Source organism: Bacillus sp. FJAT-25509 (assembly GCF_001420605.1).
Classification (GTDB): Bacteria; Bacillota; Bacilli; order Bacillales; family Bacillaceae_G; genus Gottfriedia.
Genome location: NZ_LJIZ01000027.1, coordinates 1 through 47,346 on the forward strand (window position 1 = coordinate 1; position 47,346 = coordinate 47,346).

A 47,346-nucleotide genomic window follows, 5' to 3' on the forward strand; every position below is an offset into this window, starting at 1 on the left:
CCCTATAGAATATAGGGTTAAGGCTGCTTAGATAATGTACCTTTTATTTAAGTGTCTACTTGACAGGGGTAAGACCAACAGGAAAGATCCTTTTTTTTGCTGCTTCTTCAACTAACGCACCCTAAATGAGAAATTAGGTTTTTTCATTAATAGCAAAAGTCTTATAAGTATTTATCACTAATCACTTTCATATGGTGTAACTCGTGCCCGGCAATGCCATATGCAATGATACCTATCGAAACTGGCCTGTTCATTACAGTTCCATTACGATCCCAAGCTGCATCATCAATGGTTGAAATAAGGCTTAACGTGTTGGAGCGTACCATGTCTAAACCAGCTAGTAACTGCTCCCAGGATAAATTGTTGAAGTTTGCCGCAGAAACGTATTGATCCTGATCCATTGCTGGGAGTGGTGCACTTTCATTTCGTGCAATGGCAAGCATTCGATACGACATCACACGTTCCGAGTCGGTCATATGCCCAATCACTTCTTTTAAAGTCCATTTCCCTGGTGCATACGCCTTCCTTGATGACTCCTCTGATACGCTACTTAAGAAGGTAATGGTCTCAGTTCGTTGCTTACTAAGTATTTCTTTTATATCTCCATCTGGCACAAGACTAACATACCTAGCATTCTCTGGATTTTCAATAAATAATGGTCGTGGACGCACAAAAATCCTCCTCATCGGAAAGTTAATTATGTTTCTAGGCTAATATTCGACTGTCAAGAGGATATATCCTTTATTTGATATTTAATTTCATTACCGCAAAATAAATGCAAATTAAACAACTTTATTATCTCTAAACAACTGATTTATACAGTTAACATAATACAGATAATAATGGATTAATTCACTTTTTATTCCACTAATCTGCCATTTACTTCAAAAAAAAAAGCCACATATTTGCAGCTAATTCTTCAAACGATCCCATTCATTAGTTGTACAGGGATTTTAAAATTTTTAGTCTAATTTACCTTTGCATAAATGCAGGTATCAACTAATTTTTTACCGTCAGCTGAAAGATCTTCATTACGTAATATCCCTTCAAGCTCGAAACCTAGTTTTTCAGGGATTGATCGACTTTTAGTGTTATTAGATTCACATAGTATTGCAATCCTTCTAAATTTAAGTAGCTGAAAGCCAAGGTTTATTAACTCACTTACTGCTTCTGTCATATATCCATTGCCACTAAATTGCGTGTTAATCCAGTATCCAATTTCACATTTAGAAATCTTCCAATTAATTGCGTGAAGGCTAGCAGTTCCAATAAAATCATTAGTTTCCTTTCGATAGATAAGATAGCGAAAGCTTTCTCTTTTCAAAAAATCTATATGGGCATTTCTCAGAATAATTTCCGTTTCTTCAACAGTAGGAATAGACTGGTATAAAGTCAACCATTGGTTTAACTCACTAATTGAATCCGTAATAGCTTGGTTTACTACTTTTCCTTCGCCAGCTTGAAGTGGTGCTCGAAGAATTAGTCTGTCTGTTTCTATTTCTAACGGAACATCTAATAAAATAGGATTCATATAATTTCCCCTCTCGATCACTTAATATTATGACTTAATGATTGTTCAACGATCGCATTAGTTAGTTCTATTACTTCAACTCAAAAGATTCTTCATTTCCATCCCATTTAATCGTTACTTTAAAAACATCTGAATCCCTCGTAACTGGGCAACCCGAACAAGAGGTATTCATAGTAATGACAGTTTCATCATTTTCAGTTTCTTTTCGGTTACTGCTCCCAGTAGGGCCATCGACATTGATTTCTAAATTTTTTTTCTTTTGTTTACCATCTTTGAATTCAAATTCAAACTGACCATTTTCAGTAGTGCCATCGACATTTGTTGTATATTCGCCTTTCCAATGTTCGCTTTCACCTTTAAAATGAAGGGAATCATTTGAACAACCAACCAACATTAACAAAGTAACCAAAATCAGAAAGTAAATATTTCTCATAATGCCATCTCCTCTATTACCATAATATGTTAATTCTCGCCCTTAATGATATTTCCTTCTCCAGGAAGAAAGGAAGTATTCTTATGTAACTAAACTGCCAGTTAGGCTTAATAACTTCAACAAAAAAGCGTTAATTCTTCTTTGATTAACGCAACCCGTTTGTCATCTATAATGTTTTTTCCATTTTTATACTAGTTTCTACATATCCTAACTTTTCGTACAAGACTCGTGCTACTTTGTTGTGACCAAAGACGTGAAGCCGAATACTTTTCAATCCTATCTTTTTGGCTACGATTTCAATTTCTTTCATTGCTTGTTTACCATAACCCTTACCTTGGTTTCCTTCCCAAATGTTAATATCATAAATAAACCCTTTTTCATTTATTCCTTGTGCAAGCCAAATCATACCAACTACTTGGTTTTTGTCACGAATTGTAAATAAGTGATGATTTATCGTATTCTCTCCTTCAGGTAATAATTTTTCGTGTTCCTGTCTTGATTTACTAATTGCCTCTTGTTGCTCCCAATTACCAGACTTAATTTGTTCGTCTGCAAAGTTTTTAATTGCATAACTGAGATATTGCTGGAATTCAACTGAATTCATTTTTTCTAATCTAACCGTCATTTTTCTTTCTCTCCTTATAAGCTTTAGCAAAGCCAATTAAAAATAGAGCCACAATCGTGACTCATGAACATAAACTAAAGAATAATTTGTTGAATCTGTGATGTTATTATTTTAATTTGTTGTGTAAAAATTTTTTCATTAACTCATTCGAAATAATTAAAGCTTTACTTTTGCTATTTGCTGGACCTGTAATCATCCATCCGTCTTTACCTGACCAACTTTTCCCATCGTGATTTTCTCGATATTCCCCAATCGTCACTTTCTTAAAATCATTGTTAGCAAAGAGAATACCATAGCTATCGATTTTTGGATGTCCATTTTTATAGTAACCATATTCAATTATCCCCATGCCATTTTGATCAAATGCTATTCCTAATTTACGATCTTTATTTGGATTAGGATAATTAGCACCTTTTACATCGATTAGCCCTACAAACTTTCTTTTTCCTAATAAAGATTGATGAAGTTTGCCCTTTATTTTTATCGTCACAGAATTTACTTGATCATGATCTGAACCTAATTGATATTCAACACCATTTATTGACTCATTTATATTCTTTGGAATGAAATAATAAACACCAAAACCCATAGCTACTAATAAGACAAGAAGTACGCAAGAAACAATGACCTTTTTCAAAAAAATCACCTACATTCGTTAACTTTCATGTGTTCCTACTTTTTAAACAGCTCTATATAGATTTTTGAAAGTAATTAATTTATATATTTCTATAAACATTAATTTATTCCTTTTTATTCCAGTACAGGTTGGCAACAAAAAATAGTCTGCCGAAACAGACCTAATTGCAGTTGAACTATTGGATGAAGAAGATTTTAATACACTTTTGGATTAACTATTTATTATCCATATCTCGTTTTTTCTCCTATTTTAATATCATATTTAAATTTTAACTTTTATTAATGAACAACCTTTTCATTTATCTCAAGAAAAAAACCAATTCGTTTTGAGACTATGTTACTAGCTTAGTAATACAAAAAGTAGCATATAATCAAAACGGCGACTCAGATAATACAAAAAAATAAAGGAGAAGGCTGTTTTTTCTTAAGAATATCATCTTGCATTTATAAACAATTCTTTTATTCGAATTTATAGATTCAATGAAAGAGGTGAGTGCAATAAAATCATTTTTAAAACTACTCTTAATATTAACTTTTGGCCTAGTTTTAGGCGGGTGTAGCCCTCTGGCAAATTACTACAATAATAAAGGCTATAAAGAAGAACAACAAGGGAAGTATGACGCGGCTATTTCTCATTTAAACAAGGCAATAAAAAATAATCCTAATATGTGGGAAGCTTATAATAATCGTGGGCTGTCGTATCATCACAAGAAAATGTACGATCAAGCCATTTCCGATTACAATAAGGCGATTGAATTGAATCCGAAAGAATCTAAGCCATATGCCAACCGCGGGCTTACCTTTTACGACCAACAAATGTATGATCAGGCCATTGCCGATTATAACAAAGCCATTGATTTGAATTCAAAAGATTACATTTTATACTATAACCGGGGGCTTGCCTACTACCATAAGCAGATGTATGATCAGGCTATTTCTGATTACGACAAGGCCATTGATTTAAATCCGAAAGATTATTTATCATATAACAATCGCGGATATACCTATTATGATAAGCAGATGTATGATCAAGCCATTTCTGACCTAAATCAGTCTATAAAATTAAAACCTGATTTTGCAACATCATATAGTAACCGTGGACTTGTCTATCTGGAAAAGCAAATGTACGATGTGGCTATTTCCGATTTTGACAAAGCAATTGAGTTAGATCCGAAACATTATAAGGCCTATAACAACCGCGGGCTTGCCTATTACTATAAGCAGATGTATGATCAGGCCATTGCCGATTTCAAAAAGACCATTGATTTGAATTCAAAATTTTACCTGGCTTATAACAACCTTGGGCTTGTCTATTACGATAAGCAAATGTATAAACAGGCCATTGCCGATTTCAATAAAGCTATTGATTTAAATCAAAAAGATTACCAGGTATATGACAACCGTGGACTTACCTATTTTAATATGCGGATGTTCGACCAGGCCATTACTGATTTCAACAAGGCCATCGATTTGAATCAAAAAGATTACCTCGTATATAACGACCGAGGGCTTGCCTATCAAAACAAGCAGTTGTATGATCAGGCTATTTCTGATTACAACAAAGCCATTGATTTGAATTCAAAGGATTTCCAAGTATATGACAACCGTGGGTATGCCTATCTCAGTAAGCAGATGTACGATCAAGCTATTACCGATTTCAACAAGGCTATTGATTTGAATCCAAAAGATTACCTCGTATATGACGACCGCGGGCTTGCTTATTACTATAAGCAGATGTATGATCAGGCCATTGCCGATTTCAGCAAGTCAATTGAATTGAATCCTCACTTTAAACTTGCTTACAGTGACCGTGGAAATGCTTATTTGAAAAAAGGCATGAACAAAGAAGCGACACAGGATTTTAACAAGGCAAAGTAAACTTTGTTTATTCATTAAAAAAGGAGTAGGAATTTACCTACTCCTTTTTGTTGTAATTTAAATCCAATAAAATTGTACAATTCTCCTGTTTTTCATTTTCCTTTCATTATTATGTGTGAATATAAAAATGTACTTTAATTCAAATAGAAAGGAAAATCATTTATGGAGACAAAACAAAATAAAATAAATAGTCTGCTTAACAAGGTACCAGAAGTTACAATCTATTTCTGGATTATCAAAATTTTATGTACAACTGTTGGTGAAACATTTGCTGACTTCTTAAATTTTAACCTTGGTTTAGGATTAGGACTTACAACAGTCCTTATGGGTGTTGCATTTTTTATCTCTTTATTTTTTCAATTCAAAGCTAAAAAATATGTTCCAAGTATTTATTGGATCACCGTTGTACTAATAAGTGTATTTGGTACATTGGTAACCGATAATTTGACAGACGCAATTGGAGTACCTCTTGAAACAAGTACGATTGTATTCTCCGCGCTGCTAGCTTTAACGTTTCTTTTTTGGTTTCTTAGTGAAAAAACACTTTCTATCCATTCAATTTTCACAAGAAAAAGAGAAATATTCTATTGGTTAGCGATTCTTTTCACCTTTGCGCTAGGTACTGCTGTTGGGGATTTATATTCTGAACAACTTGGACTTGGGTATTTTAAAACTGGTGTAACGGTTATTGTGATCATCCTTTGTGTATTCTTAGCGTGGAAGTTTTTAAAACTTGATGGAATGTTAGGCTTTTGGATTGCGTACATTCTTACACGTCCACTTGGGGCATCACTAGGAGATTATTTATCACAACCGAAAGTGAATGGTGGTTTAGGTTTAGGAACAACAAGTACAAGTATCATTTTTCTGGTCGCAATTTTAGCAATCATTGTTTTCCTTGCTGTTTCAAAAATTGATATTTCATTATATATTGAAAAAACAGATGAAAATAGAAATAAAAATAATATAATGAAACAAACAATTTTAGCACTGTGTATTTTCTTAGCAGTTGGTATTGGCGGTTATCTTAAATTATCATCAAATGCTGCTTCTACTCAAACAACATTATCTGGTCAATTAACAGAATTTGCAACAATAGAAAATAAAATGTTATCAGATGTGAACTCAAAGAACTTTAATTTAGCTAAAAAAGATGCTGACAGTTTGGAACATCAATGGGATACTTCAGAGGCTAAACTTAGAAAAATAGATAGTACTTCTTGGACTAAAATTGATGGTACGATTGACGTTGTATTAGCTTCAGCTCGTACATCAAACCCAGATGCAAATAAGTGTAAATCGGCAATTAATCATTCACTTGATGTAATAAACGCTGCAAATAAATAAAATACATTTAACATTAGTAAAGAAAAAGCATTTCATTATATGAGAAATGCTTTTTCTTTTTGTCTAGATTAAAGGGATATTTCAATAACAATAATAACATAATAAAAAACAATATAAATTTATTGTAAAACAATAAATAATATGTTAAATTCATATTGTCATTAAATAAGTGAGGTACTTAATATGAATGTTAAAAGAGGTTCAACCACTTTCTTAAAGCTAATAATTTTTCTCGTTGGAATTGCAGTGCTTGCTTTATGTATATTTTTGGTACCAAATATTGCGAATTTCTCTTCAAATTTGTATCCAAATATTGCCGCAATGAAATATCTCGTTTTCATCGTGATGTATGGAGCTGCTTTGCCTTTTTATATTGCTCTGTATCAGGCTTTCAATCTTTTACGGTATATTGACAATAACACCGCATTCTCAGAATTATCTGTAAAGGCATTAATGAACATAAAATACTGTGCGATTGCAATCAGTAGTATATATGTATTAGGTATGCCACTCTTTCATTTTATAGCGAAGAAAGTTGATCCTCCTATTGGAATTTTGGGAGCGATCATCATATTTGCTTCATTGGTTATCGCCGTTTTTGCTGCTATCCTCCAACAGCTTCTACAAGAAGCGATTAACATAAAATCAGAAAATGATTTAACGGTCTGAGGTGGATGGTATGGCGATAATTATTAATATTGATGTGATGTTAGCAAAACGAAAAATGAGCGTAACGGAGCTTTCAGAGAAGGTTGGAATTACGATGGCGAATCTGTCCATTCTGAAAAACGGTAAAGCAAAAGCGGTTCGTTTTTCAACATTAGAAGCGATCTGTAAGACTTTGGATTGTCAGCCAGGTGATATTTTGGAGTATAAAATCGACGAAGAGACTCAATAAATAAAGACAACAATTTTATTTAATTTACGGGAATCAATCGAGAATTTAAGGGATAGCTTATTTGCTATCCCTTCTTTACGTTTATTGATGTAATTTACCCTAATATTAGCGACAAAAAATTAACCTTTGGAACATTCATAGCTACTTTATATCTAATACTACTGCCATTTCTTTACCAAATCGATCGCCATGATCAATAAATCCTAAACTTGAATATAAATTATGTGCTCCTAAGTTTTCAGGGTGATATCCTACAACAATTCTTTTGGCATTTGGTAGTTTAATCATTTCATCGATCATTAACTGAGTTGCAATCTTACCAAGTCCTTTTTGTTGAAAATTCTTATCAACCATTATTCTATAGATCCAATAGCCATCTAGCTCTTCTTCAGTAGTATTAAACATTAAAAATCCAACCGCTTTACCTTCAAAATGTATAGCATATGGCTTTAGTGAAGATTCAAATTTCGATTGAGCAATCGAGATTGCATTCGGCTCGATGTGACTCTTTTGATCTTCAGATACCTCTAATAGACAGCATTCATACCAATTTTCTGCATTTAGTTCCACCAGTTCTACGTTTCTATTCTGCATAGTTTCCCCTTTGTTAAATTATTTGAGCTAAATTACTCTATCCTAATTTTAACAAATTTTTCCAATAGTGTATTAGGACGTTTATCCTAATTCAACTATTCTATTGGTACTTAGTAGAAAAAGATTCTTAAATAAAAAATAACCTCTCATCATTGAGTGGCTATTTCTTTAACGATTTCTATAAATTTTTTACTTATAATAGAAAGCTTTTTATTTTTTGGATAGATTACCCATAAATCCTTAACAACATATTCATTATTTTCTTTGTATGGAATAGATCTTAAGGTTCCACTTTGAATGTATGGATGAAATTTAGCGCCTGACTCATGAGAATAGACAAATACATTATGTTCTCTAACTGCCTCTGTAAGAATATTCATACTGTTTGTAGTTACTCTTATTTTATTTTTATTTTCTTTAATTAATTTAGAATAGTAATAATCAGAATAGATTGAATAACACGCTGTATCCATCTCGAATACATCAGCTTTTGTTACGTAGTCAAGATGATAGAGCGGGGAGTTTTTTCCTACAATAGCGTGAACACGATCAGTCCGAATTATTTCATAGTTAATATTTTTTTCACCCTTTAGTATCTCTAAATCTTGAGGGAAAAAGCAAAAATCATATTCAGTGTGTTTAATTGTTTCCATTATAAGTGGTGGATCTTTTTCCTCGATTTCAATCGTTGCATTCGGATGTTCATCTTTAATTCTGTTCATTGCTCGTAGAAGTACTGCTGCAAAAGTAGGAGCAGCTACTATTTTCAAATGAATCTTTTTATTATTTTTATAATCAGACAGCTCTTCATTTAACTTACTGATAATTTCTAAGACTTCACTAGCTCTATTTATTAAAATCTTTCCTTCTTCTGTTGGAAATGTTCCTTTTCTTGAACGGTTAAAAATATTTATTCCCATTTCATGCTCTAATTGGGAGATCGATTGACTTAGCCCTGAACTCGTAATATGTAATTTTTCTGCAGCCTTAATAATCGATTTCTCACTTGCAACTTTTACGATATATTCCATTTGCTCGAAATTCATAATTATCCTCGAATAAGAGTATACACACTTATATTTTCTTTCAATTGAAGTTGTATTCATTCTAGCACGAAAAAGTAGTACAATTCAAAAACCTATCATCTGTGTGCGGCAGAGTAGGGGGAATTTAGACTCCCAAACTGTTTGAACAATCCTGCCATTTACTTCATCTACTTAAACCAACCATGAATTTTCTTAATCGTAATAAAGAGTAATTTAACAACCTATTTATTTCTTCTATTATCTTGGTAATAAAAGGATACTAGTCAACAAGAACAATTGTAGGTATAAACGCCAGTAATCATCCAATTCCCCGAATGATTACTGGCCTTTTACTATTTTAAAACTGTTAATACTCTAGTAGCACTTACAAATCCTTTGGAATCTTTTGTATATACATTTAACTTTGTTCCCGCTCGCTGTTTTGGAATATATACTTTGTAGTTTCCTGATACATTTGCTTTTGCTGTGTATGTTTTTGTCCCAATTTTGACAGTTACAATAGCATACTTCTCGGTTTTCCCTGTTACTGTTGTAGAATAGTATTTTACTGTATTTACAATTGGTATGTTCGGAGCTACTCTTACAACCTTAATACTTCTTGCTGCACTTATTTTTCCAGAACTGTCTTTTGCTGTAATTGATATACTTATTCCGGAATTTTGAATTGGAATGCCTACTTTATAATTCCCATATTTATCCGCTTTTGCACTATATACTTTCCCAGAGATTGTTACACCCACTGTTGCATTTACTTCTGTTTTACCAGTAACTGTGTTCGTTTTATTATTGACTGTATTGGCTAATGGGATATTTGGAGCTATTCTTACAACTTTAGTACTTCTTGCTGCACTTACTTTACCAGAACTGTCTTGTGCTGTAATAGATATACTTATTCCAGTATTCTGAATTGGTATAGTAACTTTATAATTTCCATACTGATCCGCTTTTGCACTGAATATTTTCCCTGAGAGTGCTACTACTACTGTTGCATATGCGTCGGTTTTTCCCGATACAATGTTCGTTTTATTATTGACTGTATTTACAGTTGGGATGTTGGGAGCCACTTTAACGACTTTAATAAATTTAGCAGAACTTACATTTCCGACACTATCCTTTGCTTCGACTGAAATTGTTGTTCCAGCGTTTTGGATTGGGATGGTTACTTTGTAATTTCCATAGCCATCTGCTTTTGCACTGTATTCTTTACCACCTATCATCAACCTTAAAGTTGCATTTGCTTCAGCTTTCCCCGATATTTCTGTCGATTTATTTGTAACAGTGTTTACCTGAGGTGGTTCAGGAGGATTTATATCATCAACTAGAATCCTATTTTCATTTATATTTCCCGAAGAATCTATTGCTTGAAACAAAAGTAGTGAATTGTTATTTAAATAACCTCTAGTTAATACAAAAATTCCTTGAGAGTCAGATTTAACTTCTTCTTTTAAAACTCCGTTAATAAAATACCTTACAAATAAATTCGGTTCTGTTTTCCCCGTAATGTATTTAGCATAAATAGTTTCAGGTTTTATAAATATCTCTGGTGGAGTAAGATCTTTAACAATTGTTAGTTTGATATCTGAATTTCCTGAAGCATCTGTTGAAGTTATTTTCAATGTTGTTCCGGCTTTTTGCATTGGGATTGAAACACTAAAATAACCGGATTTATCAGCAATTCCAGTACCAATTACTTTATCATTAGCGATTACCTCTATATTAGCAACTGGGTCTGTTGAATTTACTGATACTGTACCTCTGACTTGTTCTTCATTGTCACCGACTTCAATAATATTCAATATAGTTGGAGCCTTTGCATCTTTTACAATTAGCCTAACAGGTTGGCTAGTCATTCCATTTTTTACTGCGAATAATGTAAACTCAGTACCCTGTTTTTGAAAGTCAATATCAAACACAAAACTCCCTACACTATTAGCAGTAACCGATTTCACTTTTATTTCATCTTTATATAATTCGATAACTGCATTTGGATCAGCAGTTCCGGTAATTTGAAAGGATAAATTTGTTACCGTATTTACAATAGGAACTGCAGTAATTGGTGGATCCGTTACTTTGATTATAAGGGGTTTACTTATATTACCCGCATTATCTTTCACAGTAAATTCTAATTCGTCATCCACTGCTAGGTCGCTGACATCTATCTGGAAGGTACCACCTGCGTATACTATTCCTGTTTTGTAGAGAAGACCATTTTTCTTAAGTAAAATACTTGTCCCCTTCTCTGCCCTCCCCTTTACTTGGGTAGAATTTGTATAAACAGGTACATCTAAGATAGGAGTATCTGGAGGTGTTACATCTCTAACTACCATTAAAACTTGCGAGTAATTTCCTGCTTTATCAATTGCAGTAACTTGAATATATTCTGAAATTCGAGGAATGGGATTGAAATTATATTCGAAAATTCCTGATTCATCCGTATTTCCTTCCCCAATAAAACTTCCACCTTGATACTCTATTTTTATTTTTATACCAGGTTCAGAAAGCACATGAAGTTCACTTGTTGCATCATTTATGCCTCTTAGAGGTAGAAGATAAGGTTTTTTATTGTCTAAAACTTTTTGAATAATCGGCTCGCTACTGTTTCCTTGATCATCAAATGCATGTATAAATATTTCATCATCTTTACCAAGATTTGAATTGGAAACCGTAAATTGCTCGTCACTGTGTTCGTTTGGCTCGATGATGTAAATAATTTCATAATTTTTTCTAATTACTATTGTCGTGTTAGCTTCCGTTTTAAAGGAAATATCTTTTTGTTGCTCAAAAATAGGTTTTACTTCAATTTGTATCGATTTTTGTGTTGATTCTTCTTTAACAGTAAAATGAGTACTCTCACTTATCTCATTATGCTTAGATGCTGCAACAGAAAATGTAGTACCAACTTCTTGTTTTTCAATAGGAATCGTAAAACTTCCATCTTGATTAGCAATTCCTTCTGCATAAATCTGATTGTCTCTCCATACCTTAACTACCGCTTTCGGTTCAGAATATCCTGTAATTGACTCCGAATGTTCGTTTAGTGGTTTAACATAGGGTATGGATGGCGGTTTTTCTTCATTTTTATCTAGTAAAATAGATGGCTCATTTACTACTTGATAACCGTTGTTCCTATATACAATTAACATTTGTACAGTAGATCCATTCGGCTGATTTCCAATATCAAGCTTGAATTCACCTGTAACTGAATTAAAAGCAGCAAAAAACTGTATTTTCGTTCCTTTTGGTGTTGTCACATTTCCGATCAGTTTTTCTATTTTTTGCGGATCTTTTACGTATCCCTTGATATATTTATTTGTATATTCAGTAATATTAATATTCTCTACGGAAAGTTCTTCAGAAAAAGCCTTCATTGGATGGAAGAGCATAGATGTAGAAGTGAACAATAAAATTAACACTATCATGACAACTGAATATTTCTTCATTTTAATCATTTTTAATACTAACACTCCTTTTGGATGTTATATTCATATATGGTTTTTAATTTTTAAGGAATTTAATCTATTAATAATAATTTTTTTATAGTTTAGTAGAATCCATTTAAGTAGAAAAACCTCCTTAGTAATTTTTTAGAAGAGTTCCATCTTCTTCATTCTGTATACCCCTTAAAATGTATAACCTTCATTAAAACCTTCACTATTAAAAACATTCAAATATACTATTTTTAATGTAACATTTTTAGTGAGAATTTACTTAATTTAAATTAAGTTATTTTAATAATCATTTAACCGAATTCTAATTTTCACCAATAAAAAAAGCTGTTTCTAAACAGCTAATCTTCAACTATCGCACTGCATTAGTTGAAATAAAACGAAATTTTTTTTTACTAAATTCTAAAAACTTTATTTATATCCAATACTTCTGAAATAGTTTTCGCTTGAAGGTCGGATCATAAATACACTTAAAAATAACGCTAAAAATAACATAATAAAACTACCAGCGATTACAGACATTTTAATCGATACAAAGTGAGTAGAAAATCCGATTAGTATAGTTGAAACGATCACTAATATTGCTTCAACAAAACCATAGATACTACCAACTCTTCCCATTATTTTGACATCTACGTTGGATTGGTAAAATGTATCAAATCCCGTATTTGCAAAAGACAACGCAAATGATAATAAGAAAAATCCGTACCCACCCATTGTAAAAGAATTAGAAAATGAATATACGATATATCCTAATGATAAAAAAATTGTCCCAATCCCCATAAGCCAAGAAGGATGTAGTCTTTTTGCAAAAATTGTATTAATAATTGCGCCTATACCAATTCCTGCACCAGCAATACTTACAAGAACACCATATTCTGTATTGCTTAAATGAAGTACGCTCTTTGAAAACACTGCTTCTAAAGAATCAACAGCAGCCGTTAAAACTAATATACTATTAAACAAAAAATAAATTCTCATAACGTAACTTGATTTACGGCTGAATAGTAAAACCTCAGTAAAATCTTTCTTAATTAGTTTGAGTGAGAGCTTCTCATATTTTACATTTCGCATTGTTACCTTATCCAAATTAGGCAAACACGCTGTAACAATTCCTGAAATGATAAACGAGATCGCATTAATATTAATAGCGAACATAGGTGTGCCAATCATAAAAAGTAGACCTGCAATCGCTGGTCCAGTTAGGAATCCTCCAGATTGAACTAAACTACGCAAAGCATTGAACCGGACCCTCTGATTTACTGGAATTAATTTAGTTATATAAGTTGTTGATGTTGGATAAAACATTGAACTTCCCATATTAACGATAAATACAATGACAAAGATCAGTAAGACGGAAGATATACTTGGTAATAAGAATATTAATAATCCCCTCAAAACATCCAAAAGTACCATTAAATTTCTTTTGTTAAATCGGTCAATTAAACTACCAGCCCATAGGTTCGTAAGTATCGTTGCTATTGGTTTCAAGACATAAAGAGTCGATACAGCCAAAACAGATTTCGTCATATCAAAAATAATTAAATTTAGTGCGATTAAATAAATCCAATCTCCAATATTTGAAACGCCTATTCCCATTAGTAAAAGCAAAGGGTTTTTCCAAGTAATATACATCCTATTTTTTTTCATTTTACCCCTCCAAATAAATATATTTAATTTGAACAAATAAAAAAACTCGCCCTCCAAGACCGTAGTCTTGGGGACGAGTTTACCTATCGTGTCGTGGTGCCACCCCAGTTTGTTAATATGTCATCACATTAACCTCATTAAGTACATTTCAAACATACTTAAGCTCTATAACAGGAGCGCCTGTCATACCATCGCCATTATTGGTTCCGATATGAAACTCAGAGTCTTGCTTCAATAGATCAATCATACTCCTTTTCAGCAACTGGAGCTCTCTAAGATGAATAAATTCTATTTACTCTTCTCTTCAAAGTTTTTTATTTTTTTATAATATTATAACTTTTCCGTCTTATTTGTCTACTGTTTTTTTATTTATTCATTATTGCACTATACTGCCATTTCGATCATGTTGTTCAACTATTACATCCCATAGTTACATATGCAGTTATTACAGTTATTACATTTTTTAATTTTTAATCCAAGTTAGCATACGTAGGATCAGAAAAGGTTCAAACCAAGTAATCAATAAAAATATGATAAAAAACGAAGATACTGCAAAAAATTTAGTGTTTCCTCTTTCTCTTTTGGAAATTGCTATAAAGCTACATATCGCCCCAAATAATAACAATAAAAAACCAATTAAAGCAAAAAGTTCGTTGAAGCCTGGAAACACATAAATTATTCCAAACAAAACCAATCCAATGATTAATAATATTAGTGAAATTTCACTGAAATTTTTCATAGTTTCACCTCTTTTAATAATTATTATTTTTAATGTTAGCTACTTAATATTTTAACATTTTTTTCCATTTTTTTGTTTTACTTGTTCAACTATTCTGGCATTTTGTTGAATAAAAACGGTCTATAAAAACAATTCCATTTCACTATTTTTTTTAGTAAAACCCATTTTTTTATATAGTGGCCGCCCATCTTCTGAAGCGTGCAACCAAACTCGCTTAACTCCACATTTTTTACATTCATCAATACATAATTCAAGCAATCTTCTAGCTAATCCCTTGCCACGAAACTCAGTGGCTGTGTACATATTTAAAATATAAGCTTCAATCCCTTGCAAATTCTCTAAATAAGGTGGTCTTTTAAATAAGACCATCCCACTAATACTTACTGGTACCCCATTATGTTCTACCATAAAGGATATAAATTCATTTTTTGAAAGTGCAGTATTCAAATATTCCCTAGTTGAGGTTTCAATTAGATACTCTTCATCAAGAGAGTTTAATTCTCCCAATTCATTTAAAAGCTTCAATCGTAAACTTATTACTTGCTCAATATGTTCATGAGTTACTTTAATAAAATTGAACAATTAAACACTTCCTTTTTTCTGATTTTTTATATGTATACCCTTTTTACCTTTCATACTAGCAAGCTATAAGGCTTCATAACATCTAATATAAAAAACAAAGCAAAAACAATTAAAAATGTCGGAAACATTACTACTCTGTACTTTTTAATATCCATTAGATATCTCCTCGTCAACTAAATGAGAATTATCAATTATTATTCAATTCCTCATAGCCGTTTCGAATTCGTAAAAACTTCTATCACCTGTATACTAACATTAATTTGAAAAGTATTACTTTTATATTTGTTACAATATTTATACATAAAAAAAAGATACCCAATATGGCATCTAAAATTAAAAGCGAATATATATCCCAGTCTTATCATCAGAATGAATCTTACTTTTCAACTCTTCCATTTCTAATCGTTTTGAATATTCCTCCAATCCAATCTCTTTGATTACTTTAAAAGAATGGATCAAATCAAACGTCGGATGAAATAATCCATCACTGATTAGTAAAATTGACTTTAAATTATTTGTATCAATAGATCCCAATTGAATGTAGTTTGCGACAACTTCAGTTCCATTTGCAACTGAATAACCATCAACTGTATTAGCCATACTTCGATTATAAATAAGTTGATGTTTAATAGACTGGTAGTATGATTCATCTGGTAAAATCATCCCTTGCTTCCGTTCCTTTTCTCGTCTCATTTTTGCCCTTGTACTTATATTCTTCACAGTATCTTTTGTCAATATTTGAATTTCTCCATTATGGTATTCTGCTAATATCATACAATCCCCAAGTTGAGCAAATGATACCTTTTGCTTATCAAATTTTATAATAGCAACACATGTTGACCACAGTTCCTCTGGACGATTTATGTCTATGTTATTTACCTTCATTTCTTTCATCAGTCTTCTATTTGCTAGAATAATTCCCTCTGATAGAGTCATATCAGCTCTAAAATAATTTTTAAAATACTTCCTAAATAAATTTGAAGCAATATATGCTCCATTCATGCCATCAGCATTCTTATATGGAGTAATTGGTGTTGCTCCATCAAAAACCCCATATACATTTATTTCATTGTTTACTACCATTGCATCCTCAGACACTTTTTTTGAAAGAGACATTCTAGCACTAGCACTAATCTCCATATTTTTCTCACCACCAAACAAATGAATTTGCAGGTCTTTAAATTAATATGGAACACAAAAAGGATTATGTACTTTTTCTATATAAATCCTAAAAATTTGGCTCGTTTAAAAAAACTGTATAGAACTAAGTACTTCCATAACTGGTAAAGAGTTTCCAAATTTAACAAATTTTCACATAACTGAAACCTCTTGTTAACAAAAACTTATTATACTTAAACATTGTTGCTTGTAAGACAACAAAAATTCAAAAAAGAAGGTGTATCATGAAAAAACGTATTCAATCAAAAAAGCTATTATCATTAGTTGCTGGAAGTGCAATTGCAATCACATCATTACTTAGCATTGATCAGAAAGCATTCGCATGGTCTGACGAGGATGTTCACAATCAAGATCATAGTACACATCATTTTATCGTAAATGGCAGTGTCAAACTTATTGCCGATAATACCAATCCTGCAATAAACAAGCCTACAATATTGCTTAATCAGTTTCGCGATCGTTGGGAACAGGGCTTGTACGATGCAGATCACATTAATCCTTTTTATGATACGGGCACATTTTTGTCTCACTTTTATGATCCAGACACACAAACAAATTATACGGGGGCTTCTTATCCAACAGCTCGTCAATCAGGAGCGAAGTATTTTAATCTAGCATCGGATTACTATAAAAAAGGCGATTTTAACAATGCATTCTACTACTTAGGAGTATCTTTACACTATTTTACAGATGTAACACAGCCTCTTCATGCTTCAAATATTTCCAATCTAGATCATAACGCACCGGGCTATCATTCGAAGTTTGAAAATTATGCCGAAAGTATTCAAAGTCAAATGACAGTGCCAAATTCAGGTTTATATAATTGGATTTCTTCAACTGATCCTGAAGCATGGATTCATCAAGCCGCGGTACAAGCAAACTCCGTTTTACCTCAAGTTTGGAATGATACGATCATTAATTACTTCTGGCAAGCAGCTTACAGTAATTATTATTCTGCCATGTGGAAGAACGAGGTAAAAAATCCGACTCTTGTTCAGTTAAATCAAGCAGAACGAGAGACTGCTGGATTCATAGACTTGTTTTTTCGCGTAAATGGTGTAGACATGCCTGTGACTGTATATAAGGAAAATGCTTTTGGCGGTGCATCAGAAATACTAGGATCAGGTAATTATGATTACGATCAGCTTGTAAAAGGTATTGGCAATGATACGATTTCTTCTATTCATATTGCACCAGGTTATCAAGTCACTTTATATTCAGATTCAAATTATAAAGGAGCATCGATTGTTCTTACAGAAGATGTTAATGATTTAGGCAATTTTAATCATCAAATTTCAAGCTTAAAAATCGTGAAAATCTCAGCAATTTCTAAGTAATCAGAGGCAATGCAGGCTGAAAGTTATTATATGATGAGAAGACTTACATAAAAGACCCAAAAATGGATAATGATGGTATAATTTATGTACATCTAGAAGTTAATCACGGAGGCTTTATGAAAAAAATTTTATTTATTATCTTGTTATTTATCGGTGCTTTTTGTTTAGGTCTATATGATGCACCAACTTATGTATTTGGAATCTTTTATGTTGCAGTTCTTTTCTTATTTTTTTGGACGATGTTTTATCCATTTTATTTTTCAAAAAATCTATCACATATCGAACGTTTTCTAAGTAAGCAATCAAAAAAATCAATCCTTTATTTTCTTTATTCAATTACTAACCATATGCACGATGAAATCGAACAGTCGTATCAATCTGTTATGAAGAAACGAATTAACCCTTCAAAAAAAGCTGTTTATCAAGTTGTATACGGCTTTTCAAATAAAGATTTGCCATTTATTAAGGAACGAATTGATTTCATTAAAGTACCTGAGTGGAATTCATACTACAAAACACTTCTATTTATTGAAGAAAATGAATTAGAAACGGCAAAAGTAACAAAGGATTCAATGCGTTCAAAGAAATTCAAAAACGTACTTGAGTTCGAACTTTTACTTAAGGAAAACAAACGTGATGAAGCGAAAACATTATTATCTCGTTTGATTTCAAATTCAAGAGACTATCATTATTACATATTATCTAAGCGATATGAAGAAACATTTAATACAAAAGAGAAAATATAATCTTGCTAAACGGGGCGGTATTTCCTTCCCTTCTATTTAAACAAAATTCCTTGTCGCAGACGCGGCTTTTTTTATGGAATAAAAAATTATTTAAAAATAGTATAGTCCTATCGGATAAGTCATCATATAATAGTAAAGGTATTATTTTTACAAAAAAAAGTGAGGTGGAACATTTTTATGGGTAGTCCCAGTATAGGTGAGTCGGATAATTTACCGACGACATCAGAGGAAGTCATACAATTGAATATCCGAGGAGGATTACATCATAAAAATGTAATCCAACTTTTATAAGCTTTTGAAGGCTTCCTCTAGAAAAGAGGAGGTTGGAAACATGGTGCACAACATTTGGAAGCAAATTAACTTTAAAAAACAAGTTGAGAAACCAAAAAAAATTCAAGGGTTTGATATTGATTTAAACCAAGAAAACTTATCACGTATCGACCGATTAGTGGATCGTTATGAGTCAGAAATACTGCAACATTTAGATAGTGATTACACCCAACGAACAAAATTTGCTGATAGAATAGCAGATAAAATCGCAGAATTTGGTGGTAGTTGGAAATTTATTATTTGGTTTAGTTGTACACTTGCTGTCTGGATGATATGGAATAGCTTATCTTTCACGAAAGCTTTTCATTTTGACTCTTCACCTTTTATCTTGTTGAACTTATGTCTATCTTTTATTGCAGCATTTCAAGCACCAGTCATTATGATGAGTCAAAATCGTCAAGCAGTAAGGGATAAACATGAATCCGTTATCGATTTTGCAATCAATTATAAAGCAGAACAAGATATTGGTGACATGCAAAGTCGACTAAACAATATAGAAAATCAATTAGCAGAGATTAGAGATTTACTTAAACAAAAGAATTAAAGATATTGATATAAAAGAATAATTATAGTGAGAATTCCCTTATAGAAGACAGTCAAAAGAAAAGATTGTTCTGTCCTATGGAGGGGAATTTTTTTATGGGGATAGTAATATCTTGGAGACACTTCTCGAGTAAAATTTCCAATCATTATAAAGATAATTGGCCGTTCTTCTAGAAAGAATTAGGACAATTTTACAGTTTACCATTAGAAATTAACTAGTAATGCCTAATTTTTTTGGAATAATACCCAAACTGGTATGAGTATTATTTTAACTTATTTGCTGTTTTAGAAATTTTAATTGCAGTTATGTTGATTTTATTTGCATTTTTAATAATTTTAATTGTATTTTTACTAATTTTAATTGCAGATTTCCTAAATTTATTTGCAGTTCACCTTTTATTTGCACGTATGAGCCTCTTATTTGCAGAACCACAATACTTATTTGCAGTACAAACCCTAGCGCTATCCGTACTTTTCACAATTTTTTTTCATCCAATATTGTCAACCTACAAAAAAGCACCCTCAAAAAGAAGGTGCCTTATTCTTTATACTAATTCATTAACCTCAACCTGTGCCAAATCCCCAGCTGCTTTCACACGTACACGAGTTGCATTACCTGGCAAGTAAGCCAATGGCACGTCCTCAATATCAACAATGACAAGATTATTTGGATCAGCACCTGCCTTGATTGCTTCTTGTTTCGCCTCATCCTTTGCTATTTCCAGTGCTTGATCACGAGTTAATTCTACTAATTTATAAATTCGTTCTACTTGACCACTTACCTGTGAAATAGCTGCGCCAATTGCGTTGGCTACACCTGAATGTTGCGGTCGAATGACTTCTGAAGCTCCATTTAAATTTTCAGGAAGAAGGATGCTTCCACCCCCAACTAGAATAACCGGCACATCTTCTGCACTTGTTTTCATCTTGTCGATTGCTTCTTCAACTAACTCAACCATTTTCACATAAACTTTATTTAATAGCTCCTTATCTAGATGAGCTACTTTTGATGCATCTCCTAGCTCGACTTTTCCAAGAGCAACTGCTACGTCTGTTGTAGTTAATGTATCTCCACCGAAAATTAAGCTTTTTTCTGGAAGGCGATACCCGACACTATCAGGTCCAACTGTGAATTCTCCATTATCCTTGATTCGAATAATCGTTCCTCCGCCAAGTCCGATTGAAATTAGGTCAGGCATACGGAAGTTTGTTCGCGCTCCGCCTATTTCGACTGCAAGAGAAGATTCACGTGGGAATGATTGAATTAAAACGCCAACATCTGATGTTGTACCACCTACGTCTACAACAATTGCATCTGAACTTTTAGTCAGATAAGATGCTCCACGTAGTGAGTTCGTCGGACCGCAAGCGATTGTAAAAATAGGATATTTCACGGCATATTCTACAGACATTAACGTACCATCATTTTGTCCGAAAAATACCTTTGCTTCTATCCCTTCGTTTTTTAGTGCATTAATGAATCCATCAGCCGCTGTTTTTGCAACATTTACAACTGTAGCATTGATAATCGTAGCATTCTCTCTTTCTAGTAATCCTACAGAACCGATTTCCGAAGATAATGAAATCGCAACATCTTCTCCAAGAACTTCCTTAATAATTTCACTTGCTCTTTCTTCATGCTCCTTCGAAACAGGTGAAAATACAGAAGTAATCGCTACCGAATCAACTTTCCCTTCGATTTCATGCGCAATTTGGTATAAATGTGCTTCATCTAAAGAAACAATCTCTCTACCATCGAATTCATGACCACCGCGTACTAGATAGACATATTTACCAAGTGCTTCACGAAGATCATCAGGGACACCAACTAGAGGTTTTACAGCTAAAGTAGCTGGAGCTCCAATCCGAATCGCTGCGATTTTATTTAATCTCTTTCTTTCAACGATTGCATTTGTACAATGTGTAGTTCCTAGCATCGCGTATTTTATTTGTTCTCTTGGTACATTCGCATCGCCGATAATTTTCTTTAATGCTGTATAAATACCTGTTGCAACATCTTCTGTTGTAGGTGATTTCGTTTCAGATACTACTTGATTATTTTCATCTAAAAGCACTGCATCAGTATGCGTTCCACCAACGTCAATGCCAATTCTATATGTACTCATTATAACGTCACTCCTTTTTTAACAAGTTCTTCTACTGGAATATAGTCAACATCGTAGCCAAAGTATTTAGGCCCTACTGTTTCAATTCCTTTTTCTGTTCTCCATTTTGGATGACAAGGAATTCCGACTACTACGCATCTTGCGCCATATCGAATACCTTCTGTTGTAATTGGAAGTCCTGTTTCTGCATCAAGTACAGCAATTAAATCCGGTGTGACACAAAGTAAACGCTGATCTGTTTGGGCTAATAAGTGTTCATTTTGGAAACGAACTTCTAATGTTTCCCCTTTATATTCATTAATGCCCTCAAATGTTGCGATCCCTTTAGCAAATCCGCTTTCAGTTTTTCTGTTAATATCTGTTACTTTTCCACGGAATAGTTCAAAGCCTTTCGCACATTTTAATGCTTCTTTAACTGGATCTGCATTGTTTTCTTTTGCAAGTCTGATTGCTTTTCCTAACTCTTCTTCGAGTTGAAGAATATTACGGATTCCACTATCTTTTAAATTTTTTCCTGTCATCGGATAAATGGCAGTCATGACAGAACCACCCATTTCGATCGTTGCTGCACGAGCTATCCGTTCAGTCCAAAGATTGTTAATTGTTGATAGAACAGAATTATTCCCTTTCTCATCAGCAAGAACCATTGGTGTTGCTGAAATGCCGTCTAAGTAAAATGTAACCATTTGTAATTCTGGAAATGCTCTTCCCATGCCGTCTACATCAACAACAGGTAATCCTAGCTTTGCTGCAAGAGCAAGAGGGATCATCGAATTCAGACCACCAGCCTCGATTGGCATCGTTGCATAAATTTTCTTTCCTAAATAAGATTCAAGGTTTTGAAATGCACTAAACATCTCTTCACCACTTGGAACTTTTTCAAGCAATACAGTTGGAGCACCCATCATCGCTGATGGAACAATTAATGCATCATCCGGCACTTCATCTACATCTAATAAAGTGATTTCGCCATATTCTTCAATCGCTTGTAAAGCCATTAACTTACCTATGTATGGGTCTCCCCCGCCTCCTGTACCTAGTAAAGCAGCACCTACAGCAATATCTTCAATTTCCTGTTTCCCTATTTTTCTCATTTTTAGAATACCTCCAATATTCAGAAATCTTACGCGGTAATTTTTTCATCCACTACTCGTTTATTTTTAATTGCTTTTAAAATTAAAACACCGAAGTAATAAACAATTCCACTTAATAAAAGTGAGTTAATTGATGGAATACCAAATTTTATAAAATAACCAGCTGCAAATCCTGCTGCCCATGCGATTAATGTCACTGGATTAATCTTTTCAGGTTCCGCCGGTAAAGTTCCCTTTTCCTTACTTTCATCCAACGCTTTTCGATATGTTTTTAACACAAAGTAATCAATGACCATAATTCCGGCTATTGGTGGAATCATGACGCCAAGGAAAACTAGAAAATCTACAAAACGGTCAAGAATACCAAGAATCGATAATAAAGATCCGATTAATCCAATTACAAGTGTTACAATTCCACGATTTACTTTCATTTTAAAAATTGTATCGATAATATTCGTAAATCCTAAAGAAGAAGAATATAAGTTCAAGTTATTGATTTTTACAGTAGAGAAAACAACAACTGCTGCACCAATCCAACCAGATGTTTGTAGCATAATACTCACAACATCATTTGTTTTTGCAGCATGTGACATCAATACAGCGATCATGCTAACTCCTAATTCACCCACTAAAGTACCTATTGTCGTCATCCAAAAAACATCTTTACCACTTCGAGCAAAGCGACTAAAGTCTGGTGTAATAACAGCACCGATCATAAATCCTCCGGCAACCATTGTTGCACCAACTCCAATTGAAAGTGACTGACCTGGAGGAGGCGTTCCTATTAAACTAATAATCGAATGATCACTAAGAACTTTATAAACTCCAAATCCTACTACGATCAGAAAAGCAGGTACTGCAATTTTCGCTGTTAAGCTTAATAGTTTAAATCCAAAAATAACTAAAACAGTTACGCCTATTCCGGTAATCGCAGCAGCCACGGGAAGGATCAATTTACCATTAGTTGCCTCGACTAAACCATTTGCAAAAACTGAGTTCTGTACGCCAAACCAACCAATACAACAAATGGAAACAACAAAGCCGATAATACTGGAGCCATATCTACCAAATCCGGTCCAACGAGACAATAGACTAGTAGAAAGTCCTTCGCGTGCCCCGGCATAACCTAATAGAAAACTAACAATTTGCAGCAGAACACTTCCGAACATCGTCGCCCAAAACGCCTGCCAAAAAGTCATACCATATCCTAATGAAGCACCCAACATAAACTGAGATAATGTTGCTAAAGCACCAACACGCACAAGCATAATATCCCACATCGGTAATCGAGCCGATTGAGGAACCCTTGATAGTGAGTAATCATCTCCAATACTTGACTTATTTTCCATTAATCTGACTTCCCCATTATTTTTCACCAGTTAATAAACCTTTATTTATTGTGAAATTCCATTCCAAAACTGATTAAATGTTAAATCCAATCTTGTATATATTTCCTCTTCACTATGTCGATGCATTTGCCAAAACAGCCCGTCCATTATACATTGGAACGATATAGCTAATGCATGACAATCGGAATCCTTCATTTCTCCTTTCTCGATCCCAAGTCTAAAAATTTCAGAAAGAATTTTATACTCATCTAGCTCCATTGAACCAAATCGTTTCATAATATCATCTTTTAAAAACTCTGGTGGAGATGTCATCAGACGAACTAGAATTTTAGCTTTTAAACCCTCTTGATATTGAAAATCGATCGCTGATTTTAAAATAGAGTAGAGTTGAACTTTAGTAGATTGATTGCTTTTACACTGTGATTCTACGATTGATAAATGCCCATCCAAAGTTTCCTTATATACAGCTAGAAAAATATCATCCTTTCCCTCAAAAAAAGCATAAACAGAAGGTGCCTTAATCCCAACTTCATTAGCTATTTCTCTAAGTGTCATTCCAGAATATCCTTTTTTTGCAAATAACTTTGTTGCTGCTTCTTTAATACTTTCTTTTGTTGATTTTGTCGTTTTAGTTGTCATCGTTATACAGATCCCCCTAATAAAACCTACCTAACACTTGTTAGGTAAAGAGTTAAAAAAATCAGATTGCTAATTTACCTTACTTTTCACTCAATCATTTATATTTTCTATTATTTATTTCTTAAAATACCTAACTAATGTACATTAGATAACAGCTAAAAAAATAAGGTAGCAACTCCTACCTAACACTTGTTAGGTAAAAGGGTAAAAAAATATGATTGCTCTTTTTTTAGCATGGTGCCTATCTTACAGCGTCTACCTAACACTTGTTAGGTAAAGGGTAAAAAAAATATGATTGCTCTTTTTTTAGCATAGTGCCTTTCTTGTAAAGTCTACCTAACACTTGTTAGGTAAGGGGTAAAAAAATATATTACCTAAACTTAATATTTTGGCACTTTCTTGATTCCCTCCATTCACTAAAAAAATATATTGTAGCTATATTACCACCACAAAACACAGAATACAATGATTTTTCAGAAAATACTTTAAATAATTTATGAAAACTCTCAGGTCATCATTTTCTAAAAAGATGATCGCTTTTTTTAAGGCACTAATTTGTCTATTTAGGAATTAATTGAACTACAATTTTTTGTAAATTTTGTGTAATCATACTTCTTTCACAATGATATTTGATTTATTTTTCCATATTAGTGATATACTTAAATTATTAAATCCCTATTATAGGAGGAATGAAAAATGAACGAACAAGAATTAAAAGAATATCGTACAAATGTCATTTCATCACTAGAGGAAGAAATCGCTTATTATCAAAATTTAATTAAACTTACAAGACACAGCAGACTGAAAGAAAGCCATACATATAATCTTAAATTCATGCAAGAATTATTAGACGCTGAAAAAGCTGATCAAAAATAATTAATAATGGAGAGGTGCCTTCTAAGTGGAAGGTGCCTTTTTTGATGTTGAGAATGGATAATTTTCATTTATGTGCGACAAGTATTTGCAGTTTAAAAGGCACCTCCCTAAAGGAAGGTGCCCTCTCTTACTTTATTTACTTCAATCCAAAAGCTTTAATAATGTCTTGATTAATACTATTACCTGCATCGTCCCAAGCACTTGCTCTTAATGATACAGAAGATGCATTTTTACGGTTTTCAATTCTAGCTTTCCAGCCATCTTTTTCACGATTTAAATCAACAAGTTCCCAAGTCTTGCCTTCATCATATGAAACTTCTAATGTTGCACCTTTCATCTTACCGTTTCCTGGTGCACCAGCTACTTGAATAGCTTTCATTTCTAAATCGACCCAACGGCCTGATTTTGCATCACCATTCATGTCAGTTTCTACATTGTAATCAAGCGAGATTAATGGAAGTTCTGATTGATATTGTTCTTGTTCTTTAGACCAGAATGTCCACTCTGTATGTGTTTTTACAGAATTATCAAAGCGTTGTGGGTCGCGCCAAGCATCACTAACTACTTTATACTGTGTATTTGCAGTTGGGTATTCGTTAAATGAGTAGATCGCTTGTCCTTTTGCTTCTTTTACTAGTTTTGATCCTTGGTATAGTTTTAATGTTTGTGAACCTGGATAATTAGATTCTGAACCTGTGCTTCCTACTCCAGAATCAGCCCATGCAGGAATATTGATGACTAAGTTGTTTCCTGTACGATAAGGTTTCCAGAAGCCATCACCTAAACGAGGACGAGCAACTGGTGAGAACCATTCTTCATCTAATGTTGTTCCTGGTTTGTATGTTGCTTTTGGTTGGCGTACTTCCCAAGCCGCATCTAGCACGCTAGCTTGATGATACCAAGAAGTGCCTTTTTGAGCAGAAACCCATTCAGTTCGAACTGATGGTAAATTTAATTTCATTTGGTAACCTACTCCATTTGGTCGGTAAGATGGAATATCCCAACGGAATTCGCCACCTGCTGTAGCTTGATCTGATTTGTATTCAGCATTAATTTTTACAAGGTCGCTCGCTTTAGGTGAATAAGTTACGTCATTTGGTATTGCATTGTCATGGTTGTCAACAAGATCATAAACGTATTTCGTATTAGGAGTACCTACTACGTCAAGTTTTACTTTTTTGTCTTTTGCTTGCTCAATCAGTTTTTTACCTTCTGTTTGACTGATTGCTACAACCGAAATTGGAGAATCTGAAAGTGAATAATCATCATTTTCAATTCCAACATATTCACTAATTTCTTCTGGTCCATCATTTACAGTAATAACTAGTTTTGCACCTGCTGCATATGCTGCTGCTGAGCGCTCCATACCAGTTACTTCATCACTTCGATCAACGATAACAGCCTTACCTTTAACATTTAATCCCTTATAATCAGCTTGCGCCCCTTTACCTACATAAACAGCGTCTAAGTTGTATTTTCCATCTAGTAATGTACTTCCAGCTTGTGGAAGATCATCTAATTCATTGCCTTTGAAATTGATTGTCATATATGGTTCAATCAATCTCCATCGCGTGTTAAATGTAAATTTTCCATTTTTAACTTTCTTAGTTGGCTCAGCATACATCTTATCAACTGTAACAGGCATCACATAGATGTCACTAACATTGCTGCCATCAATTTCACGATAATATTCCATTTTTCTAAAACTTGCTTCTGCTTTATTTGGTACGTTTGCTGTAATTTCATTCGCTTTACGTGCATCCAATGTAACAGTTTGAGGACCATCTAAATTAATTTCAGGATTTCCTACAAGTGCAACGCCAGCGTGGTCAGTGTCTGTATCAACATCCATCATTGACATTGCAGAATAAGTTCCTGGTTTTAGGCGTAATTCAGTTGTACCATTAACTGCAATAAAATCTGGAACACCATCTGGGCCAAGTAGATTAATATACGCCAAGGCAGGGTTACCGTCGCGTCCAATTGCTTTTAACGTTAGTGGATATCTTTCCTCTTCTTTAATCATTGCCAAGGCAGTATGCACAACTGTTTTACCATCAACATTTGCAGAAATCTGACCTTGATATCGTTGTCCATTAGCACCTACGTTTGGATCAAGTGTAACAGTAACTTTTGCACTACCTTTTGCCGGTACAGTTACTTTGTTCGTTGAAAGTTTAAATAAACCAGCAGGTGCATCTGCATCGCTATTATCAGTAATTTTCGCTGATAAGTCTAACGTCACAGCCTTATCACTGTCGTTAGTGTACGTAATTGTTTTCTCTTTCGAAGCATCATTTTCATGAGGCCAAGCATAGAAACCAAAATCCAGTGAACCTGTCGCACGCAAATCACCGAGAGTAGCTGCTGCAACATCAAGACGTCCAGTCCCACCTTCTAACGGCTTAATATCATCTAATTTTTTAGTTGTACTCATTAATGCATCTTTCAGCTGTGCGCCTGTCCAATCAGGATGGCGTTGGGAAAGAATTGCAGCCGCTCCTGCCACATGTGGCGTAGCCATCGACGTACCACTCATCGAAAGATAAGATCCACTTCCTTGCGTTGAATATTGAGATCGTGCTGCAGTAATATTTACACCTGGTGCTGTTAGATCAGGCTTTAATCCCTCACTACCAAAACGAGGACCTTTTGATGAGAAATAAGCAAGATTATCTGATTTATCAACTGCACCAACTGTAAGTGCCGCATCTGCTGCTCCAGGAGAACCGATTCCTTCACGACCTGTATTACCAGCCGCAATAACGAACAGAGAGCCTGTCTCAGCACTTAAATTATTAACTGCTTGTGCCATCGGATCCGTTCCATCACTTGACTCATCGCTTCCTAAACTCATACTGACAATCTTGGCATTATGTGCAGCCCACTCCATACCATCAATAATCCATGAATCAAGTCCAAAGCCTTCATTGCTTAACACTTTTCCTACAATTAAGCTTGCTCCTGGTGCTACACCTTTATATTTTCCACCTGATGCTGCCCCTGTTCCTAGTACAGTAGATGCAACATGAGTACCATGTGCATGAAAATCGCGTACATCTTGATCTGGAACAAAGCTTTTTGTTTCTTTTATTTGACCAGCTACATCTGGATGCTGTGCATCGATCCCTGTATCAAGAACTGCAACTTTTACGCCACTTCCGTTGTAACCAGCATTCCAAGCAGTCGGTGCCCCAATTTGTGGAACACTTTGCTCAAGCGTTGCCTTAACACGACCATCTAACCAAATTTTTTCAATTCCAGGTATAACTAATGACTTTGTCGATTTTGTAGAATCCGCAGATTTTATATTTTTCTTAACATCTTGCCAAAAATCTTTCGAATCCTTCTTATTTGCAGAAAGCGCTGCCCCATTTATACTTTCAAGTTCATGTGTTTTCTCTGAAGCTTTTAACGTTGGCTTTGCACTTGAGCGAGTTTTAGACTCTGAATATTGTACGATAACAGGTAATGTCTTTTGAGAAGCATCATCGTATCCATCCTCTATTAGTTTCGTAATATTGAATAGATCTCGATCTAATGCACCAGAAGCTAAGTAAGGCATCGCTTGTTTTGGAATAACATATGTATCCTTATTGACTGTCATGATATGTGAACCACCTTCAGCTTTATCCGCTGGCTCAACACTAATCACACTTTGTCCATCTGCAAACTCTGTTACAGTTACTACATCACCTGTAATAAGAGTAATCACATGCTTCCCTGTACTTGCTTTTGCGTTAATTCCTTGAAGATTCGTTTCTACAGCATTACTATTTGATAAATTTGAAACATTATTGCTTGTCCCAGCAGCTAACGCTTGAAAAGTCGGAACAGCAATAAGAGCTGTCGTCATCATCGCAGTAACATACTTATTTAACCTTGGCTTTCCTGTCATCTTACACTCTCCTATTCTGATAAAATAAATAAAGCGACTTCTCATATGAATCTATTAAAATCGATTTTAATCGTTCATATCCAAACCACTTTTTAAAAAGCACTCTACATTATCAAAATATAAAGAATATTCAATAATTGGTCAATTGGGTTATTTAAGCCCTGGTTTATCAGCGTTTCTTTAAAATGCACTAATTTTTCTAATCATTTTCAAATGAAATTAACCCACTTATTTTCACAAAATAAATGATTAGTTATTTACTTTTCAAATTATTGTCTAGTTAAATAAACCTATTAATCTGTCTCAGAAAAGCATCAAAAGAGAGAAAATACACCTATTAAAATAATGCTAAAAAATCGGGTTATTTGCTATATATAAAAGCACTTAACAACTTGTAATATTAAGTGCCCTTCCCCTTTTTTCTATGTGTTTAAATTAGGTGATACAAGTTTAATAACCTGGGTTATCCTTAAATTCTTAGACTTTCTAACAAATTACTTACCTTTAAAACTAAATCCTGTAGTTATCAAACAAGAAAGAAATGCAACAATCGAAACCATTAATCCAAACATCAATCCTAATGAACTCATAAACAGATCTTCACCTGGATATGAAGGTTCAAGATTTAATAACCAATATAGAAACAAAATCGATAATAAAATATAAAAACTACTTCCTAAAATACTCATTTTAATTCGGTTTGCGTTCGTACCTTGCCATGCCTTATTCACGATTATCCACAAAAAGAAACTTCCAAAGATGGCCAAAATCATTACCAACAAATGGAGAAATGGAATTAGTAGATACGTTAATAGATAAATTATCAGACAAGTAGTAAAAAACAACGTTGCATTCACAATAAACAAGAACATTCCTGACATCAAATGATTTTGAAACCAACTAGTATTATTTAATTTAAAAACAAGTTTGTTATTTTCACCAAGCATGAATGAGACTTTATCTCTTTTAAATAGAAATATGGAAACTACAATAAAAACGAACAATAAAAATAAAGTCAATGACACTTCACCTCCAAATTTAAGTCTTATTATAACTAATCATAAAATGAAATATATTCCAGTAGAGTAAGAAACTATGAAATTTATATGAAAAATAAATCTTTCACAAAATAATAACATTCATAAATCTTACTCTCTAATAATTTATCTATAATAAAAAATAATAAGGAGTGATATTTATGAGGGTGAAAATACTAGTTTTATTCGCTACAATACTTTTTATAGTTTCTCTTTCTGCTTGTATTAATAAAAATAAGTTTGATAATCAGTTAAATCAGGTTATAAAACTTGAAAAAGATTATTTAAAAAATAAAATGAAAGTAAATAATACTGAAAAAATTAAACGCTCTAGTATTGTTATTGCAGTCTATAAAAACGGTGACTATATCAACCTAACTTACGATCTAAATAATTCTTCTAATAAAATAGATTGCTTTTATATAAAAACGAAAGAATCAAAATATATTCGATACTTGAATACAGATAAAGAAATTGAAAAAGTAGAGAAGGACTTAAGACATGCTGATTATATAGAAAATACTTATTACAAGTAATTTTAAATATTAAATAAAAAATGGAATGCAAGATAAACCGATACTCCCGGTTTTATCTTCATTCCTATAATTTCTATGTTTTATTCTCTCCTCACACCAATCACTCAATATTACTAACCTCCAATACAATCTCAATCTTCCGCTTCTTCTTTTCAATCATTCTGGCAATAAATTCACTAAAATCATCTTTATGGCTCTTTTGGTTTTTACTTGTATCACCACTAATTGCAGCTATCCGATAAAGGATCTTTAATTGTTCCATATGCTCATTTAGACTCATATTTGATAAGTCCTCATATTGTTCAATGAGCCTTTTTCTAAAAATAATTTCTAAATCATCGTTTGTGGCGGTTTCGTTTGAAGTATTTTTTCGAATATAAATTTTATCTGTAAATAATTTATCGGAGCCTCTTTTAGCTATAAACGGGATATATCGATTTTGCTCGGGGATATAAATGATGAAGAAGGTTTTACCACTAAAATATCCATACATTTCATTCTCGTCGTAATCAATTTGTTGAAGATGATAAATTAGAAAAGAAGGTAAATAGCCATTTAATTTTCTTTGAAAATCGGTTGGATCCTTTAGCTCTTCTTTAAGGATTCCGACTGGGTGATTATCATCATTTACGCCAAAAATAATTGATCCTCCACCAGAATTCGCCATTGCAATTATTAATTTTGCAATTTGATCCTCTCTAACGAATGTTTCCTTAAAATCCAATGCATTATTTTCTCCAAAAGATTGTTCAATCAGATTTTTAAGAGAAGCAATATCAAAATTCTTGTCTGCATAATTAAATGTATTTAAAAATTCCTGCTTATAAATCGGCCTTTTAACCATGATTCCACCTAGTTTCATATTTTTTAAAATCTAAACTAGATCTGTTATTACATTTAATGTTAGAAAAAAAGAAATGGCACCTAAAAAATCGTAGAAATTTTTCTGGTAAAAAGTGCAAAAAAACCAAAGCATATAGCCTTGGCTTTTAATAACAGTTATCTAAAAATCGCTAGGAAATATTCTTCGTTTAAAGTGATATTCAACCGAGCGATTATTAAACAGATTACTATAATTTACTTTAATCTTTTTAACTTCTAATTGCTTAATCTTCTCTTCCAGTGACTTCTTATCTTCATCAGTTAATTTTCCATCCTCTGACAAACTAGAAATTTCATCTAATAATTCCTGAATCATTTCATCACGAAATTCTTTTTCTTCGTTTTGTTGATAAATTGTCATCTTTGTATGAAGGATTGAATTGACCAATTCGTCAGCCCCACCCGAAAGCCTATTTAAAATTAAAAGTTGTTCATTTAATATCTCATTATCTAAATCATAAGGATACCTTAGTTGATGATCTATTTCGCTCCAGCCTTCTTCAAATATCGTTCTTACTTGAATTTCAGCTAAATAATTTACTTTTGTCATTTGTGACTTAATTACATAATGCCATGATCGATATCCTGCATCATGAACTAAAAACTGGAACTTTTCTTCTTCGATATGTTGTTCACTCGTCATATCACCTAAGCGATGGTAAATAGTCGCTTTTTCATGTAAATTCCAATTTTGTCTAATTGTTTTATCTATATCTGCAGCTTGGTATTTATATAAATGCAATGCTCTTATACCAATTAGATCTGTAATTTCAGATTTATAATTCGAAACATTGATTTCATATTCTGAGTCTGATTTTTTGCCTTTTATCGTCTTTCGAATAATCTTTTCAATTAAATGATCAGGATACTTTATTCGCGATTTCACAGTATGAATTTCAGGATTTTTACGGAGTATTTCCGAAATAAAAGTAGCTACCGTTTCAAGATTCGGTATTTCTGATATGTATTCATTATAAATTTCAATATATTTTGACCAGTCTAAACAGTACTTTTCAAAATCCTGTTCATCGATTTTATATTTTTCAAAGAAGTACTTTTGATTCTCTATTAGGCCCATACGTTTTCTCCTTCTTACATTTCCATAACCATATCCTACCATATTTGTGGAAGAAACATACTTTTTCAGTACATTTACTTTGCAAGGCTATATTACTTCTCAGATGGTAGGAATATCTTTTTCTGTAATTTTCTTATTCTTTTTTGCGTATAGTGATTTGATCTGATTTAAGGGAACAATACGCTGATTTTATAGCTTGTCTACTACTCTCTTATTTATTTTCTCGCTAATCCCTACTTTACCAACTGGAATTTCTTTTGCAAAATCACTTGAAGTACGTACACCAGCCAACGATAATAGTCCAGCAGTTAACATTACTTTTCTTACCTTTTCATACCCCATCCTCCATATGGTATAATATGGAAATTGAAACACCATTGTAATATCCCTTGTAACATTAGTCAAACCAGTCTAAATATTAATAAAAGGGGTAACTTTATGAAAACATTCAGCTATTTAAGTTTTTTTCTACTTTATGTGCTAGGATTATTTTTATTGTTAGACTTCATTTTTAAGTTTCAAAACGCAACTTTTGACAATACTTATTACAGTGTTTTATTCCCATTTTTAGGACTATTTCTGATTGGTATTTATGCATCTTTACCAAAATTCGTAACCAAGATTACAAAGTCGAGTTCATCTTATATTTCTAATGAAAAATTGAAATGGTTTGTCTTACTAATTTCCCTGATTATACTTTCGTTAATTATTTTAATAAAGTTTAACATTTATCAAAATGTATTAGTCACTATATTAATTTTTATAGGTTATGTACTCTCATTAATTACAGGATATAAATTAGTAAGGTTCATAAATAAAAGTATAGAATAAAAGAAGAAGAGGCCACTAGTGGGCCTCTTTAATTATTTACACATATATTAAAGATTTTGAGCTGCTAAATCGCGGCTTTTCTTTTGAAAATAAATCAATTTTTAAAACAGCTTAACCTGAAATATAATTCAGGGCCTCTTAATACGAACAAATGACCTGATTGTACGTTCGCAAAAAATTTCATAAATTTTCTAAAAAACTACTTACATTAGAATGAGTGTTCGTGTATAATAAAAACATCCAAACAAAACAGAACATACAATCTTAAAAATTCAAGACAGTAATAGAATAAGAAAACTTAAAAGTAGAACAAAAAAGGAGATGTAAAAAATGGAAATTATCATTTTATGTAGTGTCTTATTATCTTGGTGTATTTTAGAGGGTTTTAACAAATTTGTAGTAAATCGTTGAGAACATGGAAAGTGCTTCTTTATATTACTTTAGAAAGGGTTAATTCTTATTCCTTACAACTTAATTCAAACAAAAAAAGTGCTCTTCTACTTTAAATAGATAAAAGAGCACTTTTAGAGATATTTTATTTAGCTATGTATTCCTGCAATTCCTTAATAAGGATTTCTGCACCGTTTTTACTTACTACAATCTTTCCACTATCAAATGAGAAATTATTTTCATCAATAACTCCTGTTACCATACAAGCATTACTCGAAACAAATTGTTTTAGGATAATCCTTTGCTCCTCAATAAATACTTCAAATGGTTCATATTTATTTAGATTTAACATTTTTCTTAATTCCTTTGGTAAAACAATTCTACCTAAGTCATCTAGTTTTCTTACAATTCCACTTAGACCGGAATTTTCATCATATTTTGTAAGAATAATCATACCTTCTTCAAAATGAATTTCAAATGGAGCATTATTCTCTAAATTCATTGTATTTCTTAATTCTTTCGGTAGAACAATTCTTCCAAGATCGTCTAGTTTTCTAATAATTCCAGTTGATTTCATACTTGCAACTCCCCATTTATTTCTATCTCTTTATATACTCAATATAATTCTCTCTATTTTTAAATTGAGTTTAGTATAATAATACCAAATTATTTTAATTTTCTCTCTACTTATATCGACTCATTTTTACTAATATTAATACAAATTAAAATAATTTTCTTGATTTTTTATATCTCTTGTTTTTTATTTTGGTAAATTATGTAAAATTTCTAAAAAGATTCAAAAAGAGATGAGTTAATCATTTGGTAACGAATTACCTTTAATTAACTCATCTCTCAATTTAAATCTATTATCTTGAATAGCCACCGAGACTTTGTTCAGCCATTTGAACTAAACGTTTTGTAATCTCTCCACCTACTGAACCATTTGCACGAGACGTTGAATCTGGACCTAAATGTACTCCAAATTCTGTTGCAATTTCATACTTCATCTGATCGATTGCAGATTCAGCATTTGGTGAAACATATTGATTTGAAGATCTGTTTGCCATGATATGTAGCCCCTTTAATAAAATTTTCTGATATAAACTATCAGATTGCTGTTAGTATTTCATATTGAATTTAAAATATTCATCATATAAATATTTCTGCAACTTTTTGAATGTTTCATCCGAAAGTTTATAGCAAATAAAGTTTCTCTAGATTTTTGAAATACAATTTCAACTGCAAAGATTGTCAGATTATTTCCCAAAAAATAAATTAATTGATAAATATGATTGCATCAATAGCTAATCACACTTAAACAGAACTCCCATATATTATATTAGTATAATTCATTTTTTCTGAAAGGTAGGTGTGACAAAATGAAAGTAGATGGTATTTTTGAAGGAGGAGGAGTTCGAGGAATCGGACATGTTGGAGCTATTTGCGCTTTAGAAGAAGAAGGTTATGAATGGGCACGTTTGGCAGGCACTTCTGCTGGTGCTATTGTTGCTGCTCTTCTAGCAAGTGGTTATACAGGGAAAGAATTAAAGGAAATTATGGATCATCTAGATTATAAGAAATTTATTACAAAAACATGGTTGCACTTTATTCCTTTAATCGGATTAGGATTAAATATCTTATTTAAAAATGGGTTATATAAAAATGAATTTGAAGAAGAATGGTTAGAAGCTTTATTATCAAAAAAAGGAATTCGCTATTTCGATGATTTAGAAGAAGGAAAATTAAAAATTATTATTTCAGATATTAGTAATGGTAAAATGGTCGTTTTACCTGATGACCTACCTGATTATGGCTTATCAGCAAAAGATATAACCATTTCTCAAGCCGTTAGAATGAGTGGTACAATTCCATTCTTCTTTCAACCAATTAAACTAAAAACTCCTAATTTTAATTACCCAATTTTAATTGTTGATGGCGGAATCTTAAGCAATTTTCCAATTTGGATTTTCGATGATCACCAAGAATGGCCAACTTTTGGTTTTCGTTTAATAGATAATGAAATTATTGGAAAACCTCAGGATGGTCATAATCCAATCTCATTCTATAAATCAATATTTATAACGATGAGACAAGCACACGACCTTCGACATCTAACAAAAGAAGTAAATGAACGAACAATAAAAATCCAAACTGGTGAAATATCAAGCACAGATTTCAATTTAACAAAAAAAGAAAAGGAACTACTTTTCACTAATGGATACCAAGCAGCAAAAAAATTCCTTGGAACTTGGGATTTTGAAAAGTTTAAGCATAACTATCCACCTGAACCGTACTGTCATAAGGTGGACAATCTGTAATAACTAAAAAAACGCAATCTTTTCTAGATATTCATAGAAAAGATTACGTTTTTTTGTTTTTCCTATTTTTAGTCCGTTAGGTTATCTCATTTAATCCTTATTTTCGCATCTCCTTGAATATATTCAGGATAAAACGCCAGCTTAAGCTTTAATGGATTAACGTAATCTTTAGTAGAAATTGTTATTCCTACTACTTGCTTACCACCATCATCATATTCTTGAGATTCTGAGCTAGTTTGAACTACTTTTCCATTAGCATCAAAAATTGATTCAACCAATGAGTAATGAAATTCTTTTTTTGTATTTAAGGTGAACTTCAATTCTGATTCTTCTTTTTTTAAGTCAGTTAAATAATTTCCTTTTGGCTGTTTAAGAATTTGTTGTTTCTCAGTATCAACTAATATATATTCTTCATCCTTATCAACTGCCTGTAGCTTATTAATAACCAAATATAATTCTTTTGGATCTTTAAAGTAATTACTCTGTAAATAGATAATTCGTTCATTATCGCTAAGAATATTGGCAGTAGTTCCATTTGTTATTTTAGACCATACTTCGCCATTTTGATCAAGAAGTTCAAATTCAGTAAAATCTAGTATTTTCTTAGTATTATTTGGATCCATTTTTACTTGTACAGCTACACGGAGAGGATAAACTGTAACTTTTTTAATTGTTATCTTTTGCCCTTCAATCGTTACTGTTTTATTTAGTTCGTATATTTGTTTTGTTTTTTCTAGATTTTTTAAAGAGAATGGAATAGAAAATTGCTCTGAAACCTCCTTACTCTTTATCTTTAAATCTAAGTTAAAGTCTTTTTGCTCGTTTGTTTTCTGAAAAAAATATTCAATCTTACTAGTATAAGTATTTAACTCATCTTCTACTGGAAGATCAAATGATGAAGAATGTTCTGGCAATTCTTCACCATTACTTGGTTTGAGACTCACTTCTTTTAAAGTAAAATTATGTTGTGTCTCTTTTGCATCAATCGTGTAAAAAATCACTATCCCTTGCTCATCAGCAATTACTGAATCAATCGTTACCTTAATTCCGCTTTTCTCTTGTGAAATATTAATTTCTTGAGCATATTTATTTTCTACAGCTGATATTAGTCCCTTATCATTACGAATAAGTTTAACGATTTTCTCCATACCTGGAATATTTGTTAAATAATCAGCAAAGGTTGGCGATACACGAATACTTGTAAGAAATCCCAATAGAAGAATAGCAGCTGCAACAATAGACCAGATCTTAGATTTCCGTCTCGGTTTAGTTACTAACTTAGTTTCTTTAGCTTTTTGAAATCCAATTTGTATAGCCTCATCAATTTCATCAATAGGTAACCCGATGTTTTCGTATTTTTCTTTCAACTTTTTTAGTTCATTTTCTTCTTTTTCAAACACGGCCTTTTTCTCCTTTCTCTTCAAGGATTCCTCTTAATGATTTCAATGCTTTATTCAACCAAGTCTTTACTGTACCTTCCGGACGATTCCACATAATTGCAATATCTTTGATTTTGATATCGTGAAAATATTTTAAATGTAATAGCTGTCGCTGTGCATCATCAAGCCTGGACATTGCTTCTTCTATTTCAATAAAGTTATAGTCTTCATTCGTACCTAGTTGTGAAATATATTCATCATCGAATGTTACTCTATTATTCTTCTTTATATAATCCTGACAGTAATTAATCATTATCCGAATAAGCCATGTTTTTACATAACTTGGTTCTCTTATTGTTTTTATGTTTTGATAGGCTCTAAAGGTTACTTCTTGAATTGCTTCAATTGCCTCATCTTTATTCTTCAAGTAAGCTAGCGCAGTTTTATATAATGGCAACTTATGCTCATGCATAATTGATAAAAATGCTTGCTCATCTCCTTTGATAGCCCTTTCCACTAGACTATGATCCTGCAATCTCAATCCCTCCATCTCGGTGTTCTATACATTAGACTCCTGAGAGCTAAAAAAGTTTTAATAATTTTTAATTTTCCCCATAAAAAATTCCCCCTATAGTAGACAGTACAGCACATTTCTTTTAACTGTCTACTATAAGGGGATTATTAGAACTTTTATGACACCCTCTTTTTTAACTTTATTTTTTATTTAATTATATGGTTTCTTGCCAATAGGATTTTATCAATTTTGTCCTATTAGAATCTGAATATACATAAACATTATGGCGAATTACTCTCGTTTTTCCAGAATATCTTACTTGCATAATATCTTTTGTATAAAGAATAGGTCTAGAGCTTGAAAGAAATGATACAGGTGTTGCAGCAACACCTGCGAAAGCTGCTGGAGCAAAATATACTCCGAGAGATATAGAAGCGACTGAAGCTATTTGAATAGAAAAATCCAGTCCAGATTTATTTTGTATTTTTCCATAGGCCGTTCCAACATAACTATATTGTGTTCCTCCTGTTTCAATAGCAACACTTCGACTAGTTATAGGAGATGTTATTTGTTCAATAGGTGTAATTTGAATGTTGTCATTTGTATCAGTCGACTCTGCAAATGATACACTTGCTGAGCTGAGAGTAATAGCAGTTGCTAAAGTTGAAACTAAAATTTTTTTCATATCTAACACTCCTTATCTTTTAGAGATGTTCTTTTTTTGTTTAGGAAAAAAATGCCAAATAAACAAATTACTCAACTTTCGTACATAGAGAAACCTAATGATCCCTTGAATCTCCTTAATTCTCTGAATTGATTAGAAAATAACTTAACAAATTATCTACCAAAACGATCACCTCTTTACATTATTATTAATGTCTTAAATTATAGTAATCTGAGGAATTAATTCAGTGGGATTTTTATGAATATTTTAGTAAAACTTTACAAATTTTTACCTTAAAAAGAACCTTTGGTGAAGATTGAATATTTTTCAGTATAATTTAAGAAAATACTTACTAATAGAATCATAGTTTGTTGCATTTTTATAAGTTCCAATAGCAGTAAATGCGACTATTTGAAAAAATGAAAAAAAGTTCACAATAATGACAATGAGTTTTGGTAAATTTTACTTTTTAAATGTTAAGATAATTTCGTAAACGTTTACTAAAAAAATTAGGACACAGTTATAAAAAAGTGTAATTCAATTTTAACTTCCGCGGTAACTGGTGTAGGGAGTGTGACCTTTCCTATAAAATTTAATAAATATTTAAAATGACTGGTGCTATTTTATTTAATGTCATAGCAACAACCAATTTGAAACAGGAGGATAATATTATGAAATTAGCAAAAAAATTATTAATCATAACTTCATACATAATGTTTACGGTATTGATTGTTGTTGGTCCAGAGTTTCCTAAGTATAAATTGTATGTTCTTTTGCTACAGGTATTATTTTTTTGTACAGGTCCATTATTATTAATATTTTTAGATTGGAAGAAAAAAAGAAATAAAGAGAAGGCTAATATCAAAGGTAAATCGGAGTGAAATGGAATGGTTATACGGTAGTGGATCCATGGAGTTAAATTAGAATTTATATAGTTGCAGCTTTCTTGTTATTTAAGTTTCCTGATGAAAATAGTACTATTGGGTTCGTCTGTTGCCACCCCACCAACAAGTAAGGACATAGGAATTACATATGCGTTAAAGCCGACCGCCATTTTGTTGTATAAAAAAAGCTACCGAAGCAGCTTAAAGGTGGTTCAACTATTGCATGCGTTAATTGCATTAGCATTTATAAAAGATCTGGAATTTTTATTTTTATTTGTCTAACTTAAGCAATTCCATAGAACGCTCTGAGGAAACTTCAAAAGCAGCATCATAAGGTGTTTTGCCATTGCTCTCAATTGTCTTATCAGCACCTTTTCCAAGTAAATATTCAACCATTTTTACTTCTTCTGTGGACCCTGCTGCATAATAAAGTGCTGTGTAGCCTTCTTTATCTTTTAGATTAATATCCATTTTCTTTTCCTCTATTAGATATTTTAACAAAGGTAAATTATTTTGACGGGCTGCAATTGTTAAGACATGTCCGTAATTTGTACTGACATTAAAATCTACATTAGGTAAAGTGTCTAAGAATCTAAAGATTTCAAGAACTCCTTCATTTGCCTCACTCTTTGGAATGGAACTCATGCTATCTGGTTGAGAATAAGCAAGTTCCAATATAGGCATCATTCCTTTAGGCGTTGCATCTGTCATTTGCTCAACATAATTTATATCTGCTCCTTGTTTAATCAACAATTTCGCCAATTCTAAATCATCTTTATTATAGTAAGCAAATACTTCTGTTAAAGGAGAATTGGCCGTCCCTTTTACTTGAACTGGTTTAGCACCATTTTCCAAAAGTAGTTTTACTATTTTTAGATTTGATTTTTCGCACGCAACATAAAGGGGGCTTTCAGGGAAAATTACCCCTTCTTGTTGTGATGCTGTATCAGTTCTATTCAAGTTTATCCCAGAATCAATGTACCTTTTAATTTGTTTGATATTATTTTTCCGAATAGCTTCATTTAAATTTTCTATTTTCTTTGTATCCCCACCAGCTTTTTGATTGGTATTATAGCCAATCAGCGAGATCACAACAAGCGTTATGACTGTTCCAACTATTATTTTAGTAGGTGTTTTTGCATTTTGTAGTAGTTTTTTGTTTAAAAGGAGTACTTTTTGAATCTTCGTCATTTTCCTCATTTCTTTAAGACTAATAACAAGAAATACCATATGTGCAATTGTAAAAGTAATTGATACCAGTATAAAAAAATCTGGAACATTCTTTATCAATCCAAAAAAAGCATAAGATCCTTCAACATCACCAAAATCAGGAAGAATTATATTTGCGAGAAAATAAAATCCATTTGTTAAAATTAAAGGTTTCATGTTTTGAACAGAATTAATTTTAAAACACTTCGATACATATAAGAAGTTAATAATAGTTAATGCGATCGTATATGGTACGAATAATGTTAAGGCAAATACTCTTAACCAACCCATATTAAATAAGAATGATGACGCTACCAAAACTAAATTCACTAACAAACTGAAGTAAACAATTGTCTTTTTCATTTTTTCTTCTTTCCTTTTGTTTAATCATGGAGAGTAAATGAAATATAAGAAGTATTTCATTAATTATTATTATGCATGAAAACCCTATATTACGGAACAGAAACTATTCTCAATTTTAACAATATCCCTTCGTGATGCAATGTCAAAAGCAAAAATAATATTGAATTAAACTGCCACATAGATAAATAAAAATAGCAGCGAATGGCTGCTATTTTTATTCAACTAGTTTTGAAATATAATTTCATTTCCCTTCCTCAAAATTACTTAACTTTACGTACCAAGGATAAAGAAAAAGTCCAACAACTCCAACTATTGGAAATAGATCTGCGAGAGTCATTAAAATCTTTGTTTCGAAAGATATAAATTGTTTTTGACCACAATTTGTACAAATTGCACCGTTTTTTGAAAATCCTAGTTTCCATATCGATTTCTTTGTCCATTTATAATTACAATTTTGACATGTTGCCATAATAACCTCCTTCTTTATTTTATTTCTTTATGTATTTTCGCATGCGTTAGTTGAATAGGAATCCTTGTATTGATACTAAGAACACAAGCAAAGATACTATGAAACTAATAGTACCTATTTTATTTCGTTTCAGTTGAAATTCAGATATACTTGCCAACAAAAACGTTGCTCCTATGAATAAGAGCATATAAAGCGTTAATGAAAAATTCTTAGTTATTAAGCCATAAATAGCCAAAATTAAGCCTATCAAACTAATATTAATCTCAAATTTTTTAACAATCGAAATACCTCCGCACTATTTACTTAATCATAAATTCTTGTACAACTATCGCACAGCACAGTTCAATAAGTACTATGAATTTTTAAATTAATAATTATAGATAAAAATGAATATTAAAAATACTGGAAATGTAATAACACTTATCCATTTTGGAAATCGTATATTAAATTTACCTAGCATTTTTCTTATATTATCCTCACATAATACAGCTAGGTTTATCATAAAAAAACACGTTAATAGGAATAACTTAAAAGAAATTTTCATATGCGAAAGCAACGAAAAAAATATCAAAAGGAAAAACATCTCAGCTAGGAATTCAGCTAAATCATATTTTCTAACATTATTCTTAAAAAGCCATTTTATATATTTCTTTAATAATGACAGTTCTAATCCCTCCATAAATTTTTATTTATCTATACATCAAAATGTAAAAGCTTGATTAATTCATATGAAAAGAAAAATAAATAATATTGTTAATTACTCAATTATATATATAAATTCATTAACAGTAACTTGGGGGAATTTCTCCTTTTTTTCACAGGAATTAAATTATCCTTATGCATCTAACCTGTCATTTACTTGAATAAGCATAAGCGAGCCTCTATTGAAATTACTCTTACTTTTAGTTCAACAAGGAATTTAACTATTGCTTGTTGAACTACTCTTAGTTAGCAAATTTTGATAATATTCTTAATGAATTATTTTAAATGCTTAATTTAGGAGGGGTTATATTTGCAAATGTTTTTTAGATATAATTGGTCGGTAAGAGAAGAATGGTATAGGTGGTGTGAAGAGTTAAGTGAAGAAGAACTACTGTTGAACCGCTCTGGTGGAATGGGTAGTATTTTACATACACTTTTTCATATAGTTGATGTAGAGTGGAGCTGGATTCGAGTATTACAAGGCAAATCTGATTTTCAGGAGAATTTCAATGCTTATAAAAGCTTAGATAAAGTTCGTGAATTGGACGCTAAATTTCATATTGAAGTGAAAAATTTTGTAGACAACTGGGATAATGAAATGGAAAATCGTTTATTTTACGATACCTTACCAGATGGAAGAAATGTGACGGATACTTGGGGTGAAATCATTAGACATACCATTGCTCATGAAATTCACCATATAGGACAATTATCAATTTGGGCAAGGGAAATCGGGAAACAACCTGTTTCTGCAAATCTAATTGGGCGAGGTCTTGCCACTCATTCGAATAATTAGTTAAGAAAGAAAATAATTTAATCAATTTCTTTTATAAGTATAAATTCTAGCTACCATCGACGGTAGCTTTTTTAGGTTAAGTAATTGGGATTATATAGGACTTATTCAACTAAAACACATTGCAATAGTTAAATAACACTCAGGAGCAGGTGGAATAACTGCAATTATGCAGCTTGTAAGCTACAACATGTGGAATAGAGACCTAATAAAAAAATAAGGGATTTCTCATAAGATATAGGTATTTTATGAGAGTTCCCAATTCAGTTTTCATTTTAATATATCTAACAAGCCAAAAACATACCTCTTATTATATCAAGGTTAATTTTCCGATTTTGTTACATTCTAAGGCGAACCAAACGACTCCATCCTTGTCACATACAATTCCGTGAGGTTCTGCATTATGTGTTTTAATTGTATATTCCACAATTGCCTGGTCTCTTGTCAATCTTCCTATTTTATTTGCACCCCATTCAGTAAACCATAAATCAAATTCTTCTCCAACAGCAATAGCATGGGGGCGTGCATTTGGTGTAGGAATGTCATATTCTATTATCTCTCCAGAATAAGTGATTCTCCCTATCTTATTCCCAATTATTTCTACAAACCAAAGTGCATTATCATTTCCCCTTGTAATGCCTACAGGTCCTGATGCGGGTGTAGGAATTGGAAATTCCATTAATTCTCCAGATTCCGTTATTTTACCAATAGCATTGTTTTGGTTTTCAGTAAACCAAAGTGAGCTATCAGATCCTAGTGTAATAAAAGAAGGATATGAGCCTTTGTTAGGTAGTTCATATTCATGAATCTTCCCTTTTGTAGTCAATTTACCAATCCGATTTCCATTCATCTCAGTAAACCAGATATCCCCATTTTGTCCTTCTGTAATTCCATACGGGCCTGAATTTGGATGCGGCAAAGGAAATTCTGTAAATACACCACTTGTAGAGAGCTTTCCTATTTTGTTGGCTCCATTTTCCGTAAACCAAACATCCCCTTTTGAAGATACTGTTAAACACATCACTCTAGCATTAGGTGTGGGAACAGTATACTCTTGAATATGTCCTTCTTGATCAAAACAACTAATTTTGTTTGCTTTATGTTGAGTAAACCATATTTTCCCATCATGCGAAACAGCTATACCATATGGACCCGAATCAGAAAACGGAAGATTTATTTCTTGCAGATTAAAATTCATTTTAGCCCCTCCATTGAATATTAACTTCAACTTAATAAATTTATATTTTAAAACTTCTACACATTAATAAAATCTATTTTCCAGCTCAAAAGCTTTTCATATGGTATTTATATCCAATTATTTAAATTCAACAAATTATAAATTTTCCCTTTTACTTATTGAACTCTACTACCAATTAACGAAATAAAAAAATCGACTAAACAGTCGATCATGTTGTACAACTAATGCAATGCGTTAGTTCAATAAGATTTTATTAATCTCTGTCCTATATTCATCTTCATCAAATAAGAATTAAGGTATTAAATTACATATCATAAGGTTCAAGCTTCAAAATATGTTCTTCAACATCCTTGCCTCTTGCGTTGGAAAAACCCCTACAAAGACTCTTTTTTCATTATAGAACCTACTAATGTATTAAATAATGTTTTTTTATTATTACTAATATTATTAATTAAAGCTATGCCGTTTAAAAAGAAAAATATTAAAAGAATTGGACTTATATATACTATGGCAAATGCTATTACTGGAGATGGTGATAGCTCCTCGCGGTTTAGTTTCTCAGTTTCTGGTAAAGAAAGCTTCACCAGCTTATGTTGCTTCTATTACTTGATATTCAAAATTAAGGAGCAATAGACTACTAGTTATGAGTCTATTGCTCTTTATTAGTTGGTAACAAATCTGTATTTTCGGGACTCTATTCTAGGGTTATGTTATTTATTAAAACAGGCATAGTCATGGCATATAAATCATATCCTTTTGCCCAATAATCCTGTTTTACTAACTGTGTCCTAAATCCCATTTTTTCAAAGAAAACATTTGCGAATTGTGATGTCCGAACCTCTATATTTGTTATGCTGCTATTCATTTGAATTTCATCTATACAATGTTTAACAAGCTTCGATCCAATTTTTTTTCCTTTATATTTAGGGTCTGTAAAAATCCAAGAAATTCCACCTAAGTTTGTCTCAGGAAAATAATAACCACAAGCTCCGACTATTCTTTCATTTTCAATATAGACAAAGTATGTAGAACCATAATTTTTTAGATATTCTTTAAGGTCTATAATTTCTGATGGATCAAAACTATCAGGAACATTGAGATTAAACACTTCCAAAATTTCTGCTAAATACTTATCTTCATATGGATATATCAATTTTTTGCCTCCTAAAATACAGTTTATTAAAAATATAAAATATTGTTATATCTTATCATAAACAAAACGTTCAAAAGCTAGTGTTTGGAAAATTGTTTTTAAGTTGTATTTTTTTATATGTATATCTTATACAGTGTTAGTTAACATAAAAAAAGTTATCGGTAATAAAATAAAGGATCTAAGTTATTAGCCTTTTTACTGCTAATTCAACTAACGCATTGCGTTAGTTGCATAAGGAATGATACCTAGTTACATCGATAAATCCCTACATTTTTTGAATCTTGCCATACTCCTATATTAGATATTATATTCTCAGTCTCAACTTGTAGCCATTTTTGCATATCTAAATATAGTCCCTTATCGTCAGGTATATCTAAAGATGGGAACATACTAGTGATGTACTTAACGATTGGTTCTGCATGATGAAAGATTAATGCATTAGAGATAATTACTTCATCTATATTATCAAAGGCTGAACTTAAAATCTCTTTTGCGTTTTCTATACAAAACGGATTAGCTGGAGATGTTCTTTCAGAAAAACCAAACTCTGTTAGCATATTATTACAAAGTTCTTGTATTCGTGGTAATGAAAAACATGAATTTGTTGTAGCTATGAATCCACCATCTGGTTTGATAACATTCTTAAATCCTTTTATTGCATTTTTCACATCTGGTACATGATACAGCATGTGCCTTGCAACTACCCAGTCATAAGCATTAGTAGTAAAAGGAAGTTTTCTCGCGTCTCCAACAATCCATTCGATATCTAAATTCTTTTGTTTAGAATTTTTTATTGCCTCATGTATCATCTTGGTAGACTGATCGTATCCAGTAAGATGACCTTTATAACCACTTTCTTTTAAATGAATTAAAAAATCACCAGTAGCACATCCTATATCAAGAATTTTTTCGTTTTTTGTTAAATGTAGTTTTTCTATTACTATCTTATCTAAATTCACACGTTTTTCTTCATATTTTGCATGGGTATCAATACGGATTTGTAAGTGATCGCTTACCTCATATTGTCTTCTAATATCATCCATCTTCCGAGATTCTACGGTTACACAAAAATTTTGAATAGCATGAGTTAATACTTCTGTTTTTGTTAATCCTTCATACTTTAGTGCTTCTTCAAATCTCTCTAAAAAACTTTCATTAATTCTAAAATGTATACTCTTTTCTTTCATGTTTGTACACTCCTAAATTTTAGCTAATGCAAACATAGCATAATTTGAAATTTTCTGTATATGAAGTGTGTACACAAAATTGTATAAAAAACAAAAATATCCTATTGCTTAATCCAATAAAAAAAATCGACTAAATAGCCGATCTTGTTGTTCAACTAATGCATGCGTTCGTATTATAAGGTCATCCAGTTTTTACTGGTTGACCATTTTTCATATGGTCTTATTATTATGGTAGCC

The 47,346-nt window shown here is 32.2% G+C and carries 44 protein-coding genes and 1 other annotated feature; of the genes, 12 read left to right on the forward strand and 32 right to left on the reverse strand.

Annotated features, from left to right (window positions below; all coding sequences use genetic code 11):
- Window positions 1–161 precede the first annotated feature (161 nt).
- From AN960_RS17920 to AN960_RS17940, 5 genes are all read right to left on the reverse strand, one after another.
- Window positions 162–671 (reverse strand): DinB family protein, encoded by a 510-nt coding sequence (locus AN960_RS17920; RefSeq protein ID WP_056474282.1) that lies wholly within the window; start codon window positions 669–671, stop codon window positions 162–164.
- A gap of 296 nt (window positions 672–967) precedes the next feature.
- Window positions 968–1,531: a GNAT family N-acetyltransferase gene (locus AN960_RS17925; protein ID WP_056474284.1), complete on the reverse strand. Its 564-nt coding sequence runs from the start codon at window positions 1,529–1,531 to the stop codon at window positions 968–970.
- 70 nt (window positions 1,532–1,601) lie between these two features.
- Window positions 1,602–1,964 (reverse strand): hypothetical protein, encoded by a 363-nt coding sequence (locus tag AN960_RS17930; protein WP_056474286.1) that lies wholly within the window; start codon window positions 1,962–1,964, stop codon window positions 1,602–1,604.
- Window positions 1,965–2,130: 166 nt separating this feature from the next.
- Complete coding sequence (locus AN960_RS17935; RefSeq protein WP_056474289.1) at window positions 2,131–2,589, reverse strand: GNAT family N-acetyltransferase; 459 nt, start codon at window positions 2,587–2,589, stop codon at window positions 2,131–2,133.
- A gap of 106 nt (window positions 2,590–2,695) precedes the next feature.
- Window positions 2,696–3,226 carry a hypothetical protein gene (locus AN960_RS17940; protein WP_056474292.1) on the reverse strand — a complete coding sequence of 177 codons (531 nt, stop codon included), beginning with the start codon at window positions 3,224–3,226 and terminating at the stop codon, window positions 2,696–2,698.
- 479 nt (window positions 3,227–3,705) lie between these two features.
- Here AN960_RS17940 and AN960_RS17945 point away from each other — a divergent pair, with 479 nt between their 5' ends.
- The 4 genes from AN960_RS17945 to AN960_RS17960 all read left to right on the forward strand — a co-directional run bounded on the left by AN960_RS17945 (window position 3,706) and on the right by AN960_RS17960 (window position 7,348).
- The gene (locus AN960_RS17945) at window positions 3,706–5,103 is read left to right on the forward strand and encodes a tetratricopeptide repeat protein (protein ID WP_056474293.1); all 1,398 of its coding nucleotides are present in this window, start codon (window positions 3,706–3,708) and stop codon (window positions 5,101–5,103) included.
- 162 nt (window positions 5,104–5,265) lie between these two features.
- Window positions 5,266–6,450, forward strand: coding sequence for a COG4705 family protein (locus AN960_RS17950; RefSeq protein WP_056474294.1), 1,185 nt, complete (start codon window positions 5,266–5,268; stop codon window positions 6,448–6,450).
- Window positions 6,451–6,633: 183 nt separating this feature from the next.
- Window positions 6,634–7,119: a DUF2975 domain-containing protein gene (locus AN960_RS17955; protein WP_056474297.1), complete on the forward strand. Its 486-nt coding sequence runs from the start codon at window positions 6,634–6,636 to the stop codon at window positions 7,117–7,119.
- Between the two features lie 10 nt (window positions 7,120–7,129).
- Entirely contained in the window at window positions 7,130–7,348 is a 219-nt protein-coding gene (locus AN960_RS17960; RefSeq protein ID WP_056474300.1) for a helix-turn-helix domain-containing protein, read from the forward strand.
- Window positions 7,349–7,489: 141 nt separating this feature from the next.
- Here the strand turns inward: AN960_RS17960 and AN960_RS17965 are convergent, their stop codons facing one another.
- The 7 genes from AN960_RS17965 to AN960_RS17995 all read right to left on the reverse strand — a co-directional run bounded on the left by AN960_RS17965 (window position 7,490) and on the right by AN960_RS17995 (window position 16,545).
- Window positions 7,490–7,942: a GNAT family N-acetyltransferase gene (locus AN960_RS17965; protein WP_056474302.1), complete on the reverse strand. Its 453-nt coding sequence runs from the start codon at window positions 7,940–7,942 to the stop codon at window positions 7,490–7,492.
- A 149-nt stretch (window positions 7,943–8,091) separates the two neighbouring features.
- A complete protein-coding gene (locus AN960_RS17970; RefSeq protein WP_056474306.1) occupies window positions 8,092–8,988 on the reverse strand; it encodes a LysR family transcriptional regulator in 897 nt (298 codons plus the stop codon).
- A 332-nt stretch (window positions 8,989–9,320) separates the two neighbouring features.
- Window positions 9,321–12,437 carry an Ig-like domain-containing protein gene (locus AN960_RS17975; RefSeq protein ID WP_056474309.1) on the reverse strand — a complete coding sequence of 1,039 codons (3,117 nt, stop codon included), beginning with the start codon at window positions 12,435–12,437 and terminating at the stop codon, window positions 9,321–9,323.
- A 408-nt stretch (window positions 12,438–12,845) separates the two neighbouring features.
- Window positions 12,846–14,084: an MFS transporter gene (locus AN960_RS17980; protein ID WP_056474313.1), complete on the reverse strand. Its 1,239-nt coding sequence runs from the start codon at window positions 14,082–14,084 to the stop codon at window positions 12,846–12,848.
- A 66-nt stretch (window positions 14,085–14,150) separates the two neighbouring features.
- Window positions 14,151–14,401 (reverse strand) — a binding site (T-box leader).
- 146 nt (window positions 14,402–14,547) lie between these two features.
- A complete protein-coding gene (locus AN960_RS17985) occupies window positions 14,548–14,823 on the reverse strand; it encodes a hypothetical protein (RefSeq protein ID WP_056474315.1) in 276 nt (91 codons plus the stop codon).
- A 120-nt stretch (window positions 14,824–14,943) separates the two neighbouring features.
- On the reverse strand, window positions 14,944–15,405 hold the full coding sequence (locus AN960_RS17990; protein WP_056474319.1) for a GNAT family N-acetyltransferase: 462 nt from the start codon (window positions 15,403–15,405) through the stop codon (window positions 14,944–14,946).
- Window positions 15,406–15,738: 333 nt separating this feature from the next.
- The gene (locus AN960_RS17995) at window positions 15,739–16,545 is read right to left on the reverse strand and encodes a protein phosphatase 2C domain-containing protein (protein ID WP_056474322.1); all 807 of its coding nucleotides are present in this window, start codon (window positions 16,543–16,545) and stop codon (window positions 15,739–15,741) included.
- 263 nt (window positions 16,546–16,808) lie between these two features.
- Here AN960_RS17995 and AN960_RS18000 point away from each other — a divergent pair, with 263 nt between their 5' ends.
- From AN960_RS18000 to AN960_RS18010, 3 genes are all read left to right on the forward strand, one after another.
- Window positions 16,809–17,921 carry a zinc dependent phospholipase C family protein gene (locus AN960_RS18000; protein ID WP_056474323.1) on the forward strand — a complete coding sequence of 371 codons (1,113 nt, stop codon included), beginning with the start codon at window positions 16,809–16,811 and terminating at the stop codon, window positions 17,919–17,921.
- A 116-nt stretch (window positions 17,922–18,037) separates the two neighbouring features.
- Window positions 18,038–18,667 (forward strand): hypothetical protein, encoded by a 630-nt coding sequence (locus tag AN960_RS18005; RefSeq protein ID WP_056474326.1) that lies wholly within the window; start codon window positions 18,038–18,040, stop codon window positions 18,665–18,667.
- 331 nt (window positions 18,668–18,998) lie between these two features.
- Window positions 18,999–19,541 carry a DUF1003 domain-containing protein gene (locus tag AN960_RS18010; protein WP_056474329.1) on the forward strand — a complete coding sequence of 181 codons (543 nt, stop codon included), beginning with the start codon at window positions 18,999–19,001 and terminating at the stop codon, window positions 19,539–19,541.
- A 544-nt stretch (window positions 19,542–20,085) separates the two neighbouring features.
- Here the strand turns inward: AN960_RS18010 and AN960_RS18015 are convergent.
- The 4 genes from AN960_RS18015 to AN960_RS18030 are packed head-to-tail and all read right to left on the reverse strand — an operon-like array spanning window position 20,086 to window position 24,748.
- The gene (locus AN960_RS18015) at window positions 20,086–21,666 is read right to left on the reverse strand and encodes a hydantoinase/oxoprolinase N-terminal domain-containing protein (protein WP_056474334.1); all 1,581 of its coding nucleotides are present in this window, start codon (window positions 21,664–21,666) and stop codon (window positions 20,086–20,088) included.
- Window positions 21,666–22,760 (reverse strand): S-methyl thiohydantoin desulfurase family protein, encoded by a 1,095-nt coding sequence (locus AN960_RS18020; RefSeq protein WP_056474338.1) that lies wholly within the window; start codon window positions 22,758–22,760, stop codon window positions 21,666–21,668. Before AN960_RS18020 ends, AN960_RS18015 begins: the two co-directional genes overlap by 1 nt.
- Window positions 22,761–22,789: 29 nt before the next feature.
- Window positions 22,790–24,109: a purine-cytosine permease family protein gene (locus AN960_RS18025; RefSeq protein ID WP_056474340.1), complete on the reverse strand. Its 1,320-nt coding sequence runs from the start codon at window positions 24,107–24,109 to the stop codon at window positions 22,790–22,792.
- Between the two features lie 45 nt (window positions 24,110–24,154).
- Window positions 24,155–24,748, reverse strand: a complete 594-nt coding sequence (locus AN960_RS18030) for a TetR/AcrR family transcriptional regulator (protein ID WP_056474343.1) — start codon at window positions 24,746–24,748, stop codon at window positions 24,155–24,157.
- 696 nt (window positions 24,749–25,444) lie between these two features.
- On the opposite strand from AN960_RS18030, the gene AN960_RS18035 reads away from it, so the two are divergent.
- Window positions 25,445–25,624 carry a hypothetical protein gene (locus tag AN960_RS18035; protein ID WP_056474344.1) on the forward strand — a complete coding sequence of 60 codons (180 nt, stop codon included), beginning with the start codon at window positions 25,445–25,447 and terminating at the stop codon, window positions 25,622–25,624.
- 136 nt (window positions 25,625–25,760) lie between these two features.
- On the opposite strand, the gene AN960_RS18040 is transcribed toward AN960_RS18035, so the two are convergent.
- Window positions 25,761–29,522 carry a S8 family serine peptidase gene (locus AN960_RS18040; protein WP_056474347.1) on the reverse strand — a complete coding sequence of 1,254 codons (3,762 nt, stop codon included), beginning with the start codon at window positions 29,520–29,522 and terminating at the stop codon, window positions 25,761–25,763.
- Window positions 29,523–30,016: 494 nt separating this feature from the next.
- A complete protein-coding gene (locus tag AN960_RS18045; RefSeq protein WP_056474349.1) occupies window positions 30,017–30,547 on the reverse strand; it encodes a hypothetical protein in 531 nt (176 codons plus the stop codon).
- Window positions 30,548–30,720: 173 nt separating this feature from the next.
- Between AN960_RS18045 and AN960_RS18050 the strand changes: the two genes are divergently transcribed.
- A complete protein-coding gene (locus AN960_RS18050; protein WP_056474350.1) occupies window positions 30,721–31,095 on the forward strand; it encodes a hypothetical protein in 375 nt (124 codons plus the stop codon).
- A 100-nt stretch (window positions 31,096–31,195) separates the two neighbouring features.
- Here the strand turns inward: AN960_RS18050 and AN960_RS18055 are convergent, their stop codons facing one another.
- The 5 genes from AN960_RS18055 to AN960_RS18075 form a co-directional block, all read right to left on the reverse strand.
- On the reverse strand, window positions 31,196–31,939 hold the full coding sequence (locus AN960_RS18055; protein ID WP_056474354.1) for an AlbA family DNA-binding domain-containing protein: 744 nt from the start codon (window positions 31,937–31,939) through the stop codon (window positions 31,196–31,198).
- A gap of 159 nt (window positions 31,940–32,098) precedes the next feature.
- A complete protein-coding gene (locus tag AN960_RS18060) occupies window positions 32,099–33,055 on the reverse strand; it encodes a RelA/SpoT-related domain-containing protein (RefSeq protein ID WP_056474357.1) in 957 nt (318 codons plus the stop codon).
- A gap of 189 nt (window positions 33,056–33,244) precedes the next feature.
- Complete coding sequence (locus tag AN960_RS24585; protein WP_156339722.1) at window positions 33,245–33,397, reverse strand: hypothetical protein; 153 nt, start codon at window positions 33,395–33,397, stop codon at window positions 33,245–33,247.
- Window positions 33,398–34,421: 1,024 nt separating this feature from the next.
- On the reverse strand, window positions 34,422–34,853 hold the full coding sequence (locus AN960_RS18070) for an AbrB/MazE/SpoVT family DNA-binding domain-containing protein (protein ID WP_286131747.1): 432 nt from the start codon (window positions 34,851–34,853) through the stop codon (window positions 34,422–34,424).
- Window positions 34,854–35,142: 289 nt separating this feature from the next.
- The gene (locus tag AN960_RS18075) at window positions 35,143–35,343 is read right to left on the reverse strand and encodes an alpha/beta-type small acid-soluble spore protein (protein ID WP_056474362.1); all 201 of its coding nucleotides are present in this window, start codon (window positions 35,341–35,343) and stop codon (window positions 35,143–35,145) included.
- Between the two features lie 312 nt (window positions 35,344–35,655).
- On the opposite strand from AN960_RS18075, the gene AN960_RS18080 reads away from it, so the two are divergent.
- Entirely contained in the window at window positions 35,656–36,594 is a 939-nt protein-coding gene (locus AN960_RS18080; RefSeq protein WP_056474365.1) for a patatin-like phospholipase family protein, read from the forward strand.
- Between the two features lie 86 nt (window positions 36,595–36,680).
- On the opposite strand, the gene AN960_RS18085 is transcribed toward AN960_RS18080, so the two are convergent.
- From AN960_RS18085 to AN960_RS18095, 3 genes are all read right to left on the reverse strand, one after another.
- Window positions 36,681–37,994, reverse strand: a complete 1,314-nt coding sequence (locus AN960_RS18085; RefSeq protein ID WP_056474367.1) for a DUF4179 domain-containing protein — start codon at window positions 37,992–37,994, stop codon at window positions 36,681–36,683.
- Window positions 37,987–38,508: a sigma-70 family RNA polymerase sigma factor gene (locus AN960_RS18090; protein ID WP_056474370.1), complete on the reverse strand. Its 522-nt coding sequence runs from the start codon at window positions 38,506–38,508 to the stop codon at window positions 37,987–37,989. Before AN960_RS18090 ends, AN960_RS18085 begins: the two co-directional genes overlap by 8 nt.
- A gap of 193 nt (window positions 38,509–38,701) precedes the next feature.
- Entirely contained in the window at window positions 38,702–39,172 is a 471-nt protein-coding gene (locus tag AN960_RS18095; protein ID WP_056474373.1) for a hypothetical protein, read from the reverse strand.
- A gap of 650 nt (window positions 39,173–39,822) precedes the next feature.
- Between AN960_RS18095 and AN960_RS18100 the strand changes: the two genes are divergently transcribed.
- Entirely contained in the window at window positions 39,823–40,032 is a 210-nt protein-coding gene (locus tag AN960_RS18100) for a hypothetical protein (protein WP_056474376.1), read from the forward strand.
- Window positions 40,033–40,305: 273 nt separating this feature from the next.
- Here AN960_RS18100 and AN960_RS18105 read toward each other — a convergent pair whose 3' ends face one another.
- The 3 genes from AN960_RS18105 to AN960_RS25370 all read right to left on the reverse strand — a co-directional run bounded on the left by AN960_RS18105 (window position 40,306) and on the right by AN960_RS25370 (window position 42,263).
- Entirely contained in the window at window positions 40,306–41,607 is a 1,302-nt protein-coding gene (locus tag AN960_RS18105; RefSeq protein WP_056474379.1) for an ankyrin repeat domain-containing protein, read from the reverse strand.
- Window positions 41,608–41,848: 241 nt separating this feature from the next.
- Window positions 41,849–42,076 carry a hypothetical protein gene (locus tag AN960_RS18110; RefSeq protein ID WP_056474382.1) on the reverse strand — a complete coding sequence of 76 codons (228 nt, stop codon included), beginning with the start codon at window positions 42,074–42,076 and terminating at the stop codon, window positions 41,849–41,851.
- 46 nt (window positions 42,077–42,122) lie between these two features.
- Window positions 42,123–42,263: a DUF3953 domain-containing protein gene (locus AN960_RS25370; protein WP_353611587.1), complete on the reverse strand. Its 141-nt coding sequence runs from the start codon at window positions 42,261–42,263 to the stop codon at window positions 42,123–42,125.
- Window positions 42,264–43,088: 825 nt separating this feature from the next.
- Here AN960_RS25370 and AN960_RS18115 point away from each other — a divergent pair.
- Window positions 43,089–43,574 (forward strand): DinB family protein, encoded by a 486-nt coding sequence (locus AN960_RS18115; protein ID WP_056474385.1) that lies wholly within the window; start codon window positions 43,089–43,091, stop codon window positions 43,572–43,574.
- Window positions 43,575–43,881: 307 nt separating this feature from the next.
- Here AN960_RS18115 and AN960_RS18120 read toward each other — a convergent pair whose 3' ends face one another.
- The 3 genes from AN960_RS18120 to AN960_RS18130 form a co-directional block, all read right to left on the reverse strand.
- A complete protein-coding gene (locus AN960_RS18120; RefSeq protein WP_056474386.1) occupies window positions 43,882–44,769 on the reverse strand; it encodes a Vgb family protein in 888 nt (295 codons plus the stop codon).
- A 694-nt stretch (window positions 44,770–45,463) separates the two neighbouring features.
- Entirely contained in the window at window positions 45,464–45,922 is a 459-nt protein-coding gene (locus AN960_RS18125; protein ID WP_056474389.1) for a GNAT family N-acetyltransferase, read from the reverse strand.
- Between the two features lie 245 nt (window positions 45,923–46,167).
- A complete protein-coding gene (locus AN960_RS18130) occupies window positions 46,168–47,109 on the reverse strand; it encodes a class I SAM-dependent methyltransferase (protein WP_056474392.1) in 942 nt (313 codons plus the stop codon).
- Between the last annotated feature and the right edge of the window lie 237 nt (window positions 47,110–47,346).

What these genes read in the sequence shown, in the direction of transcription:
- AN960_RS18005 (WP_056474326.1), top strand. Translation starts at nt 18,038, where the DNA reads ATGAAAAAAATTTTATTTATTATCTTGTTATTTATCGGTGCTTTTTGT.
- AN960_RS18055 (WP_056474354.1), bottom strand. Translation starts at nt 31,939, where the DNA reads ATGGTTAAAAGGCCGATTTATAAGCAGGAATTTTTAAATACATTTAAT.
- AN960_RS17980 (WP_056474313.1), bottom strand. Translation starts at nt 14,084, where the DNA reads ATGAAAAAAAATAGGATGTATATTACTTGGAAAAACCCTTTGCTTTTA.
- AN960_RS18105 (WP_056474379.1), bottom strand. Translation starts at nt 41,607, where the DNA reads ATGAAAAAGACAATTGTTTACTTCAGTTTGTTAGTGAATTTAGTTTTG.
- AN960_RS18120 (WP_056474386.1), bottom strand. Translation starts at nt 44,769, where the DNA reads ATGAATTTTAATCTGCAAGAAATAAATCTTCCGTTTTCTGATTCGGGT.
- AN960_RS18130 (WP_056474392.1), bottom strand. Translation starts at nt 47,109, where the DNA reads ATGAAAGAAAAGAGTATACATTTTAGAATTAATGAAAGTTTTTTAGAG.
- AN960_RS17965 (WP_056474302.1), bottom strand. Translation starts at nt 7,942, where the DNA reads ATGCAGAATAGAAACGTAGAACTGGTGGAACTAAATGCAGAAAATTGG.
- AN960_RS17945 (WP_056474293.1), top strand. Translation starts at nt 3,706, where the DNA reads ATGAAAGAGGTGAGTGCAATAAAATCATTTTTAAAACTACTCTTAATA.
- AN960_RS17960 (WP_056474300.1), top strand. Translation starts at nt 7,130, where the DNA reads ATGGCGATAATTATTAATATTGATGTGATGTTAGCAAAACGAAAAATG.
- AN960_RS18070 (WP_286131747.1), bottom strand. Translation starts at nt 34,853, where the DNA reads ATGAAATCAACTGGAATTATTAGAAAACTAGACGATCTTGGAAGAATT.
- AN960_RS18010 (WP_056474329.1), top strand. Translation starts at nt 18,999, where the DNA reads ATGGTGCACAACATTTGGAAGCAAATTAACTTTAAAAAACAAGTTGAG.
- AN960_RS17975 (WP_056474309.1), bottom strand. Translation starts at nt 12,437, where the DNA reads ATGATTAAAATGAAGAAATATTCAGTTGTCATGATAGTGTTAATTTTA.
- AN960_RS18110 (WP_056474382.1), bottom strand. Translation starts at nt 42,076, where the DNA reads ATGGCAACATGTCAAAATTGTAATTATAAATGGACAAAGAAATCGATA.
- AN960_RS17925 (WP_056474284.1), bottom strand. Translation starts at nt 1,531, where the DNA reads ATGAATCCTATTTTATTAGATGTTCCGTTAGAAATAGAAACAGACAGA.
- AN960_RS18060 (WP_056474357.1), bottom strand. Translation starts at nt 33,055, where the DNA reads ATGGGCCTAATAGAGAATCAAAAGTACTTCTTTGAAAAATATAAAATC.
- AN960_RS18080 (WP_056474365.1), top strand. Translation starts at nt 35,656, where the DNA reads ATGAAAGTAGATGGTATTTTTGAAGGAGGAGGAGTTCGAGGAATCGGA.
- AN960_RS18100 (WP_056474376.1), top strand. Translation starts at nt 39,823, where the DNA reads ATGAAATTAGCAAAAAAATTATTAATCATAACTTCATACATAATGTTT.
- AN960_RS18025 (WP_056474340.1), bottom strand. Translation starts at nt 24,109, where the DNA reads ATGGAAAATAAGTCAAGTATTGGAGATGATTACTCACTATCAAGGGTT.
- AN960_RS24585 (WP_156339722.1), bottom strand. Translation starts at nt 33,397, where the DNA reads ATGGGGTATGAAAAGGTAAGAAAAGTAATGTTAACTGCTGGACTATTA.
- AN960_RS18020 (WP_056474338.1), bottom strand. Translation starts at nt 22,760, where the DNA reads ATGAGAAAAATAGGGAAACAGGAAATTGAAGATATTGCTGTAGGTGCT.
- AN960_RS17955 (WP_056474297.1), top strand. Translation starts at nt 6,634, where the DNA reads ATGAATGTTAAAAGAGGTTCAACCACTTTCTTAAAGCTAATAATTTTT.
- AN960_RS18095 (WP_056474373.1), bottom strand. Translation starts at nt 39,172, where the DNA reads ATGAAAAAAATTTTAGTTTCAACTTTAGCAACTGCTATTACTCTCAGC.
- AN960_RS25370 (WP_353611587.1), bottom strand. Translation starts at nt 42,263, where the DNA reads ATGCTCTTATTCATAGGAGCAACGTTTTTGTTGGCAAGTATATCTGAA.
- AN960_RS18075 (WP_056474362.1), bottom strand. Translation starts at nt 35,343, where the DNA reads ATGGCAAACAGATCTTCAAATCAATATGTTTCACCAAATGCTGAATCT.
- AN960_RS17995 (WP_056474322.1), bottom strand. Translation starts at nt 16,545, where the DNA reads ATGGAGATTAGTGCTAGTGCTAGAATGTCTCTTTCAAAAAAAGTGTCT.
- AN960_RS18015 (WP_056474334.1), bottom strand. Translation starts at nt 21,666, where the DNA reads ATGAGTACATATAGAATTGGCATTGACGTTGGTGGAACGCATACTGAT.
- AN960_RS17985 (WP_056474315.1), bottom strand. Translation starts at nt 14,823, where the DNA reads ATGAAAAATTTCAGTGAAATTTCACTAATATTATTAATCATTGGATTG.
- AN960_RS17930 (WP_056474286.1), bottom strand. Translation starts at nt 1,964, where the DNA reads ATGAGAAATATTTACTTTCTGATTTTGGTTACTTTGTTAATGTTGGTT.
- AN960_RS18040 (WP_056474347.1), bottom strand. Translation starts at nt 29,522, where the DNA reads ATGACAGGAAAGCCAAGGTTAAATAAGTATGTTACTGCGATGATGACG.
- AN960_RS18035 (WP_056474344.1), top strand. Translation starts at nt 25,445, where the DNA reads ATGAACGAACAAGAATTAAAAGAATATCGTACAAATGTCATTTCATCA.
- AN960_RS17935 (WP_056474289.1), bottom strand. Translation starts at nt 2,589, where the DNA reads ATGACGGTTAGATTAGAAAAAATGAATTCAGTTGAATTCCAGCAATAT.
- AN960_RS17970 (WP_056474306.1), bottom strand. Translation starts at nt 8,988, where the DNA reads ATGAATTTCGAGCAAATGGAATATATCGTAAAAGTTGCAAGTGAGAAA.
- AN960_RS18050 (WP_056474350.1), top strand. Translation starts at nt 30,721, where the DNA reads ATGAGGGTGAAAATACTAGTTTTATTCGCTACAATACTTTTTATAGTT.
- AN960_RS18030 (WP_056474343.1), bottom strand. Translation starts at nt 24,748, where the DNA reads ATGACAACTAAAACGACAAAATCAACAAAAGAAAGTATTAAAGAAGCA.
- AN960_RS17950 (WP_056474294.1), top strand. Translation starts at nt 5,266, where the DNA reads ATGGAGACAAAACAAAATAAAATAAATAGTCTGCTTAACAAGGTACCA.
- AN960_RS18000 (WP_056474323.1), top strand. Translation starts at nt 16,809, where the DNA reads ATGAAAAAACGTATTCAATCAAAAAAGCTATTATCATTAGTTGCTGGA.